Source organism: Acinetobacter sp. 742879, from assembly GCF_000588535.1.
GTDB lineage: Bacteria > Pseudomonadota > Gammaproteobacteria > Pseudomonadales > Moraxellaceae > Acinetobacter > Acinetobacter pittii.
Genome location: NZ_JFYC01000010.1, coordinates 1 through 57,671 on the forward strand (window position 1 = coordinate 1; position 57,671 = coordinate 57,671).

A 57,671-nucleotide genomic window follows, 5' to 3' on the forward strand; every position below is an offset into this window, starting at 1 on the left:
TAATCGAAATAATTTTCATTGATTGATTGGTTTAAATTACTCGAAGTTTATTTGAGCGAAATTTAAGTCAGTAATTGATGAGCCAGAATTGGCACCTTGTCTTTAATAAGGTGCAAAATGATTTTAACTGAAGAGTTTGATCATGGCTCAGATTGAACGCTGGCGGCAGGCTTAACACATGCAAGTCGAGCGGAGAGAGGTAGCTTGCTACTGATCTTAGCGGCGGACGGGTGAGTAATGCTTAGGAATCTGCCTATTAGTGGGGGACAACATTTCGAAAGGAATGCTAATACCGCATACGTCCTACGGGAGAAAGCAGGGGATCTTCGGACCTTGCGCTAATAGATGAGCCTAAGTCGGATTAGCTAGTTGGTGGGGTAAAGGCCTACCAAGGCGACGATCTGTAGCGGGTCTGAGAGGATGATCCGCCACACTGGGACTGAGACACGGCCCAGACTCCTACGGGAGGCAGCAGTGGGGAATATTGGACAATGGGCGCAAGCCTGATCCAGCCATGCCGCGTGTGTGAAGAAGGCCTTATGGTTGTAAAGCACTTTAAGCGAGGAGGAGGCTACTTTAGTTAATACCTAGAGATAGTGGACGTTACTCGCAGAATAAGCACCGGCTAACTCTGTGCCAGCAGCCGCGGTAATACAGAGGGTGCAAGCGTTAATCGGATTTACTGGGCGTAAAGCGCGCGTAGGCGGCTAATTAAGTCAAATGTGAAATCCCCGAGCTTAACTTGGGAATTGCATTCGATACTGGTTAGCTAGAGTGTGGGAGAGGATGGTAGAATTCCAGGTGTAGCGGTGAAATGCGTAGAGATCTGGAGGAATACCGATGGCGAAGGCAGCCATCTGGCCTAACACTGACGCTGAGGTGCGAAAGCATGGGGAGCAAACAGGATTAGATACCCTGGTAGTCCATGCCGTAAACGATGTCTACTAGCCGTTGGGGCCTTTGAGGCTTTAGTGGCGCAGCTAACGCGATAAGTAGACCGCCTGGGGAGTACGGTCGCAAGACTAAAACTCAAATGAATTGACGGGGGCCCGCACAAGCGGTGGAGCATGTGGTTTAATTCGATGCAACGCGAAGAACCTTACCTGGCCTTGACATAGTAAGAACTTTCCAGAGATGGATTGGTGCCTTCGGGAACTTACATACAGGTGCTGCATGGCTGTCGTCAGCTCGTGTCGTGAGATGTTGGGTTAAGTCCCGCAACGAGCGCAACCCTTTTCCTTATTTGCCAGCGAGTAATGTCGGGAACTTTAAGGATACTGCCAGTGACAAACTGGAGGAAGGCGGGGACGACGTCAAGTCATCATGGCCCTTACGGCCAGGGCTACACACGTGCTACAATGGTCGGTACAAAGGGTTGCTACCTAGCGATAGGATGCTAATCTCAAAAAGCCGATCGTAGTCCGGATTGGAGTCTGCAACTCGACTCCATGAAGTCGGAATCGCTAGTAATCGCGGATCAGAATGCCGCGGTGAATACGTTCCCGGGCCTTGTACACACCGCCCGTCACACCATGGGAGTTTGTTGCACCAGAAGTAGCTAGCCTAACTGCAAAGAGGGCGGTTACCACGGTGTGGCCGATGACTGGGGTGAAGTCGTAACAAGGTAGCCGTAGGGGAACCTGCGGCTGGATCACCTCCTTAACGAAAGATTGACGATTGGTAAGAATCCACAACAAGTTGTTCTTCATAGATGTATCTGAGGGTCTGTAGCTCAGTTGGTTAGAGCACACGCTTGATAAGCGTGGGGTCACAAGTTCAAGTCTTGTCAGACCCACCATGACTTTGACTGGTTGAAGTTATAGATAAAAGATACATGACTGATGATGTAAGCTGGGGACTTAGCTTAGTTGGTAGAGCGCCTGCTTTGCACGCAGGAGGTCAGGAGTTCGACTCTCCTAGTCTCCACCAGAACTTAAGAGAAGTTCGGATTACAGAAATTAGTAAATAGAGATTTCGGTCTTGGTTTATTAACTTCTGTGATTTAAGTATCACGGTATTAAGCATGACCTGACGAAGGCATGTTTATTCATTAACAGATTGGCAAAATTGAGTCTGAAATAAATTGTTCACTCAAGAGTTTAGGTTAAGCAATTAATCTAGATGAATTGAGAACTAGCAAATTAACTGAATCAAGCGTTTTGGTATATGAATTTAGATTGAAGCTGTACAGTGTTTAAGTACACAGACAACAGATAGTAGCGATGAAGAATCGCACGGACAACACTCACTTGTAGGTGTTGACGACTGTTTGGGGTTGTATAGTCAAGTAATTAAGTGCATGTGGTGGATGCCTTGGCAGTCAGAGGCGATGAAAGACGTGATAGCCTGCGAAAAGCTCCGGGGAGGCGGCAAATATCCTTTGATCCGGAGATTTCTGAATGGGGGAACCCACCTACTTTAAGGTAGGTATTGCAACATGAATACATAGTGTTGCAAGGCGAACGAGGGGAAGTGAAACATCTCAGTACCCTTAGGAAAAGAAATCAATTGAGATTCCCTCAGTAGCGGCGAGCGAACGGGGATCAGCCCATTAAGTTATGTGTGTTTTAGTGGAACGCTCTGGGAAGTGCGAACGTAGAGGGTGATATTCCCGTACACGAAAGGGCACACATAATGATGACGAGTAGGGCGAGGCACGTGAAACCTTGTCTGAATATGGGGGGACCATCCTCCAAGGCTAAATACTCCTGACTGACCGATAGTGAACCAGTACCGTGAGGGAAAGGCGAAAAGAACCCCTGTGAGGGGAGTGAAATAGATCCTGAAACCGCATGCATACAAGCAGTGGGAGCACCTTCGTGGTGTGACTGCGTACCTTTTGTATAATGGGTCAGCGACTTATATTCAGTAGCGAGGTTAACCGTATAGGGGAGCCGTAGAGAAATCGAGTCTTAATAGGGCGTTTAGTTGCTGGGTATAGACCCGAAACCAGGCGATCTATCCATGAGCAGGTTGAAGGTTGGGTAACACTAACTGGAGGACCGAACCCACTGTCGTTGAAAAGCCAGGGGATGACTTGTGGATAGGGGTGAAAGGCTAATCAAGCCTGGTGATAGCTGGTTCTCCCCGAAAGCTATTTAGGTAGCGCCTCGGACGAATACCATAGGGGGTAGAGCACTGTTTCGGCTAGGGGGTCATCCCGACTTACCAAACCGATGCAAACTCCGAATACCTATGAGTACTATCCGGGAGACAGACTGCGGGTGCTAACGTCCGTAGTCAAGAGGAAAACAATCCAGACCGCCAGCTAAGGCCCCAAAATCATAGTTAAGTGGGAAACGATGTGGGAAGGCATAGACAGCTAGGAGGTTGGCTTAGAAGCAGCCACCCTTTAAAGAAAGCGTAATAGCTCACTAGTCGAGTCGGCCTGCGCGGAAGATGTAACGGGGCTAAAACTATGTGCCGAAGCTGCGGATTTGACATTAGTCAAGTGGTAGGGGAGCGTTCTGTAAGCCGATGAAGGTGTATTGAGAAGTATGCTGGAGGTATCAGAAGTGCGAATGCTGACGTGAGTAACGACAAAACGGGTGAAAAACCCGTTCGCCGAAAGACCAAGGGTTCCAGTCCAACGTTAATCGGGGCTGGGTGAGTCGACCCCTAAGGCGAGGCCGAAAGGCGTAGTCGATGGGAAATTGGTTAATATTCCAATACTTCTGTGTAATGCGATGAGAGGACGGAGAAGGTTAAGTCAGCCTGGCGTTGGTTGTCCAGGTGGAAGGATGTAGGTATGTATCTTAGGCAAATCCGGGGTACTCTATACTGAGATCCGATAGCAAGCTGTACTTGTACAGTGAAGTGGCTGATACCATGCTTCCAGGAAAAGTCTCTAAGCTTCAGTTACACAGGAATCGTACCCGAAACCGACACAGGTGGTCAGGTCGAGTAGACCAAGGCGCTTGAGAGAACTCTGCTGAAGGAACTAGGCAAAATGGTACCGTAACTTCGGGAGAAGGTACGCTGTTGTTGGTGATGGAACTTGCTTCCTGAGCTGACGACAGCCGCAGAAACCAGGCCGCTGCAACTGTTTATTAAAAACATAGCACTCTGCAAACACGAAAGTGGACGTATAGGGTGTGATGCCTGCCCGGTGCTGGAAGGTTAATTGATGGGGTTAGCGTAAGCGAAGCTCTTGATCGAAGCCCCAGTAAACGGCGGCCGTAACTATAACGGTCCTAAGGTAGCGAAATTCCTTGTCGGGTAAGTTCCGACCTGCACGAATGGCATAATGATGGCGGCGCTGTCTCCAGCAGAGGCTCAGTGAAATCGAAATCGCTGTGAAGATGCAGTGTACCCGCGGCTAGACGGAAAGACCCCGTGAACCTTTACTGCAGCTTGACACTGAACTTTGACCTTACTTGTGTAGGATAGGTGGGAGGCTTTGAAGTTGGAACGCTAGTTCCAATGGAGCCGTCCTTGAAATACCACCCTGGTAATGTTGAGGTTCTAACTCTGTCCCGTTATCCGGGACGAGGACCGTGTCTGGTGGGTAGTTTGACTGGGGCGGTCTCCTCCTAAAGAGTAACGGAGGAGTACGAAGGTGCGCTCAGCGTGGTCGGAAATCACGCGTAGAGTATAAAGGCAAAAGCGCGCTTAACTGCGAGACCCACAAGTCGAGCAGGTACGAAAGTAGGTCTTAGTGATCCGGTGGTTCTGTATGGAAGGGCCATCGCTCAACGGATAAAAGGTACTCTGGGGATAACAGGCTGATACCGCCCAAGAGTTCATATCGACGGCGGTGTTTGGCACCTCGATGTCGGCTCATCTCATCCTGGGGCTGAAGCAGGTCCCAAGGGTATGGCTGTTCGCCATTTAAAGAGGTACGCGAGCTGGGTTTAGAACGTCGTGAGACAGTTCGGTCCCTATCTACCGTGGGCGCTGGAAATTTGAGAGGATCTGCTCCTAGTACGAGAGGACCAGAGTGGACGAACCTCTGGTGTACCGGTTGTGACGCCAGTCGCATCGCCGGGTAGCTATGTTCGGAAGGGATAACCGCTGAAAGCATCTAAGCGGGAAGCCTACCTCAAGATAAGATTTCCCTAGGAATTTATTCCTCTAAAGAGCCGTTCGAGACTAGGACGTTGATAGGTTGGATGTGGAAGCATAGTGATATGTGAAGCTGACCAATACTAATTGCTCGTGAGGCTTGACTATACAACACCCAAGCAGTTGTATATGAAGCATCAATCGATTCATAAACATGCAAAGCAACTTGATTTAGTTAAACACTTAGCTAAAATGAACAACGAAAAATCAGACCAATCAGCCCATCTGTAAAGATTTGGAAAACGCAACGTATCACACAGTGAATAAAACGAAGCAAGTATCCATACCAGTTGTGCTGGCGACCATAGCAAGAGTGAACCACCTGATCCCTTCCCGAACTCAGAAGTGAAACCTCTTAGCGCTGATGGTAGTGTGGGGTTACCCATGTGAGAGTAAGTCATCGCCAGCTCATTATTCTAAACCCCCCCATTCTAATGAATGGGGGTGTTTTTTATTGCGGAATTTAATCTTTAATAAAAGATAGGTCCAAAATTAGATTTGTATTCTTGCTGTATTCTATGAATATAATGATGAACTCTATTATTTTTGGGTGCGTCCATGAAAATCAATTCTTTCTCTCCAATACCTGAAGATGATGAAGAGCTATCTTTACCTGCATTGATTTATTGGGCATCTCTAGGTGATATCGATCAAGTAAAAGAACTACTAATAGAGGGAGAAGATCCTAATCAGATAGATGATGAGGGATATAGTGCTCTACAAGCAGCTGCTGAAAATGATCATTTAGAGATAGTTCAACTCTTAATTGAAAAAGGTGCGCATGTCGCTTACAAAAGTGAATACACAGCATTAGAGCTTGCAGAAATGGCTGGTAATACTAATGTAGTGGAGTATTTAAAGAGTTTATAAAATTAAAGGCCTCTTTTGTTTAGAAAAGAGGCCTTTTGTTCAATTAAGACAAATGATATTTCTGTAGTTTCTCAAGAATGGATTGAAGACCTTTTACTTCAAACTCATTAGCTTCGAATTTTTCATCTTTATTACGTTTAAATATATCTCTTATCTCTATTACAGCATTCGGGTCAATAATACTTAAACTTGAGGTGACTTGACGTATTTGACTAATAGAACGAGAGCCATTTGTTGAACCATAGCCAATAAATGCAGCAGGTTTACCACCCCATTCCTTACCGACATAATCAAGTGCATTTTTTAAAGCTGGACTGTAACCATGGTTGTATTCTGGGCTAATAAAGATAAATGCATCTGCTTGAGCAATTTTGTCTGCCCATTCTTGTTGTTTAGGTTGATCATAAATCCCGGTAGCAGGTGGGTGAGAACCTGAAAATAACGGTAAATTCCATTCTTTTAAATCAATTACTTCTGTCTGAAAATCTTCTAGATTAAATGATGGAATTGTGGATTCTAGCCAGTTGGCAACTTTAATTGCTGTACGTCCTTCACGAACACTTCCTACGATAATATAGACCAGCATGTATTTTTCCTAAGAATTTTTATCTTTATAACTTAATTCATTATATAGGTAGGAGAGAATATAGAATTTGTAAGGATTCTTATGTCTCTAATAAAAATTGAATCATAAAAAAGCCCTCATTTAGAGGGCTTTTTTATTTACATTAGCTTAATGCCTTGTTGGCCTTCAGGAGTAACCTTGAATATTTCTACTTCAAAGGTAATGTTTTTCCCAGCTAACGGATGATTAAAATCAATTTCTGTAATGTCATCATTAACTGATTTTACTACACCGAATAAGGTGGTTTTTGCCTTATCTTCAAATTCGATCATGTGACCAGGAATAGGGCGTTGCTCAAACTTAACTGTATCGAAAGTTTGAACATTTTCTGGATTCCACGGACCAAAAGCATCTTCTGGTGGAAGGTGTACTGTACGGCGGTCACCTGCACGTAAACCGAATAATGCTTTTTCGAAACCTGGTAAAAGGTTTCCGTCACCAATAGTCAGACTAACTGGCTCTTCACGGCTACGTGTATTGTCAATTTCTACGCCATTTTCGATAGATACAGAAAAGTGTAGGTCGACTTTAGAGCCTTCTTGAATACGAATTTCTTCGTTAGGTTGAATAATTTCGGTCATATTATGCATCCGAATTTTGGTTACGTTGCTTTTCAAGGAAGAATGTATCAATGAGTAGCAAAATTGTACCTAGAGTGATGGCACTGTCCGCAATATTAAAAGCTGGAAAGTGATGATTTTGGTAGTAAACGTGAATGAAATCGACCACATAACCTAGGGTAATACGGTCAATTAAATTGCCTAAAGCTCCACCTAAAATTAAAGCGATGGCTACAGGTAGTACCACCATTTTTTTAGGCATACGCATTAACCAAAATACAAAAAGTACTGAAACTAAGCCCGCTAAAGATGTGAAGAAATAGCGCTGCCATCCTCCTGCATCAGATAAAAAGCTAAAAGCTGCGCCATAGTTATGTAACAGTGTCCAGTTTAAAAATGGAAGTACTGGTACAGGATCTGCATAGTTGAGATGTGTACTTGCAATCCATTTTGTCCATTGATCCAATACAATGGCAAGGACAGAAAGTCCAAGCCAAATCAGATTATGTGGATAAAACTGGAATAAGCCTTTTTTAGCTTGTGAATTAGGCATATTTTCTCACTTCGCCACGACCAGTGACGTTCACAATACAACGACCACATAAACCAGGATGATCGGCATGTGTATTTACATCTGGAAGAACGTGCCAGCAACGTGCACATTTTTCACCTTCAGCTGCAGATATTTGGACACGTAAGCCTTCCATTTCAGTTGCTTCACCTTGCTCAGCAAATGGATGTACTACTACTTGCGAAGTAATAAGAACAAAACGGAGTTCATCAGCCAGTTGGTTTAAAACTGTTTGTAATGATTCACTTGCCCAAAGTTCAACTTTGGCTGAAAGATTACTGCCGACAAGTTTAGCGTTACGCGCTGCTTCAATCTGTTTATTTACTGCAGATTTTACGCTAATCAATGTTTGCCAATCTTCTTCAGAAAGCAAGTTTGCTTTTGATGAAACAGGCAAGTCATACCATTCTGATGTAAATACATACTTTTCAGTTTGTTCTGGAATCAATGGCCAAGCTTCTTGAGCGGTAAAGCTTAGGATTGGGCTCATCCAACGAATAAATGCTTGGACAATATGATAAAGCGCTGTTTGAGCAGAACGACGTGCCTGAGAATCCGCTTTAGTGGTGTATTGGCGATCTTTAATAATGTCTAGGTAGAAACCACCTAAGTCATTAATACAGAAGCTCGTTAACGCACTACACACCACATGGAAGTTCATTTCTTCATAGGCAGTGATAATAGTTTGTTGTACTTCATTTGCACGCTGTAAGATGTATTGATCTAGAGCAATAAGGTCATCTACGTCCAAAGCATCAGTACTTGGTTTGAAACCATTTAGATTGGCAAGTAAGAAGCGTAGAGTATTACGAATACGACGATAGCTGTCACTTACACGGCTAAAGATTTCTTTCGATGCTGCGATTTCATAACGGTAGTCACTAGAAGCTACATATAGACGTAAACCATCGGCACCAAGCTGTTTGATGATTTCTTCAAGTGGGATATAGTTACCTAAAGATTTTGATAACTTACGACCATTTTCATCCACTGTAAAACCATGTGTTAACAAGGCCTTATATGGTGCACGATTGTGAATTGCCATAGACGTTAATAAAGAAGATTGGAACCAACCACGGTGTTGGTCTGATCCTTCTAAATATAAATCGGCAGGGCTTTCTAATTCATCACGTTGCTCAAGTACAGCGTAATGCGTTGTACCAGAGTCGAACCATACATCGAGTGTATCGCGAACAGCGTTATATTGTTCAGCATCTTCACCGATGAAGTCTTTTGCTTCACGTTTGAACCATGCTTCGATACCTTCTTCTTCGATCAGTTGAGCAACTTCTTCGATGAGTTCAGGTGTACGTGGGTGTAATTCGTTCGTGTCTTTATGAACGAAGAATGGAATTGGAACACCCCAAGTACGTTGACGTGAAATACACCAGTCCGGACGACCTTCGATCATTGATTCAATACGGTTTTTACCCCAGTTCGGTACAAACTCGATATCATTTTCAATAGCATTAAGCGCACCTTCACGTAACCCTTTTTGATCCATGCTAATGAACCATTGTGGTGTAGCACGGAAAATAATTGGAGTCTTATGGCGCCAGCAGTGTGGGTAGCTGTGTTTAATTGGTTGATGAGCCCATAAACGGCCTACAGCGCCCAAAGCTTCGATAATCTTTGGATTGGCTTTATAGATGTGTTCACCAGCATAGATTGGAGCAGTTGGGAGATAAACACCATTACCACCCACTGGGTTATCTACTTTAAGGTTGTATTGAAGACCTACTTTATAGTCGTCTGCACCATGGCCAGGTGCTGTATGTACGGCACCTGTACCGCTTGTTGCGATAACGTGTTCACCTAAAATAACCGGAACTTGACGATCAGTAAGTAGAGGGTGTTGTAAGGTAAGGTTTTCAAGAGCCGAACCTGTAAAATCAGCCAAAACGACTGGATTTTCAAGCTTGTAACGTTCAATCGCTGAAGCAACTAGGTCTTTAGCAAGAATAAAGTTTTGCTTACCGCGCTCAGTTGTCACTTGTACCAATTGATATTCAATTTCGGCATGCAACGCAACGGCTTGGTTAGCTGGTAATGTCCAAGGTGTAGTGGTCCAGATCACAATATCTGTTGGATCTTGAACTTCTACGTTTAAGCGGGCACTTAAATCTTTTAGATCGACAACGCCAAAACCAACATCAATTGCGTCAGATTTTTTATCTTCGTATTCGACTTCTGCTTCAGCAAGAGCTGAACCACAGTCCATACACCAGTTCACTGGCTTTAAGCCTGGCTGGATATGGCCATTTTTCTGGATGAGACCTAGAGCACGAACGATATCGGCTTCTTGTTTGTAATTCATGGTGAGATAAGGATTATCCCAATCACCTAAAATACCAAGACGTTTAAAGTCAGTACGCTGTAAATCAATTTGTTTTAGCGCATATTCACGGCAAAGTTTACGGAAAGTTGCTGCGTCAACTTTTTCGCCCACTTTACCCACTTTTTCTTCGACTTTTAGTTCGATTGGCAAACCGTGACAGTCCCAACCTGGAACATATGGTGCATCAAAACCTGAAAGCGTACGGCTTTTTACAATAACGTCTTTGAGTACTTTATTGACCGCGTGACCCAAGTGAATTGTACCGTTCGCATATGGAGGGCCATCATGCAAAATATATTTTTTCTTGCCAATACGCGATGCACGAATCTGCTGATAAATGTTGTCGGTATACCACTCTTCTAACCATTTCACTTCACGTACTGCCAAATTTGCTTTCATTGCAAATTGAGTATCCGGCAGGTTTAGCGTGGCTTTGTAGTCCACTGCATTCTCAGGAGTTTGCTTATCGCTCATGCAAGTTTTCTTCCAGTTTAATCAGCTTGGGAGCTGACATGTTTTACAATCAAAATTCGAATTAAAAAGGAAATTGTGTCGTGTCGTTACGATATTGTCGTAACTGTTGCACGTCATTATCAATTCCTGCCTTAAGTGCCTCAAGCGAAGGGTAGTTCAATTCACCATGAAGATAGTGAAGAAAAGTCACCCGCATAAATAAGCCATACAGATTAGCAGAAACATCAGGGAAATGTACTTCTAATCTCCATTCTGGATGTTCTTGCTGAATGGCGGGACGTGTACCGACATGACCTGCGCCATAGAGGCTATTTTCATGATATCCGGCAATTCCCGGTTTCTCTGGTGTTTCTTGGCGTACTTTTTCAGTGAGTGAAGTTGTTTCGCAAATGACTTCAACGCCATAAATACCGTTTAAACAAGGTTTGTGGCGGTTGAGACGAACATTAATGGTTGGAAAATCAAGAGTTCGTCCAATTTGGTCGCCATATTGGACACGTCCAGTAATACTGTACGGACGGCCTAATAATTTAGCTGCTAAAGCGAGATTACCCACTTGAAGTACTTGGCGAATACGGGTTGAACTTACGCGTTCACCTTCAAGTTCAATGGTATGTAAATTTGTGACTTGGAAGCCATAATCTTTTAAAAATTCACTGTTGCCTTGGCGGTCTTTACCGAAATGAAAGTCATCCCCTAAAACTAATGATTGGGCATTTAATTTATTTTTTAATAAATCTGCGAAGGCAGATGCGCTCATGCTACGAAAATGTTCATCAAATTTAGCAACCGCAATATAGTCAACGCCAAGCTCAGCTAGGTATTCAACTTTTTCCCGTAGTGAATTAATACGAGGAGGTGCATCATAACCTTTAAAGAACTCAAGAGGTTGTGGCTCAAAAATCATGACCAAAGTTTTTAAGCCTTGTGCTGCAGCAATTTTTTTGAGTTGAGCAATCATCGCTTGGTGGCCTAAATGGACACCATCAAAATTACCAATAGTCACCGCTGTTTGAGGTAACTGAAAATTGGGCGATAACGCATTGAGACGAAGCAGTTTCATGAACTTAAAATATGGCTATTTTTGCAAGGGCTATATATTGCCATAATCTCACAGATTCGTCTTGTTGTTGTGTTTTTACTCAGTTATTTTTCAAAATGAATATCTATATATTTAAAATACTGATGAATTAAATAAAAATAAATCAATTTTTCTTATTATTGGTTTGCTCTACTATGTCTTTATCCACTCTTTGATTAGAGAACTAAGATGAAAAAACCCTTTTATCAATTAAATCAAAGCAAAGATGTTATACGACATTTTACCCCAAATTGGTTTACAGCGACTATGGGTACTGGCGTGGGGAGTATGATTTTAATCCAGCTACCATTTGCTCAATCATTTTTATTCACACTAGCAACTTTGTTATGGCAATTTAATATTATTTTGTTCAGTGTTTTTTCAGTTCTTTATTTATTGCGGTGGTTTCTTTTCCCTCATGAAGCGAAGCAAATATTTAATCATCCAAATATGAGCTTGTTTTTAGGGGCTATCCCGATGGGGCTCGCAACGATATTAAATGGTTTTTTAAGCTTCGGTGTCGGGCTTTACGGTGAAGTGGCTATCCATATTGCTCAAGCTTTATGGTACATCGATGTCTTTTTAGCATTGGCCATTGCGTGGATCGTGCCATTTTGTATGTTTAGTCGTCAGAACCATCAGCTACATACGATGACTGCAATCTGGCTTTTACCTGTGGTTGCCTGTGAAGTAGCAGCAAGTTCTGCCGGCATGTTGGTTGCACATTTACCAGCAGATATGCATAGCTTTCATTTATTAATGGCTGGCTATGTACTTTGGGGAATCTCTGTTTTACCAGCATTCGCTATTCTGACAATTTTAATGCTGCGTATGGCTTTGCATCAGCTACCTGAAAAAGAAGTCGCTATTTCTAGCTGGCTCTCTTTAGGCCCGATTGGTACAGGTGCATTAGGTTTATTGTTATTAGGGCAGCAGGCACAAAGAGTGGCGCCAAACGTAGGATTTCACCAATTTGCGAATGTCTTTCAAGCTTTAGGAGTTGTAGGTAGTCTCGTGCTTTTAGGTTTTGGGTTATGGTGGCTTGGTCTTGCGATTTTAACAACGCTTCGTCACGCAAAGACAGGTATTCCATTTAACTTGGGCTGGTGGGGCTTAACCTTTCCATTAGGTGTATTTATTCTCGCACTATTTAATTTAGGACATCAGGTTGAAATTGTATTCTTACAATACGTTGCTGTCGCATTGAGTATTCTGTTATTGACGATGTGGGGCGTTGTAATGAAGAAAACGCTAGCAGGAGCATATAGTGGTCAACTGTTTTTTTCTCCATGCTTAATCGCTTTACAACAAAAAGTGCAGTAATGATGAAAAGGTGCAAAAAGCTTTTGCACCTGATTTATACTTATTTTCTAACTTATTTAATTTTGATTTGAGCTTTTTGAATGAACACTGATATTGCTTTAATTATGGCACTTCCTAATGAATCTAAAGGTTTGTTTGAACAGGCAGGTGTTGAAGTCCATTACAGTGGTATTGGTAAGATTAATGCTGCCTTTAAAGCATTTGAGGTTATTCAAAAAACTGGCTGTAAAACTTTAATTAATCTAGGTACAGCTGGAAGCTCTGCGTTTAATCGACATGATTTAGTCGAAGTAAAAACTTTTGTACAACGGGATATGGATGTTTCACCCCTAGGTTTTGAAGTAGGTGTAACGCCGTTAGATGATCATTTGGCGGCAGAGATTCATCTTCAATCACATTTTGCTGATTTGCCAAAAGCAGTATGTGGAACAGGTGATTCATTTGAAACAGGTCAGCCAAAAGTAGCTTGTGATGTGGTTGATATGGAAGGCTATGCTTTAGCTAAAGTGTGCCATAAGTTAGGTGTACGATTAATTTCTGTGAAGTATATTACTGATGGGGCAGATGACACTGCACATTTGGATTGGGAAGAAAATTTATTGTTAGGCGCTCAGAAACTCCTAGCTCTTTATCAAAACCATTTCTAAAAAAAGATCGGCAAATTTGCCGATCTTTTTTTGTTTTAACGAGGCAATACGCCGTATAGCATCATATGTACCGTATGCTCAATCGAACGCTGGAACATACTGCGGTTACGAAGCGTTTTACCGGTCACCATTTCCATTTGAGTTGCAAAATCTGCATAGTTTTGCGTAAGGCCCCAAATATTGAGTATTAATAACTCAGGGTCGATATCTGGGGAAATCTTTCCTTCTTCTTGCCAAGTCTGAATGACTTTAGCTTTGCGTTTAAATAGCTTTTTCAAAGGCCCTTTCAGTATAGGCAAAATATGTGGAGCGCCTTGAATAATTTCTAGTGCAAACAATCTAGATGCTTTCGGTTGGCTACGAGACAGTTCGATTTTTTGAATTAAATAGTGAGATAAGGCTTCGGCTGGTTCTAATTCAGCTTCTAAAGTTTGTAAGGGGGCCAACCATTTTTGTAAAACGGTTGTGAGCACTTCTACATATAAAGACTCTTTATTTTCATAGTAATAGAAAATATTCGACTTATGCATGTCGGCGAGTTGGGCAATTTCATCCAGACTTGCGCCACTAAACCCATAGACTGAAAATACGTCAAGGGCGGCAGCAAGAAGCTGATTGCGCTTTTGGGTACTCTTTTTTTGTTCCATCTGCTGCATAATTAAAAAAATAATATTCCCATTGTAAGGGAAATTGTTTGATTTGTGCACAGGTGTCTTGCTTTTTTAATCAAAAAACGGCTACTTATTTGTGTAATAGATATACTATTGTGCAAAAAATAGAGAGATTCACTAGTTTATTGTTATTCTTAAAAATATTTTTTAAATTTCGCCCTAAAAAAGAGCAATAAAACAGCAGTTTTATTGCTCGTAAATTGGGCATTTTTCGGTTGAACAGTTCTCATTACTCATCGCAACCTTAAGTTGCCAAAACCGCATCGAGTACTTGTTGCTCAAGTTGAGCAAAAGTAATGCTCTTTTTACGCGGGCGTGGCAAATTAACTTGGAAACTTTGAGCAATCTTGCCCTTATCTAATAAGATAATACGGTCAGCTAATTGCACTGCTTCACTCACATCGTGTGTGACCAAAATTGCAGTAAAGCCTTGCTCCTTCCACAAGCGCTCAATCAAGCTTTGCATCTCAAGCCGAGTTAGAGCATCTAATGCACCCAAAGGTTCGTCTAGCAACAATATGCGTGGAGTATGTGATAGTGCACGGGCTAGGGCTGTACGCTGACGTTGACCACCTGAGAGCTGGGAAGGCCATTGTCCCGCTTTTTCTTTTAAACCTACTTTTTCTAATAATTCTTCTGCCAAAGCATGTTGTGATTTTGGTAGCCCAAGTTGAACATTTTGAAGAATATTTCTCCAAGGAAGTAAACGAGGATCTTGGAACATTACTCGAATATCATCGTTCGTAATGCCTTCACGTAAATGTCGGGCAGATTTAAATTTGATTTCCCCAAAGCTGGCTTTTTCAAGTTGAGCAATTAAACGGAGTAACGTACTTTTGCCACAACCACTTCGGCCAACAATTGCTAAAAACTCACCCGGCTGGATGTGTAGGTCAAGATCTTCGAGGACCTTTACCTCACCATAAAATTTATAAAGTTGCTCAATCAGAATCTCTGCTCCTAATACAGGTTCTTGAGATTCTGTTGGTTCTTCCGGAATGAGCTGCACTTCATTCTGATTAATATTTAAATTCAGATTTGTCATGTTCTAAGCTCCCTTATTTCTGATATCCAGAGTGCCAACGTAGTAAATAGCGTTCCAAAAGCTGTGCTAAAACATCTGCCAGTTTGCCTAGTAAGGCGTACAGAAGAATACCGACCAGAACTACATCCGTTTGTAAAAACTCACGTGCATTCATGGTCATATAACCAATACCTGCTTGAGCTGAAATGGTTTCAGCAACAATAAGCAATACCCAAACCAAACCTAAAGCAAAGCGTAAACCCACTAAAATAGAAGGCATCGCACCCGGCAAAATAATTTCTTTGTAAAGCTGCCAACGTGAAAGTCCGTAGCTTTTACCCATCTCAATCAATTGAGGGTCAACTGACCGAATACCGTGATAGGTGTTGATATAGATAGGGAAGAAAACACCTACGGCGACTAAAAATAATTTCGCTGTTTCATCAATCCCGAACCACAAGATGACAAGTGGGATAAGTGCTAAGGCTGGGATGTTACGAATCATTTGTAAGGTTGTGTCGAGCAGGGTAGAGGCGAAACGCGAAGACCCGTTGAGTAGACCTAATAACAAACCTAAACCGCCGCCTATCAGAAGGCCAAGCAGTGCACGACCAGCACTGACTTTAACGTGCTGCCAGAGTTCGCCACTCACCAGTAGATGCCAAAAAGCGGAAACTACAGCAGTAGGTGCGGGTAAAATACGGCTTTCTAAAAGACCCGAACTTGAGGCAATTTGCCAAACAACCAATAGAAGAATAGGGAAAATCCAAGGCAGCAAACGCTGCCCGATTTGTTTTGTTCCACGTGAAACAACACTTTCAGCTTTGCTCATGCAGGCTCCTTGACGGAACTATTTAGCTTCTTCTCGTCTGGAACATAATTGTTGGCAATAATTTCACCGAATGGACCGGTTAAATTTGGCTGAGCAAGTTTAGCGCGAGTTTCAATTGGTAATAACGGGAATACTAACTCTGCAAAACGAATTGATTCTTCAAGGTGTGGATAGCCTGAGAAAATGAAAGTATCAATACCTAAATCAGCATATTCCTGAATACGGGCAGCAACGGTTTCAGGATCGCCTACAAGTGCTGTACCTGCACCACCACGAACTAAACCAATACCAGCCCAAAGGTTTGGAGATACTTCTAGTTTGTCTCGATTACCGCCGTGGAGAGCCGCCATACGTTGTTGGCCTACAGAGTCCATTTGTGCAAATTTTTTCTGTGCGGCAGCAATAGTCGCATCATCAAGATATTGGATAAGCTCGTTCGCTGCTGCCCAAGCTTGTTCGTTGGTTTCACGAACAATCACATGCAAGCGAATACCATAAGTTAATTTACGGCCTTTAGCCTCAGCTTTGGCACGAACATGTTCGATCTTTTGTTTTACGGCTTCAGGTGGTTCACCCCACGTAAGGTAAGTATCGACTTGCTCAGCAGCCAAATCGACAGCGACGTCTGAAGAGCCCCCGAACCAAAGTGGTGGGTAAGGCTTTTGAACAGGTGGGTAAAGTAGTTTTGCATCATCCACTTGTAAACGTTCACCGTGGAATGTAAAAGCTTCACCTGTATGTGAGCGTGTCAAAATCTCACGCCAGATTTTTACGTATTCATTGGCAGTTTGATAACGCGTTGAGTGATCTTCATATAAGCCATCACCGCGTAATTCAGCCTCATCACCACCAGTCACTAAGTTGAGTAACACACGGCCATTCGACAAACGGTCAAACGTTGCAGCCATACGTGCTGCCAAAGCTGGTGTGGTTACCCCTGGTCGTAATGCAACTAAAAATTTAAGGTGTTGAGTTGCATCAATTAGGCTAGCCGCCGTAATCCAAGGATCTTCACATGAACGACCTGTTGGAATAAGTACACCTTCGTAACCTAAATTATCTACTGCCACAGCAATTTGCTTCATATAGGCATGGTCAACCTGACGAGCGCCTTTACTTGTACCTAAATAGCGACTATCACCGTGGGTAGGAATAAACCAGAAAATTTTCATGTGCATTACCTATATATCTATTGAAATTACTTGGCGCCCCAAACAGCTTGTTTAATGCTGATTGGTTTAGGGATGATGCCTTGTTGAGTAAAAATGTCTGCGAGTTGCTGCTGCTCAGCAATCACTTTACTGCTGAGTGGAGCTGCTGATGAAGGACGAGGACGGCGTTTAATAAATAAGTCACTGGTCGCAGGTTTCAGTCCTGTGCTTTGGCCAATGGCTGTTGCCGTTTCTGCTTGATGGCTTTGAATCCATTTGTCAGCTTGATTGATTTGTTTGATGAGCCCTGAAACAGATTTAGGATGTTGTTTAACAAAATTTGGAGCTGCTAAATAAAATGTATAGTTCGGGCTTAAGCCTTTACCCGATGCAAGAACACGAGCTTGATCTTCTAGTTGTGCTGAAGCGAAGTAAGGGTCCCAAATGGCCCATGCATCAACGGCACCTTTTTGAAATGCTGCGCGAGCATCGGCAGGGGTAAGCCAGATGGGAGTAATATCGCTCCAGTTTAGGCCTGCTTTACGTACGGCTTGTACCAGTAAGTAATGTGAACTCGAACCTTTTTGTAGTGCAATGCGTTTACCTTTAAGGTCTTTCAGCTGTTTGAGCTGTGAGTTTTTAGGAACCAAAATTGCCGATGCTAGCGGTTTAGCCGCTTCATAGGCAATGTAATACAAAGGCTTGCCAGCCGCTTGTGCGTAGACAGGAGGTGTATCTCCAGTAACGCCTACATCAAGTGAACCGACAGCTAAAGCTTCTAAAATTTGTGGACCAGCAGGGAACTCGTTCCAAGTAACTTTGGCATTTGGAAATTCTTGTTCAAATAATTTTTGTTGTTTGGCAATTGCAAAGTTAATCGAGCTTTTTTGAAAACCAATACGAAGTTCTTTGACAGTTGGGTCAATCGCCCAAGCGGGTGCGGCAATTGTTAAACCTAATACAGTGACTACACTGAGGCGCTTAATTAATTGTGTCCACTGATTCTTACTAAATAATGACTGATGTTGCATATTGATATCCTTGTTCCCCTTGAGGTCAGGCACAGCATTTATATGATTATTTAAGCTGTGCCCAAGCTGGGTTTATTTCAGTTTTAAAATGGCGTCTTGAATAGTGAGCTTGTTAGGAATGAGCTTTTGCGCATAAAAAGCATTAGCTACTTGTTGTTGTTCTTGTACCACCTTGTCAGAGATTGGCTGAACTCCAAAATCCATACGTGAAATGGAAGTTTTGAGTACATCAAACTCAAGTGCGGTAGGTTTTTCGAGTAATTTGGCAGCTTCATCCTGATGTGAACTTACCCACTCAGTGGTCTGGTTAAGTGTCTGTACAACAGTGTTGAGTACTTTCGGATTATTTTCTGCAAATTTACGGTCAGCTAAATAGAACTGATGATTACTCACCAAGTTTTCGCCTGTTGCTAAAACTCGGGCCTGAATTTGATGTTCAGCCGCTGCAAAGAACGGGTCCCAAATCACCCATGCATCGACAGCACCTTTTTCAAAGGCAGCACGAGCGTCTGATGGCGGTAAATAAACTGGTTGAATATCACTTAAGCTTAAGTTGTTGGCTTCTAAAACTTTTAACAATAGGTAATGAACATTCGAGCCTTTGTTAAGAGCAACACGTTTGCCTTTTAAATCTTTAATAGATTGGATTGGAGAGTCTTTTTGTACCAATAGTGCTTCAGCTTTTGGCGCAGCAGGTTGGTTTGCGACATAGACTAAATTTGGATTGGCAGCCTGAGCAAAGATCGGTGGTGCTTCACCTGCTTCACCGAGTGAAACACTTCCTACGTTTAAGCCTTCAAGCAATTGAGGGCCAGCAGGGAACTCAACCCATTTCACTTGCACGCCTTGTTCTTTTAATGCTTTTTCTAAGTCACCACGAGCCTTTAAAATAGGAAGAATCCCATATTTTTGATAGCCGATATTTAAGGTTGTGGTGGCTTGTTCCTCTTTTTTGGCACAACCACTTAACATCATCACTCCTGCAAGGCTGGCCGCGATGACTGAATATTTTGCCCATGAAGTGGTGTTGAAAAGTGCCATGAGATTTCGTACTCCCCGAAAGAGAAAAAGAAAAAAAATAATTGGATGAGCAGATACCCTAAATGGATTTTTATTTCAGAAAAAATAAGTATTCGGTCTTTATTTATGCAAAAAAAAGCTAAACACAATAGGCTATAAACTTATGCGAAAAAATGATTTATCTATTAGAAATATATTTAAAGAATTTTGATTAAGTTGATGTAAATAAAATAAAAAATATTAAAACCTTAAAAAATTAGATTTAAAAAAAGTACAACCATAAGTTAATCGTGTTTACGGTTGTACTTTTTGAACTAAGCTTATCTAAAATAAGAATATCTTAAAAATAGTAAAGGCTAGGGAAGCAGTTTCTTAAAGACTAAAGAATTTCTCTGATAGTTATAGAGTGCTTGACGAGCATTTGGTAAGTCATCAACAGTAACTTGATGGAAACCGTGTTCTAAGAACCAGTGAGCGGTACGGGTGGTTAAAACAAATAATTGACGAATACCTTGTTCTTTTGCCTTTTCTTCAAGGAATTGCAAAATCTGGCTACCACGGTTCGATTTACGATAACTTGGGTGTACTGCGACGCAGGCAATTTCTGCTGAACGTGTTTCATTAAATTCTGTTGGAATTGGATAAAGTGCAGCACACGCTAGAATCGTACCATCGCGTTCAATGACAGCGAACTGGCTAATCTCTTGCTCTAAACGTTCACGCGAACGATACACTAAGATACCTTCTTCTTCTAATGGACGTAATAAATTCATTAAACCGCCCACATCTTGAATGTTGGCCATGCGAACTTCTTCATAATGCGCATCGGTAATCATGGTACCGATACCATCTCGAGTAAATAACTCTTCGAGAAGGGCGCCATCATAGGCATAAGAAATAAGATGAACGCGGTGTACGCCTGATAAAGATGCTTTTTTTGCCTGTTGCAAATGCAAAGTGAGTGTTGGGCTAATGGTTTGGTATTGTTGAATATAGTAGTCCAGTTGATGTGGGCTTAATTCACGTAATATTTGCTCATCTTCATTCAACAATCCTTGTTGCTCACCTAGAAAAATGAGTTTATCTGCTTTTAAGTAAGTTGCTGTTTTAGTTGCAACTTCTTCAGCTCTTAAGTTAAAAACCTCACCTGTAGTGGAGTAACCCGTTGGCCCTAGCAATACAATATTATGGTTGTCGAGGTGTCGATCAATCGCATCTGTATCGATAGAACGAACTTCACCTGTAAGCTGGAAATCCATGCCATCACGAATGCCATAAGGTTTAGCAGTCACAAAATTACCTGATACCACATCTATGCGAGCGCCGTACATTGGCGAGTTTGCTAAGCCCATAGAAAGCAATGCTTCGATTTCTAGGCGGATAGAACCTACAGCACTCATGACACAGCTTAAAGATTCGCGTGTGGTAATACGGCTGTTGTCATAAAAAGGAGTTTCGATTCCTTTTTCTTTAAGATTTTGATTAATTTGCGGACGTGCGCCGTACACGAGAATTAAGCGAATACCAAGAGAATGCAATAAAGCAATGTCGTGAATGATATGTTCAAAATTAGGATGACGGACTGCTTCACCACCAAACATCAACACAAATGTTTTATCGCGGTGAGCATTAATGTAGGGCGCTGAGTGTCGAAACCAGTGTACATAATGCTGGGTGTTATTATGTGACTTACTTACAGGCTTACTTGACATACCGATCTCGAATCAACAGCAAAAAGATATAAAGATGATTCTAAACAAAAAAGATTAAAGCCGCATGTTTTAGATAAAAAAACACCCAAATTGAAATTTGGGTGCTTAAAAAGTTTTAAATTAGTAAACCACTCTAATGATTTTATGACTTTGTTCATTCACCAGTACATAATTTCCATTCACTTTATACCATTTTTGGTAACGACCTGGTTTAGTCAATTTTTGATGTTGACGATAGTCGATCACGTAACGTGAATGTCGATACTCATGCGGTACAACCTGGCCTACTCGCCACGCATTGCGATGATCATCTTTTTTAATCACTTTAACTGTTTTTACTTCATGGTTTTGGTAATTGCCATGATGATTATGATCGTTTGGTGCTGCCATGGCTGTTGTTGCAACTAAACCACTAAGAGAAAGAACAATCGCTGTTGTTAATTTTTTCATTGTAAACCTCGAATGATGAGTTAAATTTCAATAATTAAAGATTAGTGAACAATTGCAGATAAATCGTGGAGGCCAAGAAGAATAAATGTGAAAACTCTCTATGAAATAAGAAGAAATTAAGAAAATTCATCATTTAAGAATATAAAAAATCTTTTATTTTTAAGTTAGATAAGCAATAAAAAAGGATAAAACCGAGAGGCTTTATCCTTTTTATTCAGCGATAGCGAGGGTCTATCGCCTTAAAAACCACGAATACTCACAATGCTATTAGAATCTGTGTCGACTAAAATATAGTCATTATTGATTTTGTACCATTGCTGATTACGACCTGGTTTAGGCAAGTTACTATCTTTATAGTCGACTTTATAGCCATTACCACGATAGTGCTGTGGCATAACATAGCCAGGCTGCCAGCGATGTTGTTTTAAGCGTTCAAAGCCACGCTCTTCGCGCATACGGCGTTCGTCACGGATACGATCATCATCATGATCACGTCCAAATCCTGGTCCACGATCATTCCACTCACCACGTGGACCTCCACCTTTAGGACCTTTTGGGCCATGGCCTCGGTCAAAAGGAGGATCAGCAAAGCTCGCCATACTTGTGGTTAGTACGGTTATGCAAAGGGCTAAGATGGTGAACAACTTTTTCATGATGCATCCTCGTTTACATCTGATGTCTCTCATGTTGAATACTCTACGCGCAAAATGCAGAGAAACTGTGAAGATCATTTAATGGTTCAATTAAAATTACGGATAGATCAAGGGTTTTTATCAATAATAAAAAAGGCTTGTATATCTTTTTAGGTATAGGCAAGCCAGATTTGATGATTGGCCGTAATTAAATTTAACTTTTCATCTTTAACTTTTTAATCCTGTGCATCAATACTTTGACCATTGAGTGCCAAGCTGTCTTCACCCATTAAATAGAGGTAAGCAGGCAAGATTGACTCAGGTGTAGGTAGTGTCTTCGGATCTTCTTGTGGGTAGGCTTTCGCACGCATTGCAGTACGTGTTGCGCCTGGGTTAATGCAGTTAAAGCGGATATTTGGATAACTATTTTCCGCTGCAAAAATTTTACTCACTGCTTCAATTGCAATTTTGGAGACAGAATATGCGCCCCATAAAGCTCGTGCTTCACGGCCTACACCTGAGCTGGTAAATACAACAGAGGCGTTTTCTGACTTTTGCAAAAGTGGTAATAGAGCTTGAGTGAGGGCAAAAGGAGCACGTAGGTTAACTGCCATCACGTCATCCCATACTTCTGTTGGGTAATGTGCTAGCTCTACACGTTCACCTAAAATACCCGCATTATGCAAAATACCGTCTAAACGTCCAAACTGCTTTTCGAGCGTATCGACTAAAAAGTCATAATCACGGTCAGACGCACTTGAAAGTTGTAGCGGTAAAATCGCGGGTTGCGGTGCACCTAGACTTTCAATTTCATCATAAATAACTTCAAGTTTGTTTAAGGTTCTACCATGCAGGACAACGGTTGCACCATGTAGGGCATAACTTAGAGCCGCAGCTCGCCCAATTCCATCACCAGCACCGGTAATTAAAATAATTCGATCTTTGAGTAGATCCGGACGAGGTTGGTATTCTGAATATTTCATTGGTAAACCTCCTTCTTTTTATATTGATAAAACGAATAGCCGTTAAAAAAGTCTATAAAACTCTGATGTTAACTTATCATACGCTGATTTTCCTGTAGAGCAGGAAGCTTTTGACGTAACATATCGTGTAATTCTGTCACTGTATTTACAATCGAATCGGCCTGCCATGATGCTAAATCATCACGGTGTTCGATAGGTAAATAGCCATAAGCTGCCAAGATGGTATACATATCGGCATTGCGTCCAGCATCAATATCACGAGGGTGGTCGCCCACATAAATAATTTGATCTGCTGGGATATTTAACTGTTTAGCAGCCAAATACATTGGTTCAGGATCTGGCTTGGTTTTACTGACATCTTCAGGACATACCAAAACTGCACAGCGTTCGGTCAGATTTAACTTTTCTAAAAGAGATTCACTTAATCCGCGTGGTTTATTGGTCACAATACCCCATGGAATTTGCTGAGCTTCTAACTCTTCTAAAAGTGGATACATGCCTTCAAACAGATCTGTATCAACTACAATATTATTGCCGTACAGATCTAAAAAGTTTTGACGATGTGCCAAGAATATTGGGTTGGCCACATCTAGCTCTGGATAGACCAATTTCACCATCGCACGTGCACCTTCAGAAACCTGAGTGCGAATAAGATCGGCTTCTACAACAGGGCGTCTTGCATCACGGCACATTTGCTGAATAATACGAATGAAATCCGCAGCTGTATCGATAAGCGTACCGTCTAAATCAAATAAAACAGCTTTCATCATGCACCTGTATTAATCGTATGAACCATATAGTTAACGTCAACATTTGGCGCTAACCAGTAATGCTTGGTCAGTGGGTTGTAATGTAGTCCAGTCATTTCTTTTAATGTAAGGCCTGCATTACGAATATCATGTGCCATTTCAGATGGTCGAATAAATTTATGATAATCATGCGTACCTTTTGGCAACATACGTAGGACGTACTCTGCACCGATAATGGCAAATAAATAAGATTTTGGGTTACGGTTAATGGTCGAGAAGAACACATGGCCGCCCGGTTTAACCAGAGCCTGACAAGCTTTTACAATAGATGCCGGATCTGGAACGTGTTCCATCATTTCCATACAAGTCACCACGTCATATTGACCAGCCTGTTCTTGTGCTAATTCCTCTACAGGAATTTGACGATATTCAATATTTTGAACATTTTCTTGCTGGGCATGTAAACGGCCGACAGCTAGAGGTGCTTCACCCATATCGATACCTAATACATCTGCGCCACGACGTGCCATGCTTTCGGCCAAGATACCGCCACCACAGCCGACATCAAGTACTTTTTTACCAGCGAGACCGCCTGCACGTTCATCAATCCAGTTAAGACGTAGTGGATTGATCTGGTGAAGTGGGCGAAATTCAGAATGTTGATCCCACCATTTGGCAGCAAGTGCTTCAAACTTTGCGATTTCTTGTAAATCAACATTCAATTGCGACATGGTGCTACCTCTAAACTTGAGTTATCTTTTTGGATGTAGTTCGCCGTTAGTGTAGCGATTATTGGGAAAAAAGCGATAAACCCAATAAAAAACTTCACAGAAGCAAAACGAATTTAGCATATTTGTTTTATATTTAGGGCATAAGCTAATGCATAACAACTTAGAGGAAAAGCTGTAGCAATGAAAAAATTGGTTTTGGGTGGTTTGAGTGCAGCAATTATGGCCGTATCGGGTGGTGCAATGGCAGCAGATTTTGTTGCTGGTAAAGACTACACCGTGATTGCCAATCCAGGCAAAGTGGAAGTTCCGGGGAAAATCGAAGTTCGAGAGTTCTTTTGGTATGGATGCCCACACTGTTTTAAACTTGAACCGCATATGCAAACGTGGTTAAAACAGATTCCTAAAGATGTACGTTTTGTACGTACACCTGCTGCAATGAATAAAATGTGGGAACAAGGGGCGCGTACGTATTATACATCTGAGGCATTAGGTGTACGTAAACGTACGCATTTACCACTATTCCATGCGATTCAAGTAAACGGTCAACAAATTTTTGATCAGGCTTCTGCTGCGAAATTCTTTACTCGTTATGGCGTACCTGAGCAGAAATTTAATAGTACTTACAACTCGTTTGCTGTGACTGCAAAAGTTGCCGAGTCAAATAAACTTGCTCAACAGTACCAATTAACAGGCGTACCTGCAGTTGTCGTGAATGGTAAATATGTTGTGCAGGGTGAAGATGGTAAAGTCACTCAAGTTCTTAATTATTTAATTGAGAAAGAACGTAAAGCAAAATAAGTTGTTTAGGCTTTACTTCAAAAAAATGGGCTTCATGTGAAGCCCATTTTTATATTTAATTTATCGTTAATTATCACGAAATAATTCAATTAATTTTGCTGATTTTCATCTTCAATCTGAAAATTTAAAACATCAAAATTAGCTGTTTGAGTCGGCAGTGATAATGCCTGATTAATATATAAATTAATTAATTTTTGGCGAGAACCAATCGAACGTTGGTAATAAGTAGAATTTAAAAGCAGTGATGCACCGTAAGTCAGTGACCAGATATAAGACAAATAATCACGAATCGACATATCATAATTCAATGATTTTAAATAATTTTCGGTAATATCTTTAATTGCTAAAATACGCTGTTGGCGAATTTCATAAAGCTCTTCGAAAAGATGTTTCAACTTAGACTCTGTCATCGTCAGATTTTCTTCAAGTTGATGCAATAGAATCGTTTTCCCTGGTGCAAGCAAATGGTGAAGCATGTAATGAGGAGCATACTCTTTGAAATCTGTATTATATTTTTTAGAAATTTCTAAAATTTGCTTTTCATTTTGAATAATGAGCTCAAGCAGAAGCTCATTTTTACTTCTAAAATGCTTATAAAGGGTGCCTTTAGCAATATCTAGCTCGGCCACTAACTCATCTAGAGTAATTTCCTGATTGTTTTCTAATAACAACTTTTCTGCCACGCTCAGAATTTTTTCTTTACGCATCAAAAACTGTGTATGACGATCAAGATTCATAGGTATTCCCACACCAGTTTGGCCTAACTAATAGTTTACTTCCTGTAAAAAGAAAAAGACTTTTCTCGAAATTTTTAGCCCTTTTCTTTCTCTCTTTACGTATTACCACATAACCTGTTTTTTGTCATTTGCCGCTTCTACCGTTCCCAGTTTGCAATCCCTCTAAAGAGTAGGCGAACTTGTGTAGAAGCATTTTCAATAAAAGCAGTTTGTTGCAGCTTGAGCTGTTCACCTTGATATTGTTTCGATAGGTTGAGCCACGTCATTGCCCATGTAAATGACATATTAGTCAAAATGGTAGATAAGACATTTAAGTCTTGAGGATTTTGAATATGTTTAAAATTTTCGAGTTTCGTAAGATCAGTTGTGAGATCTTCAATCAAAAATTCGATTTCTCGGGCAATGGCTGCACGAACTGTTTCTGAGCCTCCCCAACGTTCAGCAATCATAAATTGCCACTGTTTAGGGCTATGATTTACTGCCTGCACAAATAGCTCAATACTGGTCTGGGTTTTAGCAGATTTATGTTGTAAATAACTTTGTCCAAGTTGATGTAAGACGCTTTTTAAATGTAAGGCAACTTGATCGACCAGTTCCTTGCCGAGTTCGTCCATGTCTTGAAAATGACGGTAGAACGCTGTCGGTACCAAACCTACTTCACGTGCAACTTCACGCAAACTGATACTACTGAACGAACGCCCAGACGTGCTTAGATGCAAGGCTGCATCGAGAAGTGCCTGACGACTTTGCTGTTTTCGTTCATCCCGTATCGACATTAAAAGAACCTATTTAAACCGTGAGCCAAAGTCTAACAAAAAAGAGCAAACTTTCATAAAAAAAATAGTGAACAAGTGTTGACTGAGTGAACAGTTATAAATATAGTGTACATATGTTCACTATACGAACATGTGTTCACTCAAATAAATAGCCAGAAACAAAAGAGGAACGTATGAACGCAACACTTAGCTATCAGCCACATTGGGTTCGAGAAGATTTCGTTGATTTTGTCTTGCAGAAAATTAACGTGACTTGGGCGTGGAAAAGGGTACTTGCAGAAGTTACTGCAGTTCAGCCACTGCATACCGATATGGTGCTCATTAGACTTAAACCGAATCGTAATTTTAATTTCGATCAGGTTCGAGCGGGTCAAAGTATCCTGCTGACTTTACTTATCGATGGCGTTTACCAACAACGTAGTTACTCGATTATTGAAGTGACAACGCAAGGTGAAATTGCTTTAGGCATTAAAGTACAAGGTTTGGTGTCTCGTGCAGCTCAACTATTACATGTGGGCGAGTGTGTTGAGATTTCACAGCCACAAGGTGATTTTATTTTGCACCAAGGCCGGCATCCTGCAATTTTGATTGCGTCAGGAAGTGGCATTACTGCAATTTATTCACTCTTGCAGCAAGCTTTGAAACAGCAGCTTGAACAAATTCATGTCATTTATTTTAATCGTGCGAAAATTTTTCATGCTGAATTAAAAGCTTTGGCAGAACAGCACCCACAGCTTCAATATCACTTTTTTAATACTACCGAGCAAAAACAGCATTTAACTGAAAGCTTACTGCAAAAGCTGGTTCCAGATTTTGAGCAGACAGCAACTTATGTTTGTGGTCATCATGGCATGATGCAGAAAGCCAATGAAATTTATGCACAAAAAGGTGCTCAGTCGCAGCTTCATCAAGAGTATTTTCAGCCACTTCAAGTGACTGGTACACATGCAGCACAGCCTGTTATTTTCCGCCGTGCTCAACACGAGTTTTTAGCTGAAACAAATTTACTGAGCAGTGCAGAGCAAGCTGGTTTACGCCCACAACATGGTTGCCGTATGGGTGTCTGCAATAAATGCAGCTGTACCAAGGTAAGCGGAGTTACTCAAAACCTGTTAACTGGTGAAATTGAAGATCAACCGAACCGCCCAATTAAACTATGCGTGAGCCAGGCATTAAGCCCAGTCACAATTGATCTATAAAAAGAATTAAAGAGGATTAACCCTATGAATATGGCATTAGAATTTTCTACTGTTTCTAAATCTGCTCATTTAACACCTGAACAGACTGAAGAGTTTGGTCGCCGTGTTGAGCAGATTCGTCAAGACGTTATGCAAAGTCTTGGTGAGCAAGATGCAAAATATATCTACAAAGTACGTAATTTTGTTCGATATACCGAAATCGCATCGCGTGGCATGTTGATGTTTGGTGGTTGGATTCCGCCAGTCTGGCTACTAGGCACAGGCTTATTAGGTATTTCTAAAATTGTAGAAAACATGGAACTTGGTCATAACGTCATGCACGGTCAGTTTGACTGGTTAAATGAACCAAGTCTGAACGGTAATACTTACGATTGGGATACCATTGCATCGGGTGATGACTGGCGTGAAACACATAACTATGTGCACCACACCTATACCAATATTGTCGGTAAAGACCATGATGTCGGTTATGGCATTTTGCGAGTAAGTGATCAACAGAAGTGGGAACCCCGCCATCTGTTTAATATTCCCCTCGGTCTACAATTAATGTTTTTCTTTGAGTGGTATGTAGGCGTGCAAAACTTACATCTTGAAGATGCATTAGTTTATAAAACCAAGAGCTGGAAACAGGTTTGGAAAGATTCGGCTAAAGTCCGTAAAAAAGCCACGCGCCAAGTCTTAAAAGACTATGTGTTTTTCCCTGTGATCTCTGGCCCTATGTTTTTACCGGTTTTTGCAGGCAATGTAGTTGCGAATATTATTCGTAACTTGTGGTCATCTGCTGTGATTTTTAATGGTCACTTTACTGAAGATGCAGAAACGTTTGAGCCGGATAATACCGACACTGAAACTAAGGCAGAGTGGTACTTACGCCAGATTCGTGGTTCAAGTAATTTTAGTGGTACAGAATGGCTACATTTTATGAGTGGTAACTTAAGTCATCAAATTGAGCACCATTTATTTCCAGATATGCCAGCTAATCGCTATAAAGAAGTAGCACCGAAAATTAAGGCACTTTGCGCAGAATATGGCATTAATTACAATGAAGCGAACTTTATGCGCCAGTTCTGGAGTGTATGGGTACGTTTAGCGAAATGTTCACTGCCAAATCATACCACTGGAAAAGTAATGCAGACATTAGAAAAGTTAAAAGCAAAATTCAAATTTGCTTAATCTCAGTTAATTAAAAATAGCTCTTTTTTAGGGGCTATTTTTATTTTTGAGTTATGAAACTTGCAGACTTACATTTGAAAGTAGGGAATAAACTCAACCTGTCAAAATCCTTTGCTATACTATGCCCAAGTTTGTATTTAAGAGAAGTTAGGAAGGATTATGCGTATTGACCAACGTGCATTAGACCAATTACGTGAAGTGAAAATTACACGAAACTACACCCGTTATGCTGAAGGTTCTGTGCTGGTCGAATTTGGTCACACCAAAGTCCTTTGTACTGCAAGCATTGATAACTCAGTGCCACGCTTTCTAAAAGGCCAAGGCCAAGGCTGGGTAACAGCAGAATATGGCATGTTACCGCGCTCAACACACTCACGTTGTGATCGTGAAGCTGCTCGTGGCAAACAAACTGGTCGTACTCAAGAAATCCAACGTCTGATTGGCCGTAGCCTACGTGCGATGGTTGATTTGAAAAAGCTTGGTGAAAACACGATTACGATCGACTGCGATGTCATTCAGGCAGATGGTGGTACACGTACTGCTTCAATCACTGGTGCTGCTGTAGCATTGGTTGATGCGATGAATGTTTTACTTGCACAGAAAAAAATTAAGCAAGATCCGCTTAAAGGCTTAGTTGCTGCAATTTCTGTAGGTATGTATCAAGATGAAGTATTACTTGATCTTTGCTATGAAGAAGACTCGAACTGTCAAACTGACTTAAATGTCGTGATGACACAAGCAGGTGAGTTTATTGAAATTCAAGGTACAGCGGAAGACAAACCGTTTACCCGTGCTCAAAGCAATGCCATGTTAGAAATGGCTGAAAAAGGAATTGCCGAGCTTATTAAAAAGCAACAAGAAGCTTTAGGCTGGTAATTTCAAGTTATCTAAAAGACGCATCTTCGGATGCGTTTTTTTATACCTTCATCAAATCGACATAAAAACATCACTTGTCTGTCACCTTTTCACTTTATTAGTAGTTCGCATTTAAACCGTTTGGAAAAAACCAATGCGAAAATTTTCACTTTTATTAATTACATCTTTAGCGCTTATGCTCAGTGCTTGTAACGATGACAACAACTCAGATAATTCATCGCCAACAACTCCACCAACCAGCAATTGCAAAATGCACTGTGCACCATAATAAAAATTAAGGATGAAAAAATGAATCGTCGCGAATTTCTTTTAAATTCTACAAAAACAATGTTTGGGACAGCTGCTCTAGCGAGTTTCCCGCTGAGTATTCAAAAAGCGTTAGCAATTGACGCCAAAGTTGAAAGTGGAACAATTCAAGATGTTAAACACATCGTCATTTTGACTCAGGAAAACCGTTCATTTGATAATTATTTTGGAACACTAAAAGGTGTACGTGGTTTCGGCGACCGTTTTACCATTCCTATGACAGAAGGCCGAAAGGTTTGGGAACAATATGACGCCAACAAAAAGAAAGTATTGCCATACCACTTAGATAGTCGTTTAGGAAATGCTCAGCGTGTTACTGGTACAAATCATTCATGGTCAGATGGTCAAGGTGCTTGGGATAATGGGCGTATGAGTGATTGGGTAGCGCATAAACAACCGCAGTCGATGGGCTACTACAAAAAACAAGAAGTTGAATATCAATTTGCCTTAGCGAATGCTTTTACCATTTGTGATGCCTACCACTGTGCCATGCACGCGGGAACTAACCCGAACCGTAAATTTATCTGGACGGGAACCAATGGCCCTACAGGTGCAGGTGTTGCCAGTGTAGTAAATGAATTTGATGGAATTGGACAATCAACAGAAGGTTATGAATGGACGACGTATCCTGAGCGTTTACAGCAGGCTGGCGTGACATGGAAAGTTTATCAAAACATGCCGGATAACTTTACTGATAACCCTTTAGCTGGTTTCAAGCAATATCGCCGTGCAAACGAGCAATCTGGTCAGCCTGTCAGTAACGATGCGCTAACGTGCCCAGCATATGATGAAAAGATTGATGCGACTCAACCACTTTACAAAGGTATTGCCAATACCATGCCGGACGGGGGGTTTTTAGGAACTTTTAAAGCTGATATCGCACAAGGTAAATTACCGCAGGTGAGTTGGTTAGTTGCTCCTGCAACTTACAGTGAACATCCGGGGCCATCTAGTCCTGTACAAGGTGCTTGGTATATTCAGGAAGTATTAAATGCATTAACTGAAAATCCTGAGCTGTGGAGCCAAACTGTTTTATTGGTAAACTTCGATGAAAATGACGGTTTCTTTGACCATATTCCTTCACCAAGTGCACCGTCTAAAGATATTAAAGGTGTCGTATATGGAAAAACGACTTTAAGTGATCAGCAACTAGCTTATGAATATTTTGACCATCCCGCAGTAGCGGCTTCAAAATCTCAACCTACGCCAGATGGTCGAGTGTATGGACCAGGCGTACGTGTTCCAATGTACGTGATTTCACCATGGAGCCGTGGAGGATGGGTAAATTCTCAAGTCTTTGACCATACCTCTATTTTACAGTTCTTAGAAAAGCGCTTTGGTGTGCAAGAGCCTAACATTAGTCCATACCGCCGTGCTGTATGTGGTGATTTAACCACAGCTTTTGACTTTAAAACACCGAATCTTTTGCCTGTTGCTGAACTAGACGGGAAAAAAACAAAAGCTGAAGCCGATGCAATTCGTATTGCTCAAGAATTATTGCCGCAAGTTTCTGTTCCAAGCCAACAGCAATTTCCTCAGCAGGAAATGGGAATTAGGCCATCACGGGCTTTGCCATATATTTTGCACACCAGTGCCAAAGTTGATGCGACTAAAAAAACGGTAAAGCTCATGTTCTCTAATACGGGTAAACAGGCAGCAGTTTTCCATGTGTATAACCGATTGGATCTAACGTCAACTCCACGCCGTTATATGGTTGAGGCGGGGAAACAGCTCGATGATGTGTGGAATGCTACAAATGGGCAGTATGATTTATGGATACTTGGACCAAATGGTTTCCACCGTGCATTTAAAGGCAATTTGAGCCAAACCAATCAAACTCAAGCATTACCGGAAATTAGAGTATGTGTGGAAGAGTGTGATGCGAATTTGTATTTAAAAGTTCGTCACGATGGTAATAAATCAGTCAAACTCACAGTCAAAGCAAATGCTTATCTTCCAAACAAAACATGGACGATTGAAACGAATAGTTCTGAAAAAGAACTAGTTTGGGATATGTCTGAATTTGGTGGTTGGTATGATTTCACGGTGACTTTAGCTGATGATGCTACATTTAGTCGTCGTTTTGCAGGACGTATTGAAACTCAAGAGGATTCAATTTCTGATCCATATATGGGTTATCTAGAGTCTTAAGTTACTGTACTGGATGAATGATTAAGCTGAAGTCTTGGGTTAATAATTATTTTTAAATTAGCTAGCACGACGGAGTCTTATCGTTTATTCATCCAGTGGAAGTAGCTAATTCGTTACTTTGGTTTCGCCCAAAGTAACCAAATGCATTTGTCATCTACAAAACCTGTTCTCTTTCTGCATATATCTGATTTATTGCAAAAACAATATATTTATAGATTTTGGGCAGGTCGTAGATGACATCTCGCACAAATGTTGGGAAATATAAATGAAGAGAGGTAATATCTTGTGTTGTAGATGAATAATAAAAATAAAGGCTTACCTTTTGTAACAGAATCTCCTAAGCCTGGTCATATTTATCTTTTACCTTGAAACCCTGAATTTTTAAAGTAATGGGGAAAATTTATGCTACAAGGTTTTATTGTATTATTAGCAGTCGTTACATTTGTTTTAATGGCTGCCGACCCACGTGATGGTGGGGCACAAGCGACTCAGTCAGCATGGCAGAAAACACAAGCGGCAGACATGACCAAGTCGCAAAAAAATACCAATAATGACGCAGATTTTATCTAAGCATTAAAACGCATAGATAAATCAACAGCTCTAACGTCTTTAGTTAGGACGCCCATAGAAATATAGTCAACGCCAGTGGTGGCAACTTCACGCAAGTTTTCAATAGTGATATTGCCAGATGCTTCGAGTTTACAGCGGCCCGCCACATGTTTTACGGCATCAATCATTTGCTGTTGACTGAAGTTATCGAGCATGACAACGTCCGCCCCAGCTTCAAGTGCTTGGTTTAGTTCATCCCAAGTTTCAACTTCGACTTCAACAGGTTTGCCCGGTGCAATTTGATGTGCTTTGGTGATTGCTTGAGCAATACCACCCGCTGCCATAATATGGTTTTCTTTAATTAAGAACGCATCAAATAAGCCAAGACGATGGTTTTGTCCACCCCCGATAGTAACCGCATATTTTTGTGCAATACGTAAGCCTGGTAGAGTTTTACGTGTATCGAGAAGTTTTGTATTTAAACCTTCAAGATGTTGAACATATTCAGCAGTTTTTGTTGCAACAGCAGACAAAGTTTGAATAAAGTTTAAAGCAGGGCGCTCTACAGTCAGTAAGCTACGTGCAGAACCAGCAAGCTTTAAAAAGGCTTCGTTTGCAGCAACACGTTCACCTTCTTGTTTTAGCCAAGTCACCTGAACAGTATTGTCATAAGCTGAGATGAGCGCATTAACCCACGGTTGTCCAGCTAAGACCATATCTTCGCGGCTAATAATGGTTGCGGTAGCCTGTTCATCTTCTGGGGTGAGCATGGCGGTAATGTCACCGTCCCCAATATCTTCTTGTAATGCTTGTTGAATATTGATTTGAATTGATTGTTCAAGCAAAGACTGAGGTATGCTCATACGGTTTCCATTTTGTCGATGACCCTAAAACTTGCGATATATTAGCATCGTCGACCTGAAAAATAAGCTGTTTTATGAGATTAATCGCGATAAACAATCGCATTTACTACTTTGAAAAGCACATAACTGTTTTAAACTAAAACAATTGGCAAGCAATTTATTGGCGTCTCAATGAAGCAAATCACACCGTATGAAGTTATAGATGGACAATTAAAAGGGGCGAGACAAATCCCTTCTCCAAATTTTAACCAGCGTCCGACTGGCACCGAAATTCAAATGATTGTGGTTCATAATATTAGCTTGCCGCCGTCTCAATTTGGAGGGGGATATATTGAGCAGTTTTTTCAAAACAAGTTAGATTGGTCAGTTCATCCTTATTTTCAGACTATTGAAGGTATGCAAGTCTCTACACACCTGTTAATTTTACGAACAGGTGAAGTCCTACAGTTTGTTAACTTTAACGACAGAGCATGGCATGCAGGGCGTTCAAGCTACTTAGCCAAAGTTGAATGCAATGATTATTCAATTGGTATTGAGCTTGAAGGAAGCGATGATTTACCTTTTGAAAATGTACAATATGAAGTGCTAACTGACGTTGTTACCGCTATCCGTCAGGCTTATCCTGAAATTAAAAACCATATTGCAGGGCATTCGGATGTTGCACCAGGCCGAAAAACCGATCCGGGGCCTTATTTTAAATGGCAACACTTTAGACAACTGTTAGCACAGAAAAAAACTTGAGTTCATTCATCATTTCACAACGAAAAGATTTTCTAGTTTCATTACAATAGCGTCTTTCGAATATAGCTGTAGGTGAGTGCGATGGCATTGTGGCGATCGACTTTTATTGTCAGTGCAATGACGATGTTGTCACGAGTGTTAGGGCTCGTGCGTGACGTCGTATTGCTCAACGTGTTTGGTGCAGGTAAAGATTTTGATACCTTCGTCGTCGCTTTTCGTATTCCCAACTTCTTTCGACGACTATTTGCCGAAGGCGCCTTTTCTCAGGCCTTTATCCCAGTCTTAACTGAATATAAAACAGGTCGAGCACACGCTGAAGTACAGATCTTAATTAGTCGGGTATTTGGCTGTTTGCTAACAGTTATGACCTTACTCACTTTTGTGGCTATGGTTTTAGCACCTGCAATCATCTATATGTACGCACCGGGCTTCCACAGTGATCCAGAAAAGTTCGATTTAGCCGTCAGCATGTTCCGTTTGACTATTCCATATCTAATGTTTATGTCGCTCACGGCTTTTGCTAGCAGCATCTTAAATAGTTATGGCTCGTTTGCCTCACCAGCTTTTTCACCAGTTTTGTTAAATGTAGCGATGATCGCAGGAGCGTGGTGGCTTACGCCGTATATGGCTGAGCCAATCAAAGCACTAGGCTGGTCAGTTGTTGCGGCTGGGGTATTACAGTTAGCGATACAAATCCCTGAATTGTGGCGTAAAAACTTACTGATTCCACCTAAAGTTGATTTTAAACATGAAGGTGTAGAACGTATTTTAAAACTCATGCTTCCAGCATTATTTGGTGTATCTGTGACTCAGATTAACCTACTGTTAAATACGATTTGGGCATCATTCATGCAAGATGGTTCAGTGTCTTGGCTCTACAGTGCCGAACGTATGACTGAGCTACCTTTAGGTTTAATTGGTGTTGCGATTGGTACAGTAATTTTGCCTTCGCTTTCTGCCCGTCATGCAGAGCAGGATCAAGCAAAGTTCCGCGGTATGATCGACTGGGCTGCAAAAGTCATTGTATTGGTAGGATTACCAGCAAGTATTGCTTTATTTATGCTTTCAACACCGATTATTCAAGCATTATTCCAGCGTGGTGAGTTTGATTTACGTGATACACAAATGACAGCGCTTGCGTTGCAATGTATGAGTGCTGGTGTAATTTCTTTCATGCTTATTAAAGTATTTGCACCCGGTTTCTATGCACAACAAGACACAAAAACACCAGTGCGTGTAGGTTTAATGTCAGTTGCAGCTAATGCGATTTTAAACGTTGTATTTATAGGCTTCTTTAAGCTTATTGATTGGCATGCAGAACATATGGCACTTGCACTAGCATCTTCAGGTTCAGCGTTAGTAAATGCCGGTTTACTCTACTTCTATTTGCATAAGCGTAATATTTTCCGATTTGGTCCGCATTGGAAGAAATTGGGACTTCAATATGGTTTAGCAAACCTTGCTATGATTGCAGCGCTTTGGTTTGGGCTCAATTGGTATAATGGAGAGCTTTCACAGTGGTTACGTGTTGCCGAAGTCGTAGGGCTATGCGTAGTTGGGATAATTGCTTACCTGATCGGTTTAATCCTTACGGGTTTTCGACCTAGAGATTTAAAACACTAAAAATAAAAAAGCGATCTTAAATGATCGCTTTTTTTATATCTAATATATTTATTTTGGCAAAACTTGCAGCAATTCAATATCGAAAATTAAAGTGCTATTCGGCCCAATCGTGTCACCTGCACCAACTTCACCGTAAGCGAGATTAGCAGGGATAAAGAAACGGGTTTTACCGCCTTCTTTCATGGTTTGGAGACCTTCTGTCCAGCCTGCAATCACTTGGCTGAGCTGAAACTCAACTGGATGATTACGTGCGATTGAGCTGTCAAATACAGTTCCGTCGAGTAAACGACCTTCATAATTCACTTTAACACGTGATAGAGCTTTCGGTTTTTTACCTGTACCTTCTTTTAATACTTGATATTGGAGGCCTGATTTAGTCGTGATTACACCCGATTTTTTTGCATTATCAGCAAGAAATGCAGCACCTGCTTGAGCATTTTGTTGTCCTACTTTTTGAAATTCAACAAGCTGCTTAGCTTCTAAAGTTTTTTTATAATCATTAATCGCTTTCGCCATTTCTTCGTCAGTTAAGCGTGCGGTTTTGTTCTGAGCACCTTCTTGTAAACCCTGATAAAAAATATCAAGATTTAGATCTGTTAAAGCATCAGTATTATTACGGCCCATTAAATAGCCATAGCTATAGCTAAATTGTTCTTTCGCCGGGCTTTTATTTGTAATAGGTGCAGCAGCAAAAACAGATAAACTTATCGTTGATGTTGCAATAATTAAACCAATTTTTTTCATGCCGTTTTCCAAAAAAAAGGAGAGTACTGTTTTACTCTCCTGAATGTATTTATTTCACTGAAATGAGTTCTACATCAAAAATCAGCGTACTGTTTGCTGGAATACCAGGAAGTTCCTGAGGACCATAAGCAAGATTAGATGGAATAAAGAACGTCGCTTTGCCGCCTTCTTTCATGAGCTGAAGCCCTTCAGTCCAACCTGGAATAACCTGATTGAGTGGAAACTCAACAGGCTCACCGCGCTTATACGAACTATCAAATACTTGACCATTAATTAATCGGCCTTCGTAATGTACTTTAACCATAGACTGCGCAGTTGGTTGTTTACCTGTGCCTTCTTTAGTAATGATGTATTGCAAACCAGACGCTGTAGTTTTTACACCAGCTTTTGTTTTATTTTCTGCAAGGAATTGAACATCTGCAGATTCAGACGCTACTCCAGCGGCCTGTTCTGATTTATCTTGTTGTTGCATTTTTTGCTGCAACTCTTTTTCATAAGCAGCAACAGCAGCTTTTAACTCTTCTTGAGTATAAGCACTTGGTTGCTTATTGCGAGCATCATGAATCCCTTTCACAAATGATTTTGTGTCTAGTTCAGGTGGAGTTTGCTGAGCAACTTCGTACCCAAGAACATAACTGATTTTTTCAATTGGAGAGGCATTTTTATTTGCTTTGCTTCCGACTTCTGTGGTCGGATGTTGGCTTGCATAATAAACTGGTACAAGTGCAGCACCGCCTAAAACTACAGCGACAGCAATGGGTAAGGCTTTACTCATAAAAGGTTCCAAAAATAATCATTTGAGTCTAAAAAGGCTGCTTTTGATCTTAGCATGCTTAAGCATAGAATGTTTAAGAAAAAAAACGAGTGGTTTTTTATATATTTTAGTTAGTTTTAGTAGGGATAGACTTAAAAAAATCTTAAATAAAAAAACCGGATCATTTGATCCGGTTCTCTTATCACTTTTCGGTTAATCTTCTTTTTGTGCTTTATATGCATAAGCGTAGTTATAACCATAACCGTAGCCCGCACTAGCACGTTGAATGTCGTTAAGAATAAAGCCGTTGACTTTAACGCCTGCTTGTTCAAAGCGATTAAGCGTTAATTCAAGCTCTTTCATTTGCGACTTAGCATAGCGCGCAACAATTAAGTTCACACCTGTATATTGCGAAATAATAATACCATCGGTTACTGCAAGGACAGGTGGAGTATCAATAATGATGTGGTCATATTGACTTTGTAGCTGTTCAAGTAGTTCTTTAAACTGGTTAGAGCTTAAGATTTCCGAAGGGTTCGTTGGGCTCTTACCACGAGTAATCACGTCTAAGTTAGCAACTTGAGTTTTGTGCAAAACATTTTGTAGATCAGCTTGTCCGCTCAATAATTCAGAAAGGCCTGGTTTAACATCAATATCGAAGTATTTATGCATATAACCACGGCGCATATCCGCATCAATCAATAGTACTCGTTTGTCGCCTTGTGCAAAAATCGTTGCAAGATTCGTCGAAATAAATGATTTACCAACTTCCGGTGAAGGGCCAGCAATCATAATGATATTGTTTTTTGCATTTGCTAAAGCAAAGTGAATCGCAGTACGGATACTACGTAAGCTCTCAATTGCGATGTCATCACCATTTTTAACGGCAAGAATAGGAATACTCTTCTTCTTCTTTAAAATTTTGATACGACTTTCTTGAATTGGAGAGCGAGGTACGGTTGCATAGACTGGTAAATCTAACTCATTTTCAATTTGCCCAGAATCTTTAATGCCTGTACGTAACATATTACGTAATAGGGCAATCAGCGTTCCAATAAAACCACCCACCAAAACGGATAAAATAAGAACTAACAGTTTTCTAGGTTTGATAGGTTGAACAGGTTCAATAGCTGTGTCAACAATACGTACATTACCAATTTCACCGGCTTTGGCAATACGAAGCTGTTGGTATGAGTTTAAAAGAGCTGTATAGAGCTGAGTTTTTACTTCAACTTCACGATAAAGTTGTAAATATTGGCGTTGAACATCTGGTAACTGTTTTAAAGTACTATTGAGTTCACCAATTTGCTTATTAATTGCACTGAGCTGACCGTTAATTTCACGCATTGCCGGATGTTCAGCCGTATATTTTGCTGCCATTTCCGCTTGTTTTTGCTCAAGCTCTGCTTTTTTAGTTTCCAAAGTGATACTTTGGGTTAAATACAGCTCAGATTCTTTAGTCACATCAACTGTATTGTATTGCTGGCGGAATTTATTAAATTGACGTTCTGCATCATCTAGCTGTTTCTTCAAGTCAGGTAGCTGTTCATCTAAAAATTTTAAGGTTTGAGCAGATTCTGCCGAACGCCGCTCAATATTTTGTGCACTATAAGTCGCTAAAATAGCATTTAAGACTTTAGTAATATGTTCTTGATCTTGCCCTTGATAGCTAAGTCCTAATATACCTGTGAGTTTACCTTTTTCTTCTACAGAATAGTCGGAACTAATAGATTTTATAGCTAAAGGAAGTGATAATTTCTTAATATTATAAGTTGAGTCAAATTGGTCTTTTGTAAAGATAGCAACTTTCCATACACCATATGGTCCTGTAACGCTGTTAGCTTGGTTTAATGGAACAGTTAAGATGACTTCTTCAGTATCTGGGTCTGTTAAACGTAAAGACTGTTTATCAAATTCAAGAAGTAAGTTCTTATCTAAATAATAAGCTGGAATCTCAAACTGACGTATATCAAAACTTTTTAAGCCATCTTTAAATAAAACCGATTTTTTATCGTATTCAGTTTTATAATCAGTATCACTCAATAAGCGATGTGTAAATGTATTTTCAGTGCTAGACACCTGTATATTTAAGTGTAAATCTTTAATAACAGAACCTAAAACCAGACGAGATTTTAAAATTTCTATTTCTGCTTGAGCAGGTGATTTTTGCTCAATCATTTGTGATAGATCGCCTAAAAGTGCAGCAGAAGCGCCCTTACTGTCCTCGACCTGAACTAAAGCATCTACCGAATAGGTATCTGGGGTCACACGTAAATAGAGTAGGACACATACAACACTTAAAATAACGCATAGAGCAATGAGTTTCCACTGTGCAATCAGTGAAAAAAACAATTCTTTTAAGTCAATTGTATCTTCGGTATTAGTATTCTGTTGGTTCATATGCTTAAAAATCTATACGTTAAATATAAGGTTTCCAGTCAGCCACGCATTGCTGAATGAGCTGGCAAGTTTCATCAAATACAGCTTGCTCATGCTGGTAAGGATCGGGCACATTTTTATTTTGCCAGTGGCCTAAGCGATAGATTTTACCTTTCGCGAAGGGCCAAGTTTGCTCAATATGCTTTTGTTGGTTATTGCTCATCACTAAAATAAGATCAGCTTTTTTGATGAGTTCGGCATTGAGTTTTCTCGCAATATGAGGTTGCATATCAATGCCTAAACGCTGCATACAGAGTTGTGCTTTATTGTCTGCCTGATGCCCAATGAGTCCTGAAATACCGGCAGATTCAATATTTAGTTGAGGATATTGCTGTTTTAAAAAATATTCTGCCATAGGACTACGGCAGATATTTCCAATACAAACCACTAAAATATTTTTAATTTGCATAAAGTTATTGTCCCAAACGGTCTATGTTATATAAAGCATTTGAGAAAGGAATAATTTGGTTGACAATACGTTGCCAACGAGTTAAACCAGTTGCATCAACATAAACGACATCATTACTACGTAGTCTAAATTGATTCGCTAAACCAAAATCACCAATACTCATTAAATTTAAATGATAAATTTCGGTTGTACGATCATTTGGGTTAGTCCGTACTACATAGATACGGCTAGCACTTGCCGAGTTCGGGTTAATTCCTAAACTTTCACCTAGGGCATCAGTCAATGTCATGCCTTGATCACGCATAGGTAGTGCTTGATTTTTACCTGATTCACCCATCACATAAATTTTTTGGTTCTCACGAGTACTGACATAAATGGTATCGTTCGGCTGAACCAAAAGTTTGTGCAGTGAATAGCCTGCTTTTTCTAAATCAATTGTATTTAGGTTATAAGTTCGACCATTCCGAATCAGTTGAATATAAGTATTATCCCCTGTTGTAGTTACGCCCCCTGCCATACCCAATGCAGTATAAATACTCACAGGTTGATCGCTTAAATAAAATTGACCACCTTTAGTAACACTACCTTGAACAGAGAAGCGTTGTCCTTCATAAGACACTACACGTACAACCACATCGGGATTTTTTAAAAAACGAGCAAGTTGACTATGTAGCTCACGGTTGACTTGAGCAAGTGTTTTACCAGCTGCTTTGTAGCGACCAACTAATGGAAACTGAATATACCCCGTTTGGTCGATTGGGTAACCATTCGCTTGAACAGATTGCTCATTACTAATGCTATTGACTGGAGGAGTAATTTCTGGATAAGCCCACAGCTGGATAGAGAGAACATCACCTGGACTTAAACGATAAATAGATTGCTGCGTTTTAAATAAGGATGCGTAGTCGCGCTGATAATCGATTTGAGCTGGTTGTATTGCTGGTAATGTTTCTTGAGAAATTCTAACTACATTAACCGTAGTTCCGAGGTCCGTTTTATAAACTCCCTCACTCGGAATATCATAAGTTTGTAAACCGGAAGTAACCGCACAGCTGGCAGCACTTAAACTTAGGGCAAGAACAGAGAAAAACTGGCAATACTTCACACGCAACCCTTTGTGTATTTATCTTTAATTGATATTGTCCACTGCATAGCGACAAGTGTCTATTAAACGCAGGCTGAACTGATTCTAGCTGAAAAAAAATGAAAAAACATAGAAAAATCGCAAGGCTTTGTATGTTTAGTTTATCTGGAACTAGCTTTTAAGCAGTGGTCACAGTGTAGAAATATTAATAATGTATAATTTTGGCTACATTAAAAAGATTGCTTATAAACGTTGTAAACACATTTATACAATTGACGTACGGCGCTGAATGAAAATCTGATATAGTACGCTGCACTGTTAGTGCCAAAAGCATGATTTATTAGATATAAACTCTAAGGAAAAAGGCTCGTTTATATGCAAATTGCCAAATTAAAAATAGCAATTATTGGGTTAGGCTATGTTGGCTTGCCGTTGGCAGTTGAGTTTGGAAAAAAGGTACCAGTCGTCGGCTTTGATATTTATCAAAAACGTATAGATGAGCTTAAGAATGGTCAAGATCATACCTTAGAAGTTTCACCTGAAGAATTAAAGCAAGCCGTTCACCTCAAATATACTGCTCATTTAGATGATTTACAGGACTCTAATTTTTTTATAGTCACAGTACCTACACCAATTGATGACTTTAAGCAGCCTGATTTAACGCCTTTAATTAAAGCCTCGACGAGTATTGGGCAGGTTTTAAAAAAAGGTGATGTAGTGGTATATGAGTCCACCGTATATCCAGGTGCAACAGAAGAAGTATGTATTCCTGTTTTGGAAAAAATATCTGGACTCAAGTTTAATCAAGATTTCTTTGCAGGTTATAGTCCAGAGCGGATTAACCCCGGTGATACGCAGCACCGCGTAACTAATATTTTAAAAATCACATCGGGTTCCACACCTGAGGTAGCTGATTATATTGATGAAGTTTATAATTTAATTATTGAGGCGGGCACTCATAAGGCACCGAATATAAAAGTAGCAGAAGCAGCTAAAGTAATTGAAAACACTCAGCGCGATGTCAATATCGCTCTAATTAATGAATTGGCACTTATTTTTAATAAATTAGATATTGATACCGAAGATGTACTTAAGGCTGCTGGCACGAAATGGAACTTTTTACCATTCCGACCTGGATTGGTTGGGGGGCATTGTATAGGTGTAGATCCCTATTACCTTACACATAAAGCCCAGTCTATCGGATTGCATCCCGAAATTATTTTAGCAGCTCGGCGCTTAAATGATCGTATGGGTGAGCATGTGGCGACTCAGCTTATAAAAGAGATGGTTAAACAGCGAATTCAGGTCGTTGGTGCCCGTATTTTAGTAATGGGGCTCAGTTTTAAAGAAAATTGCCCTGATATTCGTAATACAAAAATTGTTGATTTTATTAAAGCGTTGAAAGAATACGATTTAGATTTAGATATCTATGACCCGTGGGTAGATGATACAGAAGTACAACACGAATATGGTTTAGCGCCAATTAAAGAATTACAACAAGGCTTGTATGATGCGATCGTTATTGCCGTTGCCCATAATCAGTTTAAATCAATGAGTGCACATGAGTTTCATGCCTTAGGTAAAGAAAAGCATGTACTTTATGATTTGAAGTATGTTTTAGATAAATCAGAGACCGATATCAGACTTTGATATTATTTAGGCTAATAATTTTAATTTGTTTAAAAATGAGGAAGAGATGTTACAAGGCTCAACAATATTAGTAACTGGTGGAACAGGTTCTTTTGGTAATACATTTGTTCCAATGACATTGGAAAAATATAATCCTAAAAAAATAATTATTTTTTCTCGCGATGAAATGAAACAATGGGAAATGGCGAAAAAATTTAAAGATGATAAACGTGTTCGGTTTTTCATTGGTGATGTGCGTGATAAAGAACGCTTATATCGTGCTTTAGATGGGGTTGATTATGTTGTGCATGCTGCAGCAACAAAAATTGTACCAACTGCTGAGTACAACCCTTTTGAATGCATCAAGACTAATATTAATGGTGCAATGAACTTGATTGATGCATGTATTGATAAAAAGGTAAAAGGTGTTGTTGCTCTTTCAACTGATAAGGCAAGCAGTCCAATTAATTTGTATGGTGCAACAAAACTTGCATCTGACAAATTATTTGTTGCTGGTAATGCGTACTCTGGTGAACATGGTACAAAGTTCTCTGTTGTACGTTACGGTAACGTAATGGGATCTCGTGGGTCAGTTATTCCTTTCTTTATGTCAATTAAAGATAAAGGTGTGCTGCCAATTACAGATGACCGTATGACTCGCTTTATGATCTCGTTAGAACAAGGTGTAGAACTTGTTTGGCATGCATTTGAAGATATGGTTGGTGGTGAAATTTATGTGAAAAAAATTCCATCAATGAAAGTGACTGATCTTGCTGCAGTGGTTGCTCCTGAAGCTAAACAAGAAGTTGTAGGTATTCGTCCAGGTGAAAAATTACATGAGCAAATGATCAGTATTGAAGACGCTTATTATACTTATGAATATCCAGAGCATTATAAAATCCTACCTGTAATCAATGATTGGGCGGAAACACAAGAACGTATTAAAGACGGTAAACGAGTTCCAGAAGGTTTCCACTATTCTAGTGATAATAATACTGAATGGATGAGCCCAGAAGAATTACAAAAATGGTTAATTGAAAACGCTGAGAAAGTAGGAAATATCTAACATGTCTATCCCATATGGCAAACAAAATATAAATCAGGCTGATGTTGATGCAGTGGTTCAAGTCCTCCAATCTGACTTTTTGACACAAGGTCCTCAAGTTCCTTTATTTGAAAAATCAGTAGCAGAATTAGTTGGGGCGAAATATGCCTTTGCTATGAATAGTGCAACATCAGCTTTACATGTAGCTTGTTTGGCATTGGGATTGAAAAAAGGAGATGTCCTTTGGACATCTCCGATTACTTTTGTTGCATCGGCTAATTGTGCATTGTACTGTGAAGCAGATGTTGATTTTGTCGATATTGACCCAGATACCTATAATCTTTCGGTTAATGCTCTAAAAGCCAAATTAGAAATTGCAAAGCAAAATAATAAATTACCAAAAATTGTAGTGCCTGTGCATTTATGTGGTCAGCCATGCGATATGGAAAAAATTCATGCGCTTTCGAAAGAATATGGCTTTAGTGTTATTGAAGATGCATCTCATGCAATTGGGGGTAAATATAAAGAAAGTTATATTGGTTGTAACCAGTATTCCGATATTACAATCTTTAGTTTTCATCCAGTCAAAATTATTACAACAGCTGAAGGTGGAATGGCGCTTACCAATAATGAAGATTTAGCTAAGAAAATCGATTTATTACGTAGTCATGGCGTTACAAGAAACCCGGAATTTATGACCAAACCATCAGAAGGCCCTTGGTACTACCAACAGGTTGAGTTGGGATATAACTATCGCATGACCGAATTACAAGCTGCATTAGGGGTTACACAGTTGACTCGCTTAGAAACATTTGTGGCTAAACGACATGAGATTGCTAAAAAATATAATGAGCTCTTAAAAGATTTACCGTTAATTACTCCATACCAATTACCGGAAACATATTCTGGTTTGCATTTATATGTTATTCGTTTAAAGCTAGATGAATTGAGTAAAGGGCGTAAAGAAATTTTTGAGATATTGAGAGAAAAGGGTATTGGAGTAAATGTGCATTATATTCCAGTGCATACCCAACCTTATTATCAACAATTAGGCTTCAAAAAAGGCGATTTCCCTGAAGCAGAAGCTTATTATGAAGCTGCTATTAGCTTACCAATGTTCCCTGATTTGACTGATGAGCAAATTCAATACATTTACCAGACACTAAAAGAGGTGTTGGTATAATAATGCAACTGGCGGTTATTCCTGCGCGAGGTGGAAGCAAAAGAATTCCTCGTAAAAACATTAAAGACTTCTACGGTAAGCCCATGATTGCATGGTCTATAGAAGCAGCACTGAAAAGTGAATGTTTTGATGAAGTCTGGGTCTCGACTGATGATCAAGAAATTGCAGATATTGCAGTTAAGTTTGGAGCGAAAGTTCCATTCCTGCGACCAGCTCATTTGTCTGATGATTATGCAACTACAGCAGATGTCATGCAGCATGCGATACAAGCTTTTGCACAATTACGGGGTCAATCGCCAGACTTTGTTTGCTGTTTATATGCGACAGCACCGTTTGTACAGGTTGATGATCTGAAAATTGGGTTACAGCTATTACAATCTCACCCGCTAGATTATGCTTTTAGTGCAACGACTTTTGCTTTCCCGATTCAAAGAGCTATTAAATTGAATAAGGAGGGTAATGTTGAGATGTTCCAACCAGAAAACTTTAATAAGCGTTCTCAGGATTTAGAAGAAGCGTGGCATGACGCAGGGCAGTTCTACTGGGGAACGGCACAGGCGTGGCAGGAAAAATATCCAGTTTTCTCAAGCAAGTCTCGAATTGTCGAGCTCCCTAGAACACGTGTGCAGGATATTGATACCCTAGAGGATTGGCAATTAGCAGAGATGTTATTTGGGGCTTTGAAATTATGATAATGCGGATAGGCTTTAGAGTTGATGCTGCTAAACATATTGGAACTGGTCACCTACAGCGCTGTTTAACTCTTGCTAATTATTTAAAGGCAAAGGGGCATCAATGTATTTTCTATTGTAGAGACTATGGGCAAGCTTTTTATAATTTAGTATTGAATGCAGGCTTCCAACTTGAAATTATAGGCCAAACAACAATTGGCAGTTTGCCAAAGTCGGAAAAAGACTGGTTAGGCGTAAGTATAGAAAAAGATAGTGAAGACTTTATTGAAAAAATAAAAGAGAAAACAATAGATATCTGTATCGTTGATCATTATGCATTAAATATTAACTGGGAACGGATTATTCGGAAGCATGTTTCGAAGTTAATTGTTATAGACGATTTAGCTCGTGAACATGAATGTGAAATTCTATTAGACCAAAACTTTTTCCCATATTATAAGCAGCGCTATGATCTTACAACGCCATTAACAACTATTAAGTTGTTGGGGCCGGAATACTGCCTTCTTAAAAAAGAGTTTAGTCTGTTTAGATCATTGAGAAATCAAGAACAAATTAATAGTAATAAGATTTTGATTAACTTTGGTGGTGTAGGTAATTTTACACTTTTGCAAAAAGTTATATCTGTAATTAATCGTGTGGATAAATATGATTATATTTTAATTACAGGAATGTTGGAGAAAGAGCGATTTCAGTATTTAGAGGGCTTGGTTGTTGATAAATCAAATATCAAAATTATGCAATCATCATCAAATATGGCTGAATTAATGAATAGTTCAAGTTTTGCTATAGGGGCTTGTGGCTCAACGGGTTGGGAGCGTTTTTGTTTAGGGGTAAATGCAGCGTTAGTACAGGTAGCAGATAACCAGCGTATCTTATTAGGATATTTGGCTGAGGAAGATTTAATTGATAATTTAGGCGATTGTAACGCTTTAACAGAAGATCGATTATTCGAATTTTTAAGTAAATTAGATTTCACCAGTGTTTCTTACCGTCAAAGAAGAATCAAAATAATGGCACTTGTTGATGGGCTTGGTGTTGTCAGAACATGTGAAAAAATCTTGGAGTTAAGTAATGTTTAAAGGAAAAATAAGACCAGTCCAACTGAAAGACGCAGAAATGATTTTAACATGGCGTAATCAAGATTCTGTCCGTATGAATATGTATAACCATGATATTATTGAATTAGATGCTCATCTGAAGTGGTTTAATTCTATTTTGGTAAATGATACTTGTCGTTATTTTATTTATGAACAAAATAATACACCATTAGGTGTGCTCTCCTTCAATGATATCGATTTCAAAAATAAGAAAGCATCTTGGGCTTTTTACTCTGGAGATACCACGGTACGAGGTATTGGTTCTGAGATGGAGCAACTGGCATTAGATTATGCTTTTAATGAATTAGATTTAAATAAATTATGTTGTGAAGTTTTAGAGTTTAATTTTGCTGTTGTTAATTTCCATCGCAAATTTGGTTTTAAAATGGAAGGCATTAAGAAGCAGGATTACTATAGAGACGGTAAATTCTATGATATCTATCAGTTAGCTCTGTTCAAAAAAGATTATCAAAAAATACAGTCGCAAGCTTATAGCCCAATAGAAAAAAGCTATGTATGGAGTTTTTCTATTCCAGAGGAAAAAATTGATCAGTTTGCTACCTTGTCTGGCGATAAAAATCCTGTTCATCTGGATAAAGAGACTGCGATTTCACTGGGTTTTGAAAATAGAATCGCCCATGGCGCTTTACTTGTTGCTGAGATATCAAAAGTTGCAGCTATGGACTATCCAAGTAGAAATGCAATTTATTTAGGACAAAACCTTGATTTTAAAGCCCCGATTTATCCAAATGTAGAGCTTACCGGAAAGGCGAAGTTAAAAACACAAATAGGACGTTATGTCATTATTGAGTATGGTGTTTATCAGGAAGAAAAACTTATAGCTCAAGGCGAATCCGAGTTTTTATTAAGCTAGTATTATCCATAAGATAGGTGAAGTAAATGCAAATAAATCATAGAAATATTGGTATACAGTATCCACCTTATGTGATAGCTGAGCTCTCTGCAAACCATAATGGGCATTTGGAAACTGCACTTAAAATTATTGAAGAAGCTAAGCGCTGTGGTGCAGATGCTGTTAAGTTACAAACTTACAGTGCGGATACTATTACATTAAACAGCCAAAACGAAGAATTTATGATTCGTGGTGGTTTATGGGATGGGCAGTCTCTATATGAGCTCTATCAAAAAGCACAAATGCCATGGGAGTGGCATAAACCGCTTTTTGACCACGCGCGTGCTTTAGATATTACAATTTTTAGCTCACCATTTGATCGGACTGCAGTTGATTTACTTGAAGACCTTAATGCACCAGCATATAAAATTGCCTCTTTTGAAGCGGTCGATTTGCCATTAATTAAATATGTAGCTTCAACCGGCAAACCAATGATTATTTCAACAGGTATGGCGGACAAAGAAGAAATTGGTGAAGCAATTCAAGCTGCTTATGACGGTGGTTGCAAAGAGCTTGTAGTTTTGCATTGTGTAAGTGGTTACCCTGCTCCAGCGGAAGATTATAATTTGCTAACTATGGTTGATATGGCAAAATCTTTTAATGTTCAAGTAGGATTATCTGATCATACCTTAGATAATACAACTGCAATTGCAGCGGTTACATTAGGTGCATGTGTTATTGAAAAGCATTTTACACTCGACCGCAATGGTGGCGGACCAGACGATAGTTTCTCTTTGGAACCCATAGAATTACAACACTTGTGTCAATCTGCAAAAACTGCATGGCAGGCACTTGGTCGTGTAGACTACGGTAGAAAATCAAGTGAACAAGGTAATGTTAAATTTAGACGTTCACTTTACTTTGTAAAAGACTTAAAAGCAGGTGATGTGATTGACGAATCAAGTATCCGTAGTGTACGCCCAGGGTTCGGTTTACCACCTAAATTTTATGATGAAATTCTAGGGAAAAAAGTGACGCAGAATATTAGTTTAAACACACCAGTAACGATGGATGTTATTGGCTAAATGCGGGTATTAAAAGATAGCTTTATTTATTTGATTGGGGAGCTTTTTGCAAAAAGTCTCCCTTTTCTGATGTTGCCTTACCTAACAAGAAAGCTTGGACCAGATGGCTTTGGTGAGTTGTCTTACTATTTAACTATGCTGTCGTTGTTTGGTATTTTTGTCGGTTTAAGCCAAGATGGGGCAGTTACACGCTATTTCTATTTTTATGGTAAAAAAGCTTTAAATACAGTTGTTAAGGCAGGCTATTTATTTAATATAGTTATTTCTTTTGTCCTGCTACTTGCTTGTTGGTGGTTTAAAGCCGAAATTATGGCATATGTTGTTCTAGCAACAATGTTTCAGTCTTTTGTCACTGTTCAGCTTGCTTTAAGACAGTGTCAAAAGCAGCCACTTAAATATATTGCGATTCAAATTATATTGTCTTTAACCAATGTTTTATTTACCGTTGCAGCTCTTGAATATTTTACTCAAGATTTAGTAGCTTATCGAATATTGGCGATTATTGTAGCAAACCTTACAACATTCGTGATCGCAAGTTTAGTATTAGGAGATCTCTTTAGAGATAATTATCACTTTACATGGCAAAGGTTACGTTTAAGCCTCTTTTATATTTTTTCGTTTGGGCTGCCACTTATTTTACATCAGTCCAGCTTTTTCATTAAAGGTCAGTTAGATCGTATTTTTATCTATCAACAATACTCAAAAATAGATTTAGGTATTTATTCTGCAGGCGTACAAATTGCAGCCGTGTTGCCAATTATTCTTATGGCGCTCAATAAAGCAATAGTACCATATTACTATCAAGGCCTTAAAGATAACTCGTTAACTATAGCTAAGATAAAAAAATATACATTGTATAGCTTGCCTATAAGTATACTACCAGCAGTAGTAGGTTGGCTGCTGCCTGAACAAGTATATCTTTGGTTTTTAGGGCAAAGTTATGTTGGTTCAAAGTACTATGTCATAATGTATTTACTGGGCTTCGGAGCAAATCTTCCTTATCTTATGTTAGTGAACTACTTTTTTTATCATGGTAAAAATTTGATGATTTCTAAAATAACAACGTTATCGTCAATCGTGTATCTAGTCTTTTTATATTTCTTTGCAAAGGAATCAATAGAGTTAATCCCTTATGCATTATTGATAAGTAACTTTGTATTGCTAGTCATTTTTTGGAAGAGAATAAATTATGCAAAAACAAGCTAATAAAAACTTGTTGGTTTGCTTAACACCATTACAAATGTTGATAGCATCAAAAATAATAGATCAGAATCCTGCATCGTATGATGTACTATGTCTTTCATATAATGAAAATAAAAAATATGATTATTATTTTAATAATATTTCCAAGAAATGCGATTTATCTTGGAAATTCTTAGTCAGATCTAAAAGTAAAATTTATCGAATATTTGATTTTTTTCGATTTAAATTTTTTTTATTAACATTGACTAGAAATAAATATAATAATGTTTATTTGGCTAGTATTGATAATCCATTCTTACATATACTTTTATCAAAATTAAGTAAAAATAATATAGCTACTTTTGATGATGGTACTGCGAATATCTATAAAGAAAGTGTTTATTATAACTATCAAAATAAGAGCAGAGTTCAAGATCTAATTCTAGCGTTGCTAGGAAATATATATAGCACACAGGATGTGGTAAGTGAAAGCAGTAAACATTATTCTATTTATAATAACTATAGTAATATAATAGAAAATGTTAGTTTTATATCTCTTTTTAAGCAAAAAGAAACTGTAGTAGAAAAAAAGAAAGTGAAAATATTTTTAGGACAACCTTTTAAAGATATAAAAGGTATTAATACTGAGAAAATACTAAACTTTATTGAAAGTTTGAAAATTGATTATTATTTTCCCCATCCACGTGAAGTGGAGAAATATAATAATTTTAAATATATAGATTCCTCATTGATATTTGAGGATTATATTGTAAATATATTGAAAGATGGTTATTTTGTTGAGGTTTATACGCTATTAAGCACAGCAGCTTTGAATGTAGCATCATTAAAAAATGTAAGAATCAAAGTGTTATGTGAAAAAGATTTAAATATTAATTATTTTCAATTCTATGAAATTTTTAAAAACATAGAGTGTGATGTAATTGATTTTTAATGGATATTTCTCAGTCTTATGTAATAGGGTTAACCAATGACATTATTTATATATTGTTTTCTTTGCTTAATGGCCTTTTGTTTTATTTTTATACAAAAAAAATATTTACTAAATTATGTTTTTGTTTTCTTCTGTTTAATGGGGTGGTCGATTGTTGCACGATTTAACTCAATTCAACAAGACTTAATAGTTTACTCTGAGGCAATGAGTTATAATTGGGATTTTTATAAAAGCCTTTACGTATTAAGAGAACCAATTTATTGGATTACAAGTAAAATTCTCTATGATTTTTTTAAAGAGCCTATTTTTGTATTCATTATATGGGATGCTATAATTTTTAGCTTATTTATCTATATTGCTTATAAAAAAAATCTAAAACCATACTTTATTTTAGTATTTATATTGTTTTTTCCTAATGTTATGGGTTTTTTAAATGTTTATAGGCAGTATATATCAACGATATTTCTTTTCTTATCCTTTTTGCTTGTTTATGAAAATCATATAAAATCTAAGTTTTTTTATTTGACTTCTTTTTTAAGCCATAATGTGGGAGCTATATTTTTACCACTTATTTTTATAAGAAAGAAATTTTTCCAAAGTAAATTTGTTTTGACTTCTATTATTTCTATATTTGCGATGATTTTCTTGTCGAGTTCAAAGTCTGAGATAGATACAGGTGAAACTTCTCCTCTACTTTTTTTTGCGGTTGTTTGTACAGGGATGCTAATATTTTTGTCATTAAACAAGTTGATTTTATATAGAAAGAATATAGATTTATATTATGTAAATATGTATTGTGTATTTATTTCCTTATTTTCTGTTTTGTTTTTATCTGATGCACCTGCAAAAAGAATTTGTATGATTGCTCTAATTTTCATACTATATTCAATTTATTGGTTTATTGAAGATAATAAAAAAAATATTCTTGTTTTTAGAGCTGGTTTAGTCTTGGTTACATTGCTTCCAACATTTATATTTTCTTCTGTTTTTAATATGCTCGTATATGCAGGTAAATAATATATGAAAATTTTATTTATAATAAATTCGTTAAGAAATAAATCGGGCTCTGAACGTGTCGCTGTTGAATTGGCCAATAAGATGTCAGTTATAGAAGATTATGATATTACGTTATTGAATAGAGAGTCGAATAAAAATAGTACAGCATATCCTGTTGCTGATAATATAAACGTAATAGCACTGGATGGTAATTTATTTCATTTTTATCAAAAACTTAAAAAACATATTGCTGCCTCGAATTATGATGTGGTAATTGTCCATAATATGGGCAAATTGTCTTTACTATGTGCGTTTGTCTCTAATATTAAAAAACTAGTAATTTTGGAACATGTTTCTTTTGTCAGTCGTCCTCAAAAAATACAAATTTTAAGTAAACTGTTATATCGAAAAATTGATCAAGTGGTGACTCTTACTCAAAATGACAAAGAGCAATTTGATAAATTTCATTCAAATGTACTTGTGATACCTAATTTTTCGCCATTTCCTATTAGCTCAACACATCAACAGAATAATAAACAAATTGTAACAATTGGCCGTTTAACTGATCAGAAAAATTATATGCATCTGCTTCAAGCGTGGGAGAAAATCTATCAATTTATCCCTGAGTGGCAGTTAAATATTTACGGAGAAGGTGAACATTATTCAATGTTAGATGATTACATTACTAGAAATTCTCTTCGAAATGTGACTTTAATGGGGACAACTTCTAACGTAAAGCAAGTATACGAACAATCTAACTTCTTTGTAATGTCATCAAAATATGAAGGCTTACCAATGGTGTTAATAGAGGCACAAAGTTTTGGTTTACCTATTGTTTCATATAATTGTCCATATGGCCCAAGTGACGTCATTCAAGAAAATCAAAATGGGTTATTAGTTGAAGATCAAAATATTGATAAATTAGCAGAAGCAATTTTAAAACTTGCGTCATCTCCAGACTTATTAGAGCGCTTTTCTCAAGAATCGTTATTAAATGCTAAAAAATATCAACCTGAACAAATTTTGAAAATTTGGATTGAAAAAGTCTTGCAAGGATAAGGTTTTATGTTTTCTGTATTAAGCTCTATTTATCACAAGGAGCATCCAGCACACTTTAATGCTTGTATTGAAAGCATTTGGGATAAACAAACTTTAAAACCTACAGAAATTGTTTTAATTGAGGATGGTCCTTTAACACCTGAATTAGATCAAATTATTGCTAAATGGCAAGCAAAATTAGGTAAAGTTCTTCGAGTTAAAAAACTTGAACAAAATGTTGGAACAGGTAAGGCAAAAAATATTGGATTGCAAGAATGCACCTATGACATTGTTTGTATTGTTGATACAGATGATATTTATGTGCCAGAAAGATTTGAAAAACAAATTAAATTTTTAGAAAAAAACCCTGATGTATCAATTGTAGGTGGGCAAATTCTTGAGTTTGTTGAGGATACTCAAAATCCGACAGGTATGCGTAACGTTCCTTTATCAAATGAAGATCTAAGAAATTATGCAAAGAAGCAAAGCCCATTTAATAATATGACAATTACCTATCGAAAGTCACATATTCTTGAAGTAGGTGGCTATCAACATCATTTGTGGATGGAAGACTATAATCTCTTTTTACGGGTGATTGCTAAGGGATATAAAATTCAGAACTTACCAGATGTATTAGTCTATGCACGTATTGATAATGGTATGCATGGTCGTCGTAAAGGTTTCCAATATATTAAAAGTGAAAAACAGTTACTAGATTTAAAAAAACAACTAAAGTTACAAAATCCTCTATATGCTAACATGCTGTTTCTGATACGGTCTGCCTTTAGACTGTTACCAGCAAATCTATTGGGTAAAATTTATAATACCTTTCTTCGTAAAGATATTAAAAAATGAGTGAATGAAAATATGAAGCGTTTAGTAGACATAGTCATTTCTTTAATAGCTTTAAGTGTTCTGTCGCCAATATTTCTGATTGTTGCTTATAAGGTCCGTAAAAATTTAGGGTCACCCATATTCTTTTATCAAGAAAGACCAGGAAAGGACGGAAAATTATTTAAAATGATTAAGTTCCGTTCAATGAAAGATGCTTTTGATGCAGAAGGAAACCCGTTGCCAGATGAGGCACGTATTACCCCATTTGGTCAGAAATTGCGCTCTACAAGCTTAGATGAAATGCCTCAGCTCATTAATGTACTGAAAGGTGACATGAGTGTAGTTGGACCTCGTCCAATGCTTAAAGATTTTGTTGCACTATATTCACCAGAGCAGGCACGCCGTTTAGAAGTGCGTCCGGGAATGACAGGCCTTGCTCAGGTAAGTGGCCGTAATGAACTTGACTATGAAGAGCGATTTAAGTGTGATGTGTGGTATGTCGACAATCACAATGTTTGGGTCGACTTTAAAATTATGTTTAAAACAGTCAAAGTAATGACTAAGCGTGAAGGCATTAATGCGCCAGGACATGTTGGACCATCTTTATTTAAAGGTAATGATGCTCCAGAAAATGTTGATTCCTCTGTAAAGTAAATTTTATATCTTGAAATCTTTGTTATGATCAAAAAAGCAGTTTTACCCGTAGCCGGTCTAGGCACACGTTTTTTACCAGCAAGTAAGTCAATTCCAAAGGAAATGGTGACTGTTGTTGACCGTCCAGCCATTGAATATGTAGTGCGTGAGGCAGTTGAAGCAGGAATTGAGCAAATTATTTTGGTCACTCACTCTTCAAAAGCGTCAATTGAAAATTATTTTGACCGAAACTTTGAATTAGAAACAACATTAGAGCAAAAAAAGAAATTTGATTTACTTGCAGAAATTACCCAAATTGTTCCACCTCATGTGAGTGTTGTAAGTGTAAGACAACCTCAGCCTTTAGGGTTAGGACATGCGGTTTTATGTGCAAAGAGTATTGTTGGTCAAGATGATTTTGCTGTGTTATTACCAGATGTGTTGGTAAAAGACGACTCGGGGCGAAATGATTTAACCCGTATGATTGCACGTTATGATGCCAGCCAAGCCGCACAGATTATGGTAGAAGCTGTACCTGATAACCTTGTTGATCAATATGGGATTGTAGATGTAGCGCATAGCCCTAATGAGGGTGAAAGCGTTGCCATGCAAGGTATTGTCGAAAAACCTAATGTTGGTTCTGCACCTTCAAATCTTTCTGTAGTGGGTCGCTATATATTACCTGCAAAAATTATGCAACTTTTGGAAAACACGCCAAAAGGTGCAGGTAATGAAATTCAGTTAACAGATGCGATTGCGATGTTACAAGAAACAGATATTGTTGAAGCCTATCGTATGCAAGGCCAAACTTTTGACTGCGGTAGTAAGCTTGGTTATTTAAAAGCTGTATTACATTATGGCATTCAACATCCTAAATTAGGGTCAGAATTTAAACAGTTAATTCAAGAACTTAAGTTGTAGTATTGTGTAGTTCTACTTAAGCATTTGTAAAAACTGCTGAATATAATAAACAATCAATATATTCTCTTCCCTTAACGGGAAGAGAAATCTATAGAATATTAAAAAAACAGGTGTGCAATGAAAATCGCAGTGTTTGGAACCACCTTACACGCTGGTGTAATGGCAGCATTACTAGCTGAATATGGCAATCAGATTTATTGGTGCACAAGTGTCACCTGCGAAGAAAATATTTCTGTACTTTCCTATCAAGATCAAGAAGTTAATAACTATTTAAATAAACAAAGAAGATCGGGTTTTCTACAAGAAAGTCCTTTTTCTGCTATTCCTCTTGATGTTGAGGTTTATTTATTCTGTTTTAGCCCTACACAAATTCAGCTTGCTTTAAATACAGTTGAGAAGTTAAGTCAACGTCCTATTGTTCATCCTCGTTTAATGGTAAATGGTTCTACATTTGGCTTACATGGAACTGATCAGTTAAAACAATATTTACCAAAAGACGAGTGGGTCTATTTCCCTGATGTAATACAAGAGGGGAATGCCATTAATAGTGTATTGAATGTAAAGCATGTCATTGTTGGTGTTGAGTCCAATCATGCACGGGATACAATGCAAGAGTTGTTACGCCCATTTTTCCGTTTTAGTTATCAATACTTATTTATGCCGATCTTGGATGCTGAGTTTACTAAACTTAGTATTTCTGGCATGTTGGCGACCCGCATTAGTTATATGAATGACTTAGCTATGGTGGCAGAGAAACTCGGTATTGATATCGCCAACGTAAAGCATGGTATTGCGGCTGATACACGTATTGGTGCGGCTTACTTGTCCGCTGGAGTTGGTTTTGGCGGTGAAAATTTTTCGCATGATATTTTAACCCTTTCGAGTACTGTTTCTGAAACTGGGGCGAAAAGTCGACTGTTAGAGCAGGTATGGGCGATTAACGAACAACAAAAAGAAATTTTATTCCGTAAGCTGTGGAATTATTATCATTGTAATTTGAATGGTAAAACCGTGGCTATTTGGGGTGCATCCTTCAAAGAAAATACCTCAAGCATACATAACTCGCCAATTCATATTTTATTAGCTGCATTGTGGGCGCAAGGTGTCACAGTACGTTTGCATGATCCTCAAGCATTAGATGAAATTGCCGCTACATATGGTGAACGTAAGGATTTAATACTGTGTACTGATCAATATGAGGCTGCTCGAGGCGCACATGCCTTATGTTTGGTTACCGCATGGAAACAGTACTGGAGTCCTGACTTTAAGCAGTTACAACAATTGATGCAACATCCTTTAATTTTGGATGGGCGTAATATTTATGACCCAGCATATGTAAAGGCTAAGGGCTTTGCTTATGAAGGAGTAGGTCGTTTATGAGTAAATCTATCGAGAAATTTCCTAAAGAGTTGGTTTCACCTTTACTAAAATTACAGTTAATGGGTGAGAAAAATTCAAAGTTACACATAAAAGAATTGTTCGCTTCAGAACCAGATCGCTTTCAACAATATTCTATAAAATTTGATCCATTAGTTTTTGATTATAGTAAGCATCGTGTTACTAAAGACATTTTGGAACAATTGACTGCTCTTGCGAAAACTAAACAATTAAATCAATGGATTGAACGTCTTTTTTCACAAGATAAAGTAAATTGTACAGAGCAACGTGCAGCAATGCATTGGGCACTACGCTTACCAGTTAGCTATTCGAAGTTTCCAGAGTTAACGGCTCAAGTCCATAGCCAGTTACAACGTATGTATGCCTTAGTGG

53 protein-coding genes, 2 tRNA genes and 3 rRNA genes (1 of these 58 running past the window's edge) are annotated in these 57,671 nt (G+C 39.0%); 33 read left to right on the forward strand and 25 right to left on the reverse strand.

Annotated elements, in window-relative coordinates:
* Positions 1-124: 124 nt before the first annotated feature.
* The 6 genes from J690_RS16720 (at position 125) to J690_RS16745 (ending at position 5,934) form a co-directional block, all read left to right on the forward strand.
* A 16S ribosomal RNA gene (locus J690_RS16720) occupies positions 125-1,662 on the forward strand.
* 59 nt (positions 1,663-1,721) lie between these two features.
* A tRNA-Ile gene (locus J690_RS16725) sits at positions 1,722-1,798 on the forward strand.
* 55 nt (positions 1,799-1,853) lie between these two features.
* Positions 1,854-1,929, forward strand: a tRNA-Ala gene (locus tag J690_RS16730).
* A gap of 352 nt (positions 1,930-2,281) precedes the next feature.
* A 23S ribosomal RNA gene (locus tag J690_RS16735) occupies positions 2,282-5,172 on the forward strand.
* 186 nt (positions 5,173-5,358) lie between these two features.
* A 5S ribosomal RNA gene (rrf, locus tag J690_RS16740) occupies positions 5,359-5,473 on the forward strand.
* Together the 16S, 23S and 5S rRNA genes with 2 tRNA genes alongside form the textbook arrangement of a ribosomal RNA operon.
* A 149-nt stretch (positions 5,474-5,622) precedes the next feature.
* Entirely contained in the window at positions 5,623-5,934 is a 312-nt protein-coding gene (locus tag J690_RS16745; RefSeq protein WP_032037053.1) for an ankyrin repeat domain-containing protein, read from the forward strand.
* A gap of 43 nt (positions 5,935-5,977) precedes the next feature.
* Here the strand turns inward: J690_RS16745 and J690_RS16750 are convergent, their stop codons facing one another.
* From J690_RS16750 to ribF, 5 genes are all read right to left on the reverse strand, one after another.
* A complete protein-coding gene (locus J690_RS16750) occupies positions 5,978-6,520 on the reverse strand; it encodes an NADPH-dependent FMN reductase (protein WP_032037055.1) in 543 nt (180 codons plus the stop codon).
* Between the two features lie 137 nt (positions 6,521-6,657).
* Positions 6,658-7,140 (reverse strand): FKBP-type peptidyl-prolyl cis-trans isomerase, encoded by a 483-nt coding sequence (locus J690_RS16755; RefSeq protein WP_016142606.1) that lies wholly within the window; start codon positions 7,138-7,140, stop codon positions 6,658-6,660.
* 1 nt (position 7,141) lies between these two features.
* Positions 7,142-7,672 (reverse strand): signal peptidase II, encoded by a 531-nt coding sequence (lspA, locus tag J690_RS16760; protein WP_005804840.1) that lies wholly within the window; start codon positions 7,670-7,672, stop codon positions 7,142-7,144.
* Positions 7,665-10,502: an isoleucine--tRNA ligase gene (gene ileS, locus J690_RS16765; protein WP_014208022.1), complete on the reverse strand. Its 2,838-nt coding sequence runs from the start codon at positions 10,500-10,502 to the stop codon at positions 7,665-7,667. The genes lspA and ileS overlap by 8 nt, the downstream gene beginning before the upstream one ends.
* Positions 10,503-10,563: 61 nt before the next feature.
* On the reverse strand, positions 10,564-11,565 hold the full coding sequence (ribF, locus tag J690_RS16770; protein WP_032012561.1) for a bifunctional riboflavin kinase/FAD synthetase: 1,002 nt from the start codon (positions 11,563-11,565) through the stop codon (positions 10,564-10,566).
* A gap of 207 nt (positions 11,566-11,772) precedes the next feature.
* On the opposite strand from ribF, the gene J690_RS16775 reads away from it, so the two are divergent.
* A complete protein-coding gene (locus tag J690_RS16775) occupies positions 11,773-12,906 on the forward strand; it encodes a TDT family transporter (protein WP_032037056.1) in 1,134 nt (377 codons plus the stop codon).
* 80 nt (positions 12,907-12,986) lie between these two features.
* On the forward strand, positions 12,987-13,553 hold the full coding sequence (locus J690_RS16780; protein WP_032015174.1) for a 5'-methylthioadenosine/S-adenosylhomocysteine nucleosidase family protein: 567 nt from the start codon (positions 12,987-12,989) through the stop codon (positions 13,551-13,553).
* Positions 13,554-13,588: 35 nt separating this feature from the next.
* Here the strand turns inward: J690_RS16780 and J690_RS16785 are convergent, their stop codons facing one another.
* The 12 genes from J690_RS16785 to ubiG all read right to left on the reverse strand — a co-directional run bounded on the left by J690_RS16785 (position 13,589) and on the right by ubiG (position 24,539).
* Complete coding sequence (locus tag J690_RS16785) at positions 13,589-14,209, reverse strand: TetR/AcrR family transcriptional regulator (RefSeq protein ID WP_005071782.1); 621 nt, start codon at positions 14,207-14,209, stop codon at positions 13,589-13,591.
* Positions 14,210-14,468: 259 nt separating this feature from the next.
* Entirely contained in the window at positions 14,469-15,269 is an 801-nt protein-coding gene (locus J690_RS16790) for an ABC transporter ATP-binding protein (RefSeq protein WP_032037058.1), read from the reverse strand.
* Between the two features lie 13 nt (positions 15,270-15,282).
* Positions 15,283-16,080 carry an aliphatic sulfonate ABC transporter permease SsuC gene (gene ssuC / locus J690_RS16795; protein ID WP_002120785.1) on the reverse strand — a complete coding sequence of 266 codons (798 nt, stop codon included), beginning with the start codon at positions 16,078-16,080 and terminating at the stop codon, positions 15,283-15,285.
* On the reverse strand, positions 16,077-17,252 hold the full coding sequence (gene ssuD / locus J690_RS16800; protein ID WP_014208027.1) for an FMNH2-dependent alkanesulfonate monooxygenase: 1,176 nt from the start codon (positions 17,250-17,252) through the stop codon (positions 16,077-16,079). The genes ssuC and ssuD overlap by 4 nt, the downstream gene beginning before the upstream one ends.
* A 26-nt stretch (positions 17,253-17,278) precedes the next feature.
* Positions 17,279-18,262, reverse strand: coding sequence for a sulfonate ABC transporter substrate-binding protein (locus J690_RS16805; RefSeq protein WP_032037060.1), 984 nt, complete (start codon positions 18,260-18,262; stop codon positions 17,279-17,281).
* Between the two features lie 72 nt (positions 18,263-18,334).
* Positions 18,335-19,303: a sulfonate ABC transporter substrate-binding protein gene (locus J690_RS16810; RefSeq protein ID WP_032037062.1), complete on the reverse strand. Its 969-nt coding sequence runs from the start codon at positions 19,301-19,303 to the stop codon at positions 18,335-18,337.
* A gap of 335 nt (positions 19,304-19,638) precedes the next feature.
* The gene (argA, locus tag J690_RS16815; RefSeq protein ID WP_005071790.1) at positions 19,639-20,994 is read right to left on the reverse strand and encodes an amino-acid N-acetyltransferase; all 1,356 of its coding nucleotides are present in this window, start codon (positions 20,992-20,994) and stop codon (positions 19,639-19,641) included.
* A 120-nt stretch (positions 20,995-21,114) separates the two neighbouring features.
* On the reverse strand, positions 21,115-21,444 hold the full coding sequence (locus tag J690_RS16820; protein ID WP_002120775.1) for an RcnB family protein: 330 nt from the start codon (positions 21,442-21,444) through the stop codon (positions 21,115-21,117).
* 239 nt (positions 21,445-21,683) lie between these two features.
* The gene (locus J690_RS16825) at positions 21,684-22,097 is read right to left on the reverse strand and encodes an RcnB family protein (RefSeq protein ID WP_005071792.1); all 414 of its coding nucleotides are present in this window, start codon (positions 22,095-22,097) and stop codon (positions 21,684-21,686) included.
* 215 nt (positions 22,098-22,312) lie between these two features.
* Positions 22,313-23,059, reverse strand: a complete 747-nt coding sequence (locus J690_RS16830; protein ID WP_014208030.1) for a YciK family oxidoreductase — start codon at positions 23,057-23,059, stop codon at positions 22,313-22,315.
* A 68-nt stretch (positions 23,060-23,127) separates the two neighbouring features.
* Positions 23,128-23,829: an HAD family hydrolase gene (locus J690_RS16835; RefSeq protein ID WP_081309558.1), complete on the reverse strand. Its 702-nt coding sequence runs from the start codon at positions 23,827-23,829 to the stop codon at positions 23,128-23,130.
* Positions 23,826-24,539, reverse strand: coding sequence for a bifunctional 2-polyprenyl-6-hydroxyphenol methylase/3-demethylubiquinol 3-O-methyltransferase UbiG (gene ubiG, locus J690_RS16840; RefSeq protein WP_005804826.1), 714 nt, complete (start codon positions 24,537-24,539; stop codon positions 23,826-23,828). Before ubiG ends, J690_RS16835 begins: the two co-directional genes overlap by 4 nt.
* Positions 24,540-24,719: 180 nt before the next feature.
* On the opposite strand from ubiG, the gene J690_RS16845 reads away from it, so the two are divergent.
* Positions 24,720-25,337, forward strand: a complete 618-nt coding sequence (locus tag J690_RS16845) for a thiol:disulfide interchange protein DsbA/DsbL (protein WP_005804825.1) — start codon at positions 24,720-24,722, stop codon at positions 25,335-25,337.
* A gap of 89 nt (positions 25,338-25,426) precedes the next feature.
* Here J690_RS16845 and J690_RS16850 read toward each other — a convergent pair whose 3' ends face one another.
* Together J690_RS16850 and J690_RS16855 are read right to left on the reverse strand one after the other, a co-directional pair.
* Positions 25,427-26,074 carry a TetR/AcrR family transcriptional regulator gene (locus J690_RS16850; RefSeq protein ID WP_002120773.1) on the reverse strand — a complete coding sequence of 216 codons (648 nt, stop codon included), beginning with the start codon at positions 26,072-26,074 and terminating at the stop codon, positions 25,427-25,429.
* A 137-nt stretch (positions 26,075-26,211) separates the two neighbouring features.
* Positions 26,212-26,850 (reverse strand): TetR family transcriptional regulator, encoded by a 639-nt coding sequence (locus J690_RS16855; protein ID WP_002120796.1) that lies wholly within the window; start codon positions 26,848-26,850, stop codon positions 26,212-26,214.
* Positions 26,851-27,023: 173 nt separating this feature from the next.
* On the opposite strand from J690_RS16855, the gene J690_RS16860 reads away from it, so the two are divergent.
* From J690_RS16860 to J690_RS23930, 6 genes are all read left to right on the forward strand, one after another.
* A complete protein-coding gene (locus J690_RS16860) occupies positions 27,024-28,049 on the forward strand; it encodes a ferredoxin reductase (RefSeq protein WP_032037067.1) in 1,026 nt (341 codons plus the stop codon).
* A gap of 30 nt (positions 28,050-28,079) precedes the next feature.
* Positions 28,080-29,222 carry a fatty acid desaturase family protein gene (locus tag J690_RS16865; RefSeq protein ID WP_078221350.1) on the forward strand — a complete coding sequence of 381 codons (1,143 nt, stop codon included), beginning with the start codon at positions 28,080-28,082 and terminating at the stop codon, positions 29,220-29,222.
* Positions 29,223-29,381: 159 nt separating this feature from the next.
* Positions 29,382-30,098, forward strand: coding sequence for a ribonuclease PH (gene rph / locus J690_RS16870; RefSeq protein WP_001217232.1), 717 nt, complete (start codon positions 29,382-29,384; stop codon positions 30,096-30,098).
* 133 nt (positions 30,099-30,231) lie between these two features.
* On the forward strand, positions 30,232-30,366 hold the full coding sequence (locus J690_RS24675; protein WP_255018875.1) for a hypothetical protein: 135 nt from the start codon (positions 30,232-30,234) through the stop codon (positions 30,364-30,366).
* A gap of 20 nt (positions 30,367-30,386) precedes the next feature.
* Positions 30,387-32,555 carry a phosphocholine-specific phospholipase C gene (locus J690_RS16875; protein WP_032037070.1) on the forward strand — a complete coding sequence of 723 codons (2,169 nt, stop codon included), beginning with the start codon at positions 30,387-30,389 and terminating at the stop codon, positions 32,553-32,555.
* A gap of 402 nt (positions 32,556-32,957) precedes the next feature.
* Entirely contained in the window at positions 32,958-33,125 is a 168-nt protein-coding gene (locus J690_RS23930; RefSeq protein WP_000938938.1) for an ABZJ_00068 family colistin stress protein, read from the forward strand.
* On the opposite strand, the gene nadC is transcribed toward J690_RS23930, so the two are convergent.
* Positions 33,122-33,967, reverse strand: a complete 846-nt coding sequence (gene nadC, locus J690_RS16885; RefSeq protein WP_032037072.1) for a carboxylating nicotinate-nucleotide diphosphorylase — start codon at positions 33,965-33,967, stop codon at positions 33,122-33,124. The genes J690_RS23930 and nadC overlap by 4 nt on opposite strands.
* Positions 33,968-34,138: 171 nt before the next feature.
* On the opposite strand from nadC, the gene ampD reads away from it, so the two are divergent.
* Positions 34,139-34,708: a 1,6-anhydro-N-acetylmuramyl-L-alanine amidase AmpD gene (gene ampD, locus J690_RS16890; RefSeq protein ID WP_005804818.1), complete on the forward strand. Its 570-nt coding sequence runs from the start codon at positions 34,139-34,141 to the stop codon at positions 34,706-34,708.
* Positions 34,709-34,780: 72 nt separating this feature from the next.
* Positions 34,781-36,331 carry a murein biosynthesis integral membrane protein MurJ gene (murJ, locus tag J690_RS16895; RefSeq protein ID WP_005804817.1) on the forward strand — a complete coding sequence of 517 codons (1,551 nt, stop codon included), beginning with the start codon at positions 34,781-34,783 and terminating at the stop codon, positions 36,329-36,331.
* A 48-nt stretch (positions 36,332-36,379) separates the two neighbouring features.
* Here murJ and J690_RS16900 read toward each other — a convergent pair whose 3' ends face one another.
* The 5 genes from J690_RS16900 to J690_RS16920 form a co-directional block, all read right to left on the reverse strand.
* A complete protein-coding gene (locus J690_RS16900; RefSeq protein ID WP_032037075.1) occupies positions 36,380-37,075 on the reverse strand; it encodes a BamJ family beta-barrel-assembly machinery protein in 696 nt (231 codons plus the stop codon).
* A gap of 49 nt (positions 37,076-37,124) precedes the next feature.
* On the reverse strand, positions 37,125-37,850 hold the full coding sequence (locus tag J690_RS16905; RefSeq protein ID WP_032037076.1) for a BamJ family beta-barrel-assembly machinery protein: 726 nt from the start codon (positions 37,848-37,850) through the stop codon (positions 37,125-37,127).
* Between the two features lie 192 nt (positions 37,851-38,042).
* Positions 38,043-40,229, reverse strand: a complete 2,187-nt coding sequence (locus J690_RS16910; protein WP_032037078.1) for a polysaccharide biosynthesis tyrosine autokinase — start codon at positions 40,227-40,229, stop codon at positions 38,043-38,045.
* A 19-nt stretch (positions 40,230-40,248) separates the two neighbouring features.
* Entirely contained in the window at positions 40,249-40,677 is a 429-nt protein-coding gene (locus J690_RS16915; RefSeq protein ID WP_032037079.1) for a low molecular weight protein-tyrosine-phosphatase, read from the reverse strand.
* Between the two features lie 4 nt (positions 40,678-40,681).
* Positions 40,682-41,782: a polysaccharide biosynthesis/export family protein gene (locus tag J690_RS16920; protein ID WP_032037080.1), complete on the reverse strand. Its 1,101-nt coding sequence runs from the start codon at positions 41,780-41,782 to the stop codon at positions 40,682-40,684.
* A gap of 354 nt (positions 41,783-42,136) precedes the next feature.
* Between J690_RS16920 and tviB the strand changes: the two genes are divergently transcribed.
* The 16 genes from tviB to pgi all read left to right on the forward strand — a co-directional run.
* Positions 42,137-43,411 (forward strand): Vi polysaccharide biosynthesis UDP-N-acetylglucosamine C-6 dehydrogenase TviB, encoded by a 1,275-nt coding sequence (gene tviB / locus J690_RS16925; protein ID WP_032037082.1) that lies wholly within the window; start codon positions 42,137-42,139, stop codon positions 43,409-43,411.
* A 46-nt stretch (positions 43,412-43,457) separates the two neighbouring features.
* Positions 43,458-44,456 carry a UDP-N-acetylglucosamine 4,6-dehydratase (inverting) gene (gene pseB, locus J690_RS16930; protein ID WP_032037085.1) on the forward strand — a complete coding sequence of 333 codons (999 nt, stop codon included), beginning with the start codon at positions 43,458-43,460 and terminating at the stop codon, positions 44,454-44,456.
* Between the two features lies 1 nt (position 44,457).
* A complete protein-coding gene (gene pseC / locus J690_RS16935; protein WP_032037088.1) occupies positions 44,458-45,618 on the forward strand; it encodes a UDP-4-amino-4,6-dideoxy-N-acetyl-beta-L-altrosamine transaminase in 1,161 nt (386 codons plus the stop codon).
* Positions 45,619-45,620: 2 nt separating this feature from the next.
* On the forward strand, positions 45,621-46,310 hold the full coding sequence (pseF, locus tag J690_RS16940; RefSeq protein ID WP_032037090.1) for a pseudaminic acid cytidylyltransferase: 690 nt from the start codon (positions 45,621-45,623) through the stop codon (positions 46,308-46,310).
* Complete coding sequence (gene pseG, locus J690_RS16945; RefSeq protein ID WP_032037092.1) at positions 46,307-47,389, forward strand: UDP-2,4-diacetamido-2,4,6-trideoxy-beta-L-altropyranose hydrolase; 1,083 nt, start codon at positions 46,307-46,309, stop codon at positions 47,387-47,389. The genes pseF and pseG overlap by 4 nt, the downstream gene beginning before the upstream one ends.
* Entirely contained in the window at positions 47,382-48,281 is a 900-nt protein-coding gene (gene pseH, locus J690_RS16950; RefSeq protein WP_032037093.1) for a UDP-4-amino-4,6-dideoxy-N-acetyl-beta-L-altrosamine N-acetyltransferase, read from the forward strand. Before pseG ends, pseH begins: the two co-directional genes overlap by 8 nt.
* Before the next feature lie 26 nt (positions 48,282-48,307).
* Positions 48,308-49,345 (forward strand): pseudaminic acid synthase, encoded by a 1,038-nt coding sequence (gene pseI / locus J690_RS16955; RefSeq protein WP_001166640.1) that lies wholly within the window; start codon positions 48,308-48,310, stop codon positions 49,343-49,345.
* Positions 49,346-50,551: an oligosaccharide flippase family protein gene (locus J690_RS16960; RefSeq protein ID WP_032037096.1), complete on the forward strand. Its 1,206-nt coding sequence runs from the start codon at positions 49,346-49,348 to the stop codon at positions 50,549-50,551.
* Positions 50,535-51,479 (forward strand): glycosyltransferase family 52, encoded by a 945-nt coding sequence (locus tag J690_RS16965; RefSeq protein WP_032037097.1) that lies wholly within the window; start codon positions 50,535-50,537, stop codon positions 51,477-51,479. The genes J690_RS16960 and J690_RS16965 overlap by 17 nt, the downstream gene beginning before the upstream one ends.
* A gap of 36 nt (positions 51,480-51,515) precedes the next feature.
* On the forward strand, positions 51,516-52,496 hold the full coding sequence (locus J690_RS16970; RefSeq protein WP_032037098.1) for an EpsG family protein: 981 nt from the start codon (positions 51,516-51,518) through the stop codon (positions 52,494-52,496).
* A gap of 3 nt (positions 52,497-52,499) precedes the next feature.
* Positions 52,500-53,534, forward strand: a complete 1,035-nt coding sequence (locus tag J690_RS16975) for a glycosyltransferase family 4 protein (protein WP_032037100.1) — start codon at positions 52,500-52,502, stop codon at positions 53,532-53,534.
* Between the two features lie 6 nt (positions 53,535-53,540).
* A complete protein-coding gene (locus tag J690_RS16980; protein ID WP_032037101.1) occupies positions 53,541-54,368 on the forward strand; it encodes a glycosyltransferase in 828 nt (275 codons plus the stop codon).
* A gap of 12 nt (positions 54,369-54,380) precedes the next feature.
* Positions 54,381-55,001 carry a sugar transferase gene (locus J690_RS0104555; protein ID WP_032037102.1) on the forward strand — a complete coding sequence of 207 codons (621 nt, stop codon included), beginning with the start codon at positions 54,381-54,383 and terminating at the stop codon, positions 54,999-55,001.
* A gap of 24 nt (positions 55,002-55,025) precedes the next feature.
* Positions 55,026-55,901 carry a UTP--glucose-1-phosphate uridylyltransferase GalU gene (gene galU / locus J690_RS16985; protein WP_032037103.1) on the forward strand — a complete coding sequence of 292 codons (876 nt, stop codon included), beginning with the start codon at positions 55,026-55,028 and terminating at the stop codon, positions 55,899-55,901.
* 117 nt (positions 55,902-56,018) lie between these two features.
* Entirely contained in the window at positions 56,019-57,281 is a 1,263-nt protein-coding gene (locus J690_RS16990) for a nucleotide sugar dehydrogenase (RefSeq protein ID WP_032037105.1), read from the forward strand.
* Positions 57,278-57,671: the 5' portion of a glucose-6-phosphate isomerase gene (pgi, locus tag J690_RS16995; RefSeq protein WP_032037106.1), read on the forward strand. 1,277 nt of this gene lie beyond the right edge of the window; only the first 394 of its 1,671 coding nucleotides appear in the window; the start codon lies at positions 57,278-57,280; the stop codon falls past the right edge of the window. Before J690_RS16990 ends, pgi begins: the two co-directional genes overlap by 4 nt.

Bases quoted from the DNA above. Each gene is read 5' to 3' on its own strand.
- J690_RS16745 (WP_032037053.1), top strand. From the start codon at position 5,623: ATGAAAATCAATTCTTTCTCTCCAATACCTGAAGATGATGAAGAGCTA.
- J690_RS16750 (WP_032037055.1), bottom strand. From the start codon at position 6,520: ATGCTGGTCTATATTATCGTAGGAAGTGTTCGTGAAGGACGTACAGCA.
- J690_RS16755 (WP_016142606.1), bottom strand. From the start codon at position 7,140: ATGACCGAAATTATTCAACCTAACGAAGAAATTCGTATTCAAGAAGGC.
- lspA (WP_005804840.1), bottom strand. From the start codon at position 7,672: ATGCCTAATTCACAAGCTAAAAAAGGCTTATTCCAGTTTTATCCACAT.
- ileS (WP_014208022.1), bottom strand. From the start codon at position 10,502: ATGAGCGATAAGCAAACTCCTGAGAATGCAGTGGACTACAAAGCCACG.
- ribF (WP_032012561.1), bottom strand. From the start codon at position 11,565: ATGAAACTGCTTCGTCTCAATGCGTTATCGCCCAATTTTCAGTTACCT.
- J690_RS16775 (WP_032037056.1), top strand. From the start codon at position 11,773: ATGAAAAAACCCTTTTATCAATTAAATCAAAGCAAAGATGTTATACGA.
- J690_RS16780 (WP_032015174.1), top strand. From the start codon at position 12,987: ATGAACACTGATATTGCTTTAATTATGGCACTTCCTAATGAATCTAAA.
- J690_RS16785 (WP_005071782.1), bottom strand. From the start codon at position 14,209: ATGCAGCAGATGGAACAAAAAAAGAGTACCCAAAAGCGCAATCAGCTT.
- J690_RS16790 (WP_032037058.1), bottom strand. From the start codon at position 15,269: ATGACAAATCTGAATTTAAATATTAATCAGAATGAAGTGCAGCTCATT.
- ssuC (WP_002120785.1), bottom strand. From the start codon at position 16,080: ATGAGCAAAGCTGAAAGTGTTGTTTCACGTGGAACAAAACAAATCGGG.
- ssuD (WP_014208027.1), bottom strand. From the start codon at position 17,252: ATGAAAATTTTCTGGTTTATTCCTACCCACGGTGATAGTCGCTATTTA.
- J690_RS16805 (WP_032037060.1), bottom strand. From the start codon at position 18,262: ATGCAACATCAGTCATTATTTAGTAAGAATCAGTGGACACAATTAATT.
- J690_RS16810 (WP_032037062.1), bottom strand. From the start codon at position 19,303: ATGGCACTTTTCAACACCACTTCATGGGCAAAATATTCAGTCATCGCG.
- argA (WP_005071790.1), bottom strand. From the start codon at position 20,994: ATGTCAAGTAAGCCTGTAAGTAAGTCACATAATAACACCCAGCATTAT.
- J690_RS16820 (WP_002120775.1), bottom strand. From the start codon at position 21,444: ATGAAAAAATTAACAACAGCGATTGTTCTTTCTCTTAGTGGTTTAGTT.
- J690_RS16825 (WP_005071792.1), bottom strand. From the start codon at position 22,097: ATGAAAAAGTTGTTCACCATCTTAGCCCTTTGCATAACCGTACTAACC.
- J690_RS16830 (WP_014208030.1), bottom strand. From the start codon at position 23,059: ATGAAATATTCAGAATACCAACCTCGTCCGGATCTACTCAAAGATCGA.
- J690_RS16835 (WP_081309558.1), bottom strand. From the start codon at position 23,829: ATGATGAAAGCTGTTTTATTTGATTTAGACGGTACGCTTATCGATACA.
- ubiG (WP_005804826.1), bottom strand. From the start codon at position 24,539: ATGTCGCAATTGAATGTTGATTTACAAGAAATCGCAAAGTTTGAAGCA.
- J690_RS16845 (WP_005804825.1), top strand. From the start codon at position 24,720: ATGAAAAAATTGGTTTTGGGTGGTTTGAGTGCAGCAATTATGGCCGTA.
- J690_RS16850 (WP_002120773.1), bottom strand. From the start codon at position 26,074: ATGAATCTTGATCGTCATACACAGTTTTTGATGCGTAAAGAAAAAATT.
- J690_RS16855 (WP_002120796.1), bottom strand. From the start codon at position 26,850: ATGTCGATACGGGATGAACGAAAACAGCAAAGTCGTCAGGCACTTCTC.
- J690_RS16860 (WP_032037067.1), top strand. From the start codon at position 27,024: ATGAACGCAACACTTAGCTATCAGCCACATTGGGTTCGAGAAGATTTC.
- J690_RS16865 (WP_078221350.1), top strand. From the start codon at position 28,080: ATGGCATTAGAATTTTCTACTGTTTCTAAATCTGCTCATTTAACACCT.
- rph (WP_001217232.1), top strand. From the start codon at position 29,382: ATGCGTATTGACCAACGTGCATTAGACCAATTACGTGAAGTGAAAATT.
- J690_RS24675 (WP_255018875.1), top strand. From the start codon at position 30,232: ATGCGAAAATTTTCACTTTTATTAATTACATCTTTAGCGCTTATGCTC.
- J690_RS16875 (WP_032037070.1), top strand. From the start codon at position 30,387: ATGAATCGTCGCGAATTTCTTTTAAATTCTACAAAAACAATGTTTGGG.
- J690_RS23930 (WP_000938938.1), top strand. From the start codon at position 32,958: ATGCTACAAGGTTTTATTGTATTATTAGCAGTCGTTACATTTGTTTTA.
- nadC (WP_032037072.1), bottom strand. From the start codon at position 33,967: ATGAGCATACCTCAGTCTTTGCTTGAACAATCAATTCAAATCAATATT.
- ampD (WP_005804818.1), top strand. From the start codon at position 34,139: ATGAAGCAAATCACACCGTATGAAGTTATAGATGGACAATTAAAAGGG.
- J690_RS16900 (WP_032037075.1), bottom strand. From the start codon at position 37,075: ATGAAAAAAATTGGTTTAATTATTGCAACATCAACGATAAGTTTATCT.
- J690_RS16905 (WP_032037076.1), bottom strand. From the start codon at position 37,850: ATGAGTAAAGCCTTACCCATTGCTGTCGCTGTAGTTTTAGGCGGTGCT.
- J690_RS16910 (WP_032037078.1), bottom strand. From the start codon at position 40,229: ATGAACCAACAGAATACTAATACCGAAGATACAATTGACTTAAAAGAA.
- J690_RS16915 (WP_032037079.1), bottom strand. From the start codon at position 40,677: ATGCAAATTAAAAATATTTTAGTGGTTTGTATTGGAAATATCTGCCGT.
- tviB (WP_032037082.1), top strand. From the start codon at position 42,137: ATGCAAATTGCCAAATTAAAAATAGCAATTATTGGGTTAGGCTATGTT.
- pseB (WP_032037085.1), top strand. From the start codon at position 43,458: ATGTTACAAGGCTCAACAATATTAGTAACTGGTGGAACAGGTTCTTTT.
- pseC (WP_032037088.1), top strand. From the start codon at position 44,458: ATGTCTATCCCATATGGCAAACAAAATATAAATCAGGCTGATGTTGAT.
- pseF (WP_032037090.1), top strand. From the start codon at position 45,621: ATGCAACTGGCGGTTATTCCTGCGCGAGGTGGAAGCAAAAGAATTCCT.
- pseG (WP_032037092.1), top strand. From the start codon at position 46,307: ATGATAATGCGGATAGGCTTTAGAGTTGATGCTGCTAAACATATTGGA.
- pseH (WP_032037093.1), top strand. From the start codon at position 47,382: ATGTTTAAAGGAAAAATAAGACCAGTCCAACTGAAAGACGCAGAAATG.
- pseI (WP_001166640.1), top strand. From the start codon at position 48,308: ATGCAAATAAATCATAGAAATATTGGTATACAGTATCCACCTTATGTG.
- J690_RS16960 (WP_032037096.1), top strand. From the start codon at position 49,346: ATGCGGGTATTAAAAGATAGCTTTATTTATTTGATTGGGGAGCTTTTT.
- J690_RS16965 (WP_032037097.1), top strand. From the start codon at position 50,535: ATGCAAAAACAAGCTAATAAAAACTTGTTGGTTTGCTTAACACCATTA.
- J690_RS16970 (WP_032037098.1), top strand. From the start codon at position 51,516: ATGACATTATTTATATATTGTTTTCTTTGCTTAATGGCCTTTTGTTTT.
- J690_RS16975 (WP_032037100.1), top strand. From the start codon at position 52,500: ATGAAAATTTTATTTATAATAAATTCGTTAAGAAATAAATCGGGCTCT.
- J690_RS16980 (WP_032037101.1), top strand. From the start codon at position 53,541: ATGTTTTCTGTATTAAGCTCTATTTATCACAAGGAGCATCCAGCACAC.
- J690_RS0104555 (WP_032037102.1), top strand. From the start codon at position 54,381: ATGAAGCGTTTAGTAGACATAGTCATTTCTTTAATAGCTTTAAGTGTT.
- galU (WP_032037103.1), top strand. From the start codon at position 55,026: ATGATCAAAAAAGCAGTTTTACCCGTAGCCGGTCTAGGCACACGTTTT.
- J690_RS16990 (WP_032037105.1), top strand. From the start codon at position 56,019: ATGAAAATCGCAGTGTTTGGAACCACCTTACACGCTGGTGTAATGGCA.